44 protein-coding genes and 1 tRNA gene (1 of these 45 only partly in view) are annotated in these 43540 nt (G+C 57.3%); 26 read left to right on the plus strand and 19 right to left on the minus strand.

Features of this window, described 5'->3' with window-relative positions:
- The 7 genes from GQF02_RS04950 to flgJ all read left to right on the plus strand — a co-directional run.
- Positions 1 to 130: the end of a phosphoribosylanthranilate isomerase gene (locus tag GQF02_RS04950; RefSeq protein WP_160795286.1), read on the plus strand. The gene continues 494 nt to the left of window position 1, outside the view; the window shows 130 of its 624 coding nt (coding positions 495–624); its start codon lies off the left edge, out of view; it ends in the stop codon at positions 128 to 130.
- Positions 117 to 1316, plus strand: coding sequence for a tryptophan synthase subunit beta (gene trpB, locus GQF02_RS04955; RefSeq protein WP_160795288.1), 1200 nt, complete (start codon positions 117 to 119; stop codon positions 1314 to 1316). Before GQF02_RS04950 ends, trpB begins: the two co-directional genes overlap by 14 nt.
- 11 nt (positions 1317 to 1327) lie before the next feature.
- Positions 1328 to 2116, plus strand: coding sequence for a tryptophan synthase subunit alpha (gene trpA / locus GQF02_RS04960; RefSeq protein WP_160795290.1), 789 nt, complete (start codon positions 1328 to 1330; stop codon positions 2114 to 2116).
- Between the two features lie 54 nt (positions 2117 to 2170).
- Positions 2171 to 3040: an acetyl-CoA carboxylase, carboxyltransferase subunit beta gene (accD, locus tag GQF02_RS04965; RefSeq protein ID WP_160795292.1), complete on the plus strand. Its 870-nt coding sequence runs from the start codon at positions 2171 to 2173 to the stop codon at positions 3038 to 3040.
- 79 nt (positions 3041 to 3119) lie between these two features.
- The gene (locus GQF02_RS04970) at positions 3120 to 3761 is read left to right on the plus strand and encodes a hypothetical protein (RefSeq protein WP_160795294.1); all 642 of its coding nucleotides are present in this window, start codon (positions 3120 to 3122) and stop codon (positions 3759 to 3761) included.
- Complete coding sequence (locus tag GQF02_RS04975; protein WP_160795296.1) at positions 3758 to 4327, plus strand: glucosaminidase domain-containing protein; 570 nt, start codon at positions 3758 to 3760, stop codon at positions 4325 to 4327. Before GQF02_RS04970 ends, GQF02_RS04975 begins: the two co-directional genes overlap by 4 nt.
- Positions 4328 to 4484: 157 nt before the next feature.
- A complete protein-coding gene (gene flgJ, locus GQF02_RS04980) occupies positions 4485 to 5141 on the plus strand; it encodes a flagellar assembly peptidoglycan hydrolase FlgJ (protein WP_160795298.1) in 657 nt (218 codons plus the stop codon).
- A gap of 71 nt (positions 5142 to 5212) precedes the next feature.
- Here the strand turns inward: flgJ and GQF02_RS04985 are convergent, their stop codons facing one another.
- From GQF02_RS04985 to GQF02_RS05000, 4 genes are all read right to left on the minus strand, one after another.
- Positions 5213 to 6643 carry a carbon starvation CstA family protein gene (locus GQF02_RS04985; protein ID WP_160795300.1) on the minus strand — a complete coding sequence of 477 codons (1431 nt, stop codon included), beginning with the start codon at positions 6641 to 6643 and terminating at the stop codon, positions 5213 to 5215.
- A 256-nt stretch (positions 6644 to 6899) separates the two neighbouring features.
- A complete protein-coding gene (locus GQF02_RS04990) occupies positions 6900 to 7439 on the minus strand; it encodes a PqiC family protein (RefSeq protein ID WP_160795302.1) in 540 nt (179 codons plus the stop codon).
- A complete protein-coding gene (gene pqiB / locus GQF02_RS04995) occupies positions 7436 to 9091 on the minus strand; it encodes an intermembrane transport protein PqiB (protein WP_160795304.1) in 1656 nt (551 codons plus the stop codon). The genes GQF02_RS04990 and pqiB overlap by 4 nt, the downstream gene beginning before the upstream one ends.
- On the minus strand, positions 9084 to 10313 hold the full coding sequence (locus tag GQF02_RS05000) for a paraquat-inducible protein A (RefSeq protein WP_235930056.1): 1230 nt from the start codon (positions 10311 to 10313) through the stop codon (positions 9084 to 9086). The genes pqiB and GQF02_RS05000 overlap by 8 nt, the downstream gene beginning before the upstream one ends.
- 277 nt (positions 10314 to 10590) lie before the next feature.
- Between GQF02_RS05000 and ribA the strand changes: the two genes are divergently transcribed.
- Entirely contained in the window at positions 10591 to 11193 is a 603-nt protein-coding gene (gene ribA / locus GQF02_RS05005; protein WP_124735276.1) for a GTP cyclohydrolase II, read from the plus strand.
- 493 nt (positions 11194 to 11686) lie between these two features.
- Here ribA and GQF02_RS05010 read toward each other — a convergent pair whose 3' ends face one another.
- The 3 genes from GQF02_RS05010 to GQF02_RS05020 form a co-directional block, all read right to left on the minus strand.
- Positions 11687 to 12409 carry a UDP-2,3-diacylglucosamine diphosphatase gene (locus tag GQF02_RS05010; RefSeq protein WP_160795308.1) on the minus strand — a complete coding sequence of 241 codons (723 nt, stop codon included), beginning with the start codon at positions 12407 to 12409 and terminating at the stop codon, positions 11687 to 11689.
- Positions 12410 to 12534: 125 nt separating this feature from the next.
- A complete protein-coding gene (locus GQF02_RS05015) occupies positions 12535 to 13026 on the minus strand; it encodes a peptidylprolyl isomerase (RefSeq protein ID WP_160795310.1) in 492 nt (163 codons plus the stop codon).
- Positions 13027 to 13048: 22 nt separating this feature from the next.
- Positions 13049 to 13621, minus strand: coding sequence for a peptidylprolyl isomerase (locus GQF02_RS05020; protein WP_220789342.1), 573 nt, complete (start codon positions 13619 to 13621; stop codon positions 13049 to 13051).
- Positions 13622 to 13833: 212 nt separating this feature from the next.
- Here GQF02_RS05020 and GQF02_RS15910 point away from each other — a divergent pair, with 212 nt between their 5' ends.
- Together GQF02_RS15910 and GQF02_RS05030 are read left to right on the plus strand one after the other, a co-directional pair.
- Positions 13834 to 14019, plus strand: coding sequence for a DMT family protein (locus GQF02_RS15910; protein WP_328698591.1), 186 nt, complete (start codon positions 13834 to 13836; stop codon positions 14017 to 14019).
- 198 nt (positions 14020 to 14217) lie between these two features.
- Positions 14218 to 15450 (plus strand): OmpP1/FadL family transporter, encoded by a 1233-nt coding sequence (locus tag GQF02_RS05030; protein ID WP_160795312.1) that lies wholly within the window; start codon positions 14218 to 14220, stop codon positions 15448 to 15450.
- Between the two features lie 186 nt (positions 15451 to 15636).
- Here GQF02_RS05030 and GQF02_RS05035 read toward each other — a convergent pair whose 3' ends face one another.
- Positions 15637 to 17421: an acyl-CoA dehydrogenase C-terminal domain-containing protein gene (locus GQF02_RS05035; RefSeq protein ID WP_160795314.1), complete on the minus strand. Its 1785-nt coding sequence runs from the start codon at positions 17419 to 17421 to the stop codon at positions 15637 to 15639.
- Between the two features lie 215 nt (positions 17422 to 17636).
- Between GQF02_RS05035 and GQF02_RS05040 the strand changes: the two genes are divergently transcribed.
- The 6 genes from GQF02_RS05040 to GQF02_RS05065 all read left to right on the plus strand — a co-directional run bounded on the left by GQF02_RS05040 (position 17637) and on the right by GQF02_RS05065 (position 23979).
- Complete coding sequence (locus GQF02_RS05040) at positions 17637 to 18149, plus strand: DUF2062 domain-containing protein (protein ID WP_235930057.1); 513 nt, start codon at positions 17637 to 17639, stop codon at positions 18147 to 18149.
- The gene (locus GQF02_RS05045; protein WP_160795316.1) at positions 18136 to 18693 is read left to right on the plus strand and encodes an NUDIX domain-containing protein; all 558 of its coding nucleotides are present in this window, start codon (positions 18136 to 18138) and stop codon (positions 18691 to 18693) included. The genes GQF02_RS05040 and GQF02_RS05045 overlap by 14 nt, the downstream gene beginning before the upstream one ends.
- Positions 18680 to 19006, plus strand: coding sequence for a PilZ domain-containing protein (locus GQF02_RS05050; RefSeq protein WP_124735269.1), 327 nt, complete (start codon positions 18680 to 18682; stop codon positions 19004 to 19006). Before GQF02_RS05045 ends, GQF02_RS05050 begins: the two co-directional genes overlap by 14 nt.
- 193 nt (positions 19007 to 19199) lie before the next feature.
- The gene (locus GQF02_RS05055) at positions 19200 to 21128 is read left to right on the plus strand and encodes a PrkA family serine protein kinase (RefSeq protein WP_124735268.1); all 1929 of its coding nucleotides are present in this window, start codon (positions 19200 to 19202) and stop codon (positions 21126 to 21128) included.
- Between the two features lie 62 nt (positions 21129 to 21190).
- Positions 21191 to 22468 carry a YeaH/YhbH family protein gene (locus tag GQF02_RS05060; RefSeq protein ID WP_124735267.1) on the plus strand — a complete coding sequence of 426 codons (1278 nt, stop codon included), beginning with the start codon at positions 21191 to 21193 and terminating at the stop codon, positions 22466 to 22468.
- On the plus strand, positions 22465 to 23979 hold the full coding sequence (locus GQF02_RS05065) for a SpoVR family protein (protein ID WP_124735266.1): 1515 nt from the start codon (positions 22465 to 22467) through the stop codon (positions 23977 to 23979). Before GQF02_RS05060 ends, GQF02_RS05065 begins: the two co-directional genes overlap by 4 nt.
- Positions 23980 to 24032: 53 nt before the next feature.
- On the opposite strand, the gene dapB is transcribed toward GQF02_RS05065, so the two are convergent.
- Both dapB and GQF02_RS05075 read right to left on the minus strand, forming a co-directional pair.
- Positions 24033 to 24839: a 4-hydroxy-tetrahydrodipicolinate reductase gene (gene dapB, locus GQF02_RS05070; RefSeq protein WP_124735365.1), complete on the minus strand. Its 807-nt coding sequence runs from the start codon at positions 24837 to 24839 to the stop codon at positions 24033 to 24035.
- 7 nt (positions 24840 to 24846) lie between these two features.
- Complete coding sequence (locus GQF02_RS05075; RefSeq protein WP_160795318.1) at positions 24847 to 25215, minus strand: outer membrane protein assembly factor BamE; 369 nt, start codon at positions 25213 to 25215, stop codon at positions 24847 to 24849.
- An 82-nt stretch (positions 25216 to 25297) separates the two neighbouring features.
- Here GQF02_RS05075 and fur point away from each other — a divergent pair, with 82 nt between their 5' ends.
- Genes fur through GQF02_RS05090 form a run of 3 tightly spaced genes read left to right on the plus strand, consistent with a single transcriptional unit; the run spans position 25298 to position 27136 of the window.
- Positions 25298 to 25732 carry a ferric iron uptake transcriptional regulator gene (fur, locus tag GQF02_RS05080; protein WP_124735264.1) on the plus strand — a complete coding sequence of 145 codons (435 nt, stop codon included), beginning with the start codon at positions 25298 to 25300 and terminating at the stop codon, positions 25730 to 25732.
- The gene (gene aat / locus GQF02_RS05085) at positions 25729 to 26439 is read left to right on the plus strand and encodes a leucyl/phenylalanyl-tRNA--protein transferase (protein WP_160795320.1); all 711 of its coding nucleotides are present in this window, start codon (positions 25729 to 25731) and stop codon (positions 26437 to 26439) included. The genes fur and aat overlap by 4 nt, the downstream gene beginning before the upstream one ends.
- Positions 26420 to 27136, plus strand: coding sequence for an arginyltransferase (locus tag GQF02_RS05090; RefSeq protein ID WP_124735262.1), 717 nt, complete (start codon positions 26420 to 26422; stop codon positions 27134 to 27136). The genes aat and GQF02_RS05090 overlap by 20 nt, the downstream gene beginning before the upstream one ends.
- Before the next feature lie 45 nt (positions 27137 to 27181).
- Here GQF02_RS05090 and GQF02_RS05095 read toward each other — a convergent pair whose 3' ends face one another.
- The 7 genes from GQF02_RS05095 to rluC all read right to left on the minus strand — a co-directional run bounded on the left by GQF02_RS05095 (position 27182) and on the right by rluC (position 32862).
- Positions 27182 to 27646: an outer membrane lipoprotein gene (locus GQF02_RS05095; protein WP_124735261.1), complete on the minus strand. Its 465-nt coding sequence runs from the start codon at positions 27644 to 27646 to the stop codon at positions 27182 to 27184.
- 41 nt (positions 27647 to 27687) lie between these two features.
- Positions 27688 to 28716 (minus strand): quinone-dependent dihydroorotate dehydrogenase, encoded by a 1029-nt coding sequence (locus tag GQF02_RS05100; RefSeq protein ID WP_160795322.1) that lies wholly within the window; start codon positions 28714 to 28716, stop codon positions 27688 to 27690.
- Between the two features lie 72 nt (positions 28717 to 28788).
- Entirely contained in the window at positions 28789 to 29379 is a 591-nt protein-coding gene (locus tag GQF02_RS05105; RefSeq protein ID WP_160795324.1) for a malonic semialdehyde reductase, read from the minus strand.
- 26 nt (positions 29380 to 29405) lie between these two features.
- A complete protein-coding gene (gene motD, locus GQF02_RS05110; protein WP_160795326.1) occupies positions 29406 to 30224 on the minus strand; it encodes a flagellar motor protein MotD in 819 nt (272 codons plus the stop codon).
- Between the two features lie 15 nt (positions 30225 to 30239).
- Positions 30240 to 31184 carry a S49 family peptidase gene (locus GQF02_RS05115; RefSeq protein WP_124735257.1) on the minus strand — a complete coding sequence of 315 codons (945 nt, stop codon included), beginning with the start codon at positions 31182 to 31184 and terminating at the stop codon, positions 30240 to 30242.
- Between the two features lie 93 nt (positions 31185 to 31277).
- Positions 31278 to 31931, minus strand: coding sequence for an HAD-IA family hydrolase (locus GQF02_RS05120; protein WP_160795328.1), 654 nt, complete (start codon positions 31929 to 31931; stop codon positions 31278 to 31280).
- Entirely contained in the window at positions 31921 to 32862 is a 942-nt protein-coding gene (gene rluC, locus GQF02_RS05125) for a 23S rRNA pseudouridine(955/2504/2580) synthase RluC (RefSeq protein WP_160795330.1), read from the minus strand. Before rluC ends, GQF02_RS05120 begins: the two co-directional genes overlap by 11 nt.
- Before the next feature lie 555 nt (positions 32863 to 33417).
- Here rluC and GQF02_RS05130 point away from each other — a divergent pair.
- The 5 genes from GQF02_RS05130 to GQF02_RS05150 all read left to right on the plus strand — a co-directional run bounded on the left by GQF02_RS05130 (position 33418) and on the right by GQF02_RS05150 (position 39578).
- Positions 33418 to 36324, plus strand: coding sequence for an Rne/Rng family ribonuclease (locus GQF02_RS05130; RefSeq protein WP_160795332.1), 2907 nt, complete (start codon positions 33418 to 33420; stop codon positions 36322 to 36324).
- A gap of 78 nt (positions 36325 to 36402) precedes the next feature.
- Positions 36403 to 36478, plus strand: a tRNA-Asn gene (locus GQF02_RS05135).
- Positions 36479 to 36640: 162 nt separating this feature from the next.
- Positions 36641 to 37657, plus strand: a complete 1017-nt coding sequence (locus GQF02_RS05140) for a site-specific integrase (RefSeq protein WP_160795334.1) — start codon at positions 36641 to 36643, stop codon at positions 37655 to 37657.
- 53 nt (positions 37658 to 37710) lie between these two features.
- On the plus strand, positions 37711 to 37917 hold the full coding sequence (locus GQF02_RS05145; RefSeq protein WP_160795336.1) for a hypothetical protein: 207 nt from the start codon (positions 37711 to 37713) through the stop codon (positions 37915 to 37917).
- The gene (locus GQF02_RS05150) at positions 37914 to 39578 is read left to right on the plus strand and encodes a recombinase family protein (protein WP_160795338.1); all 1665 of its coding nucleotides are present in this window, start codon (positions 37914 to 37916) and stop codon (positions 39576 to 39578) included. The genes GQF02_RS05145 and GQF02_RS05150 overlap by 4 nt, the downstream gene beginning before the upstream one ends.
- Before the next feature lie 450 nt (positions 39579 to 40028).
- On the opposite strand, the gene blaCAR is transcribed toward GQF02_RS05150, so the two are convergent.
- The gene (blaCAR, locus tag GQF02_RS05155; RefSeq protein WP_407924822.1) at positions 40029 to 41039 is read right to left on the minus strand and encodes a CAR family subclass B3 metallo-beta-lactamase; all 1011 of its coding nucleotides are present in this window, start codon (positions 41037 to 41039) and stop codon (positions 40029 to 40031) included.
- Positions 41040 to 41146: 107 nt separating this feature from the next.
- On the opposite strand from blaCAR, the gene GQF02_RS05160 reads away from it, so the two are divergent.
- Both GQF02_RS05160 and GQF02_RS05165 read left to right on the plus strand, forming a co-directional pair.
- The gene (locus GQF02_RS05160) at positions 41147 to 42040 is read left to right on the plus strand and encodes a LysR family transcriptional regulator (RefSeq protein WP_160795340.1); all 894 of its coding nucleotides are present in this window, start codon (positions 41147 to 41149) and stop codon (positions 42038 to 42040) included.
- Positions 42041 to 42472: 432 nt separating this feature from the next.
- Positions 42473 to 42718, plus strand: coding sequence for a DUF2798 domain-containing protein (locus GQF02_RS05165; RefSeq protein ID WP_160795342.1), 246 nt, complete (start codon positions 42473 to 42475; stop codon positions 42716 to 42718).
- Positions 42719 to 42975: 257 nt separating this feature from the next.
- On the opposite strand, the gene GQF02_RS05170 is transcribed toward GQF02_RS05165, so the two are convergent.
- Positions 42976 to 43540 (minus strand): pirin family protein (locus GQF02_RS05170; RefSeq protein WP_160795344.1); only part of this gene is annotated, 565 nt, incomplete at its 5' end.

The following is a 43540-nucleotide window of genomic DNA, read 5'->3' on the forward strand; positions in this document are numbered from 1 at the left end:
TGCGGCGGCGCTGCGCCAGGTGCATCCGGCTGCGGTGGATGTCTCCAGTGGGGTCGAGAGCGCAAAAGGAATCAAGGACGCTGCCCGTATGGCAGCCTTCATTTCAGGAGCAAGACATGGATCATTATGATCTGCCCGATGCGGCAGGCCACTTCGGCCTGCACGGGGGCGTGTATGTGGCAGAAACACTGATGGCTGCGCTGGACGAATTGCAGACCGAGTACGCGCGTGCCAAGGCCGACCCGGCATTCTGGGAGGAGTACCACTACGAGCTGGCGCATTATGTCGGCCGCCCAAGCCCGGTCTATCATGCGCGGCGCTGGTCGGAGGCGCTCGGTGGTGCGCAGATCTGGCTCAAGCGTGAAGACTTGAATCACACCGGTGCGCACAAGATCAATAATGCCATCGGCCAGGCGCTGCTCGCGCGGCGCATGGGCAAGAAGCGGGTGATCGCCGAAACCGGTGCCGGCCAGCATGGTGTGGCCACCGCGACGGTGGCGGCGCGCTACGGCATGGAGTGCGTGGTGTATATGGGCGCCGAGGACATCAAGCGCCAGGCCTCCAATGTGTTCCGCATGAAGCTGCTGGGCGCGACCGTGGTGCCGGTAGAGTCCGGCTCGAAAACGCTGAAAGATGCGCTGAACGAGGCGATGCGCGACTGGGTGACCAATGTCGATTCGACCTTCTACATTCTGGGTACTGCCGCCGGCCCGCATCCTTACCCTATGCTGGTGCGCGACTTTGTGTCGGTGATCGGCAATGAAGCCAAGGTGCAGATGCCCGAGGCCATCGGGCGCCAGCCGGATGTGGTGGTTGCCTGTGTTGGCGGCGGCTCCAATGCTATCGGCATGTTCTACCCGTATATTCCGCTCGAAGGCGTACGTCTGGTCGGCGTCGAAGCCGGTGGTGACGGGGTTGAAACCGGTCGCCATGCCGCACCTTTGTCGGCCGGCCGTGTCGGTGTATTGCACGGTTTCAAAAGCTACCTGATGCAGGATGCTAACGGCCAGATCATCGAAACCCATTCGGTGTCGGCCGGTCTGGATTACCCGGGGGTCGGCCCTGAACACAGCTACTTGAAAGATATCGGCCGTGCCGAGTATACCGCCATTACCGATGACGAGGCTTTGGCGGCCTTTCATGATTGCTGCCATCTGGAAGGCATCATTCCGGCGCTTGAGTCCAGCCATGCGCTGGCCTGGGCGGCCAAGGCTGCGCCAGACATGGACAAGGATCAGGTGATCCTGGTCAACCTGTCCGGTCGTGGCGACAAGGATATCAATACTGTGGCCGGCCTAGTCGGCATGACGCTGTAAAGGGGAAGTCCATGTCGCGTATTGCTGCATGTTTTGCCAGGCTCTCTGGCGCCAAGGCGCTGATTCCGTTTATTACCGCCGGCGATCCGAGTCCCGGCCTGACCGTCGAATTGATGCACGGTCTGGTGGACGGCGGTGCCGATATCATCGAACTGGGCGTGCCGTTTTCCGACCCGATGGCCGATGGTCCGGTGATCCAGAAGGCCTCCGAGCGCGCGCTGGCGCATGGGGTGGGGCTGAAGGATGTACTGGCGATGGTGGCCGAATTCCGCCAGCACAATGCCGATACCCCGGTCGTGCTGATGGGCTACCTTAATCCGGTCTTCTCCATGGGCTACGCCGAGTTTGCCCGTGCCGCTGCCGAGGCGGGGGTCGATGGCGTATTGACGGTGGATTGTCCGCCGCAAGAAGCGGGAGAATTGTCGGCGGCGCTGAAAGCGTCGGCACTGGATCCTGTATTCCTGATAGCGCCAACGACGACGGATGCGCGCGTGGCGGAAATCGCCGCTCATGCCTCCGGCTATGTCTATTATGTGTCGCTGAATGGGGTCACGGGTGCAGGTCATCTGGACATTGACGCTGTAGCAGGTAAAATTGCCGCCCTCAGACACCATATCCGTCTGCCTATCGGGGTGGGGTTCGGCATCCGCGATGCCGAGACTGCCCGTGCGCTGTCGGCAGCTGCCGATGCCATTATCGTAGGTAGTCGTTTGGTGCAGGAAATCGAGGCGGCAACAGAACAGACTGCCAAAGAGCAGTTGACCCGTCTGGTGGCCTCCCTCAAGGCTGCCATCCGTTAGTACACCCGTTCCCGGGGTCCGCAAGGATGCCTGGCCAGACTGTAAGGAATCTCGATGAGCTGGCTCAATAAGCTCTTGCCACCGAAGATCAAGCGGGAAAGCCGCTCCGACAAGACTTCTTCCGTTCCGGAAGGCTTGTGGAGCAAATGCCCTGCCTGTGAAGCTGTACTGTATTACACCGATCTGGAGAGCAATCTGCAGGTCTGCCCCAAGTGCAACCACCATAATGCACTGGATGCACGTGCGCGCCTGAACATCCTGCTGGATGAAGAGGGGCGGCGCGAAATCGGCGCCGAAGTCAAACCGATAGATATCCTCAAGTTCAAGGACAGCAAGAAATATCCCGACCGTCTGGCCGCCTCGCGTGCGGCTACCGGCGAGGATGATGCGCTGGTGGTGATGCAGGGCAGCATGCTGACCGTACCGGTTGTCGTGGCGGCTTTCGAGTTCCGCTTTATCGGCGGCTCGATGGGCTCGGTGGTCGGCGAGCGTTTCGTGCGTGGCGTGCAGGCTGCAGTCGAGGCGCGTACGCCCTTTGTCTGTGTGGCCGCATCCGGTGGCGCACGCATGCAGGAGGGGCTGAATTCGCTGATGCAGATGGCCAAGACCAGTGCCGCACTGGACTTGCTGACGCAGGCGAAACTGCCGTTTATTTCCATTCTGACCGACCCGACCATGGGTGGGGTATCGGCTTCATTTGCCTTTTTGGGCGATGTGGTGATTGCCGAACCCAATGCCCTGATCGGCTTCGCCGGCCCGCGCGTGATCGAGCAGACCGTGCGCGAAACCCTGCCCGAAGGCTTTCAGCGTGCCGAGTTCCTGCTGGAAAAAGGCGCGGTCGACATGATTGTCGACCGGCGCGAACTTAAGCAGCGTGTGGCGGATCTGGCTACCTTGCTGCTGCGTGAGCCTGCGCTCGTCTGAGTCTTTGTTGATTTGTACTTCCCGCCGCCAGGCTGCAAAGCCTGGCGGTTTTGTTTTTATGTGGTCATGAGTTTTGTCTTTGTCATTTATGTTTCGTGTCTGTGTTTTGACCGTGGTGTTGTTCTTCAGTGTCTTTGTGCTGACAAGGCTGGACTCCAGCCAGGCCAACTGGATCTTGCAAGAGCATGGTCCGGTTGAGGCATTGTCGGCTTTGCTGTACCTGCTGGCGGCCGGTTATTTGCTATGGGCACGCCCCATCTCGTGGGGTACAGGGTGGCCTGCCGCTTTTGCCCTGCTGCATCTGGCCGTGCGCGAGGCGGGTTTGCGTAGTGCCTTGCTCGGCGGCAAGGGCACGGAGCTTGCCTATTATCTGGACCCCGCCGTTGTCTGGCCCCTGAAAATCGTGGCCTTGCTGGTGCTGGGCGCGACGCTGTGTACGGTTTTGCTATTGCTGCGCGCAGTGCCGGCCTTGTTGCGGGCTTTTTTTCATGGCGATGCCGCCGCGTGGTGGCTGGCGCTGGCTTTTGCCTATGGCGCATTTGCCCAGGTATTTGATAACTGGCACAAGCTGTTCGGGTCCGGCTATTTCGCCTGGCAGTCGTGGTTTTTACCGCTGGAAGAGTTCGGCGAACTCGGTATGGCGCTTGCGCTATGCTTTGCCGTTATCACTTGGTGCTCTGCACCGCGTACGTTTAGCAGCGAGACGGAAGCCAGGCTATGAAAGCCCACTGGCTGGTTTTTGCCGTTGCAGCATTTTTGTCGGCCTGCAGCAGTCATAGCCCGCCGACTGTGCCGGCCAGACTGGTTCCCGTGCAGCAGTTTGCCCAGACCATGTTGCCCCATGCGACACCCGCTGCCCGCCAGTTGGGTGTGGCGCCAGAAGTGATTGTTGCGCATGCTGCGCTGGAAAGTGGCTGGGGGCAGCGGCCTATCCGCCATCCTGATGGCAGCGATAGCCATAATCTCTTTAGCCTGAAAGCGACACCGTCGTGGCAGGGCGAGACAGTGTCCATTTTAACGACCGAATTCATACGGGGACGCAAGCTTAAGCGTGTCGAACGTTTCCGTGCCTATCCTTCGTTTGGTGCCGCATTTGCCGACTATGCATCCTTGCTTGGTGGTTTGCCGCGTTATGAGGCCGTGCGGGGAACGGGGACGGATGAGCGGGCCTTTGCCTGTGCCTTGAAGCAAGGCGCTTATGCAACCGACCCGGCTTATGTAGACAAATTGATCAGGGTGACCGGCGTTTTGCGCCAGGTGCTGCCGGAGGCTGAATCGGGCGTCTGATGGGGCGCCAGCTTGGTGTCTGCTGAAACTATGTCATGGAATGTCTATGTGAATCAATGTCTTGCCGTATATCTGAGGTGTTGCATTAAGCGGTAATTGTGAGGTAGTATGCGCTCCCTTTAGTTCACCCGGCTGTTTGGGTTTGACAGGAGTCAGTTTGCGCAAGCACATTCTTCTTTTCCCGTTCGTCGTCTTATTCCTCGCTGCCTGTGGCAGCGCAGTCAGTCAGCCTCAGGCTGAAAAGTCCGCCAGTGGCCAGTTACAGCCACGTTTTACCGCCAGTGCGCCCGTTGCCAGTGTTGCCGTAGCACAGCCCAAGCCAGCTGCCGTGCCTTCGGACCCCATTGGTGCGTTTACCTATACCATGCTGCCGCACGCTGAAGATGCGGCACAAGCGCTCGGGGTGGACCCGGCGATTATCATCGCACATGCTGGTCTGGAAAGTGGTTGGGGCAAAAAACCTATCCGTTTTGCCGATGGCCGCGACAGCTACAATCTGTTCAGCCTGAAAGCGTATGACTCGTGGACCGGCGATACGGTCAAGATCCGTACCACCGAGTATCTGGGTGGGCGCAAAGTCAAGAAAACCGAAACCTTCCGCGCTTACCCGTCATTTCAGGCTGCATTCGAGGACTACGCGTCCTTGCTCGCCAAGAACCAGCGTTACGCCAAGGCGCTGGGGCAGGGCGACAACGCCAAGGGTTTTGCTCAGGCTTTACACAAAGGCGGCTATGCCACCGATCCGCGCTATGTCAGCAAGTTTGCCAGTGTGACCAAAAAAGTGCGCCGGGTCAGTGACCGCATGAGCGCATAAACTGGAACACACTGTCTGACATGATGCAAAACGCCAGCCTCTGGGCTGGCGTTGCTGCGTGGTGCGCCGGATCAGGCCAGTTGTTCAGCCGTGATGGCGTTTTCGCAGCGCCGTATCTTGATAAAGAACAATACGGTCAGGGCGATGGTGGTCGCGATGCCGATCAGCGTAGCCATAGGCAGCGCCAGTCCGAAGCCTATCGGCGCATTGGCCAGATATGTCACGCATACGCAGGTCATGAAGATGGCCGGCACGGTGGCAATCCAGTGGAATTTGCCGTGGCGCAGCAGATAGGCCGCCGCCGTCCACAGCATAATGCTGGCCGTGGTCTGGTTGGCCCAGCCGAAGTAGCGCCAGATCACATTGAAATCGACCTTGGTCAGCGCATAGCCGATGACAAACATGGGAATGGCAATTAGTAAGCGCTTGGTGATGGCTTTTTGCGGCATTTTGAAAAAGTCGGCGATGATCAGGCGCGCCGAACGGAATGCCGTGTCGCCCGAGGTGATCGGCAACACGATCACGCCCAGTACCGCCAGTACGCCGCCGGTCATGCCCAGCAGCGAAGTGGAGACTTCATGTACTACCTTGGCCGGGCCGCCGGCCGCCATGGTGGCATTCAGTGCTTCAGGCGTGTCGTAGAAGGACAGGCCCAGCGTGCACCAGATCAGCGCAATAATGCCTTCGCCTATCATGGCGCCGTAGAACACGAAGCGGCCGTTCTTTTCGTTTTGCATGCAGCGTGCCATCAAGGGTGACTGGGTGGCGTGAAAACCCGACAGGGCGCCGCAGGCGATGGTGATGAACAGCAGGGGCCACAAAGGCAGTTCACCCGGGTGCATATTGGCCGTGAGATCCAGCCCTGCCGAGTAGAAGGTCTTGTCGCTGAGTCCCAAACCGATAATGAGACTGAGCGACATAAACAGCAGCAGTGCGCCAAAGAGCGGATAGACGCGGCCGATGATCTTGTCTACCGGCACAATGGTGGCGAGGATGTAGTAGGCAAAAATAACACCGGTCCAGATGGCGATATTGCTGCCGGTCAGATTGGACAGCAGGCCGGCCGGGCTCAGTACAAAGACGACACCAACCAGCAGGAGCAGGATGATGGCAAAGACGTTCATGAAATGCTTCATGAACGTGCCCAAATGGGTGCCGACTACGCTGGGCACCGATGCGCCATTGGCGCGTACGCTGAGCATGCCCGAAAAGTAGTCATGCACCGCACCGGCAAAGATGCAGCCAAAGACAATCCACAACATCGCGACCGGGCCATACAGTGCGCCCAGAATGGGGCCGAAGATGGGGCCGATGCCGGCAATGTTCAGCAGCTGGATCAGCCAGACCTTGGCGGTGGACATTTCGACATAGTCGACGCCGTCGGCCAAGCTGGCGGCCGGGGTCGGGCGCTCGGGCTTGATACCGAATATTTTTTCAACAAGGGTGCCATAGGCAAAATAACCTGCCAGCAGCAGGGCGCAGCACAGGGCAAACCAGACCATGGTGTAAGTCCTCTATTTCTCTTGAGCAGATATGGCCTTGCCGCTTTGGGTTCTGTTGACCTCTTATATCTGTCCATCCGGACAGCAAGGGCAAGGCCTCGATGCAGGGCTGTTTTATCTGGCATCAGCCAGAGCCGCTTGCTCAGGTCAAAATAATGGCTGCGTGTGCGATTTGCTATGACATAACTCAAGAAAGATGATGCTCGCTTACTTTTTAAGCAGAAAAACCTGTTCCTGCTGCCATATACCTGTGCACTTAAGGCGATAGCCTGATCTGCTGGGCTATTTCGCCTGCCAGTTGCGTCGTGCCGCGACTCAGTGCCTCGATTAATGCCGGGTAGCCATCACCGCGTTGCATGGCCTGGATATCAAATGGCCGGCTTAAGCGCACCTTGCCTTTTTCATCCAGATAGCTGTAACGCCCGGTCAGTTGGGCGTAACCCTGATAGCTGCCATTGAACTGTTCGAATACAACCTGAATTTTGCCTGCGGGCGTGGCCGTAGCGGGTGGCTGTAATGCGGTCAATTGGCTGCTGAGCTGGCGGGCGAGTATTTTATCTGGCGCCTCCGCCCACTGGTGGTACTGCGCCAGACTGACTTGTACCGGGCTTTCGCGGTACACGATGCTGGAGCCGGACAGATAGTCGGGCAGTTTGACCTCCAGCGGGATGCTGGCGCGCAGGTCCGTCGTGGTGCCAGTAGCCGGGCTTTGTAACAGGTAATAGCTGACCTTGGGTGCACTGGCGCAGGCGCCAAGTGCCAGTAGCAAGGAGAGCAGGAGGGCGCGCTGCTTCATGGTCGGGCTCCCTTGGGGGTCGGGTCGGGGGTGCTGCGATCAAACAGCAGCGCATTCGGGCTTTCGTTCAAAGTTCGCACCACCGGTCGTGTTTCCTGTAGCAGTGCGCCCAGTGTGTTGAGTGTCTGACTGAGTTCGCTATAGGCGACCGAGCCTTTGGAGAAACCATCCAGCGTAGTGCCAAGCTTGGTCAGTGTCTGGCGCAATTCGGCCGGCAGCGCCTGGGCGTCCGGACTGGCGACCAGGCTGTTGAGCGACTGGGACAGCTTGCCAGCTTCGCTTGCCGCGATGCGGGTTTCATTCAGTGCGCCATTGGCGCTGTCCAGCGTTTGCTCAAGCTTGAGGGCATTGAGCTTGTCCAGCAGGGCGATGACCTTGTTTTCTATCTGCGACAGCCCGCCGCTATTGCTGGTCGGCAAAATCGGGTAACCACGGTAAGGCTTGGGTAGCGTGTTGAGGCGCTTGCCTGAGAAGTCGATGTCGATAAACAGCGCGCCGCTTAGCAAGTTGCCGGTCTTGAGCTTGGCGACCATGCCGTTCTGGATAGCCTGGTCGATGCGCTTTTGCCAGAAGGCTTGCGGGCGTTCGCCGGTTTCATCGTCAAAACGGCCGACTTCTATTTTCAGCAGTACCGGAATGGCGCGCTTGCCTGTCGCATTCGTGGCGAGAGCCGGGGTGAATAGCGGTACGGCGGCTACCGTGCCGATGCGGATGCCGCGATATTCGACGGGCGCGCCAATCTGCAAGCCGCGCACCGACTCATCGAACAGGGCGACAAAGGGAAGCTGCTGTTCGTAGTAAAGGTTGCTGGCGCTCTCTTCACTGGCGTATAGCGTGAACTTGCTCTGGTTGGCGACGCGATCGCCCAATTCGTGGCCAGATGGCACATCAAACGAGATGCCGCCACCTAGCAAGGTGGCGAGCGAGCCGACATTGACCGAAATGCCATTGGCCGACAGGTTGAAGCCGACGCCGCTGGTGAGCCAGAAACGCGAATTGGCGGTGACCAGCTGGTCGTAAGGGCGCTTGATAAATAGCTGGTAGCGCATTTCGCGTGCGGCGGTGTCGAATTCGGCCTTTTCGATGCGGCCGACTTCAAAGTGCTGGAATAGCACCGGATCTCCGACATTCAGCGTTTTGACGTCGCGGGCATTGAGTTGCAGGCGCAAGCCCGGTACATCCGGTGCGGTAATGGGCGGGGTGGCCAGTACCTTGAATTCGCGGCTAAGCTCGCCGCTTTTGCCGGGCTGGAACTTGATATAAACACCGGACAGCAGCGTGGACAAACCGCTGACGCCACCATTTTCTACCCGTGGGCGTACCACCCAGAACTGGCTGTCCTGAAACAGCAGTGGCGCAGCACTCTTGTCCAGCTGAGCCTTGATAATGACGGCGGTGTGGTCCGGTGCCAGGCTGACTTCGCTGACCTTGCCGATATTGACGTCGAGAATCTTGATCTGGGTCTTGCCGACCTCGATGCCTTCTGCAGAGGGCAGATGCAGGGTGATTTGCGGGCCCTGATTGCTCCAGGTGGTGTACACCATCCACAAGCCGGCGATCAGGGCAACGATGGGAACAATCCAGACCAGCGAGAGCTGGCGCAATTTGGCGACCCGGGCGATGGGCTGTTTGTTGTCCGCAGGTTCAGTCATGGGCGGGGTTTTCCTTGTTGACGCGTTTATCCCAGATCAGGCGGATATCGAAACTCATGGCGGCGAGCATGGTGAATACCACCACGCCGGTAAACGAGAGGGCGGCCACGCCGGGGTAGACCGACATGATCTTTCCCATGCGCACCAGTGCGACCAGAATGGCGACGACAAAAACGTCAACCATGGACCAGCGCCCTATCAGCTCGGTAACGCGGTAAAGCTGGGTGTAGCGGCGGGCACTGACGGTTTCACCTGCCCCTTTGCGTAGCTGGGCGGCAATGCATAGCAGGGATAGTGCGGCGAATTTGGCGATGGGCACCAGCACACTGGCGATAAAAATAATCAGTGCAATCGGGTAGGAGCCGATATTCCACATGATGACCACGCCTTCGAGGATGGTCGAGGCCTCGCTGCTGCGCAGGCTTTCGGTCAGCATGATGGGGTAGAGGTTGGCCGGGATATACAAGATAGCTGCAGTCAGTAGCAAGCCGACCGTCAGTTGCAGACTGTGCGGGCGGCGTGTGCTTAGGCGGTGCGCACAGCGCACGCAGCGGCGGGCGTCTTTTGGGTTGCGCTTGTCGCAAGCCGGGCAGCTTTGCTCGCCATCTGTCCAGGGCTGGGTCGGGTCGTCGCCATATAGTTGTGCCAGCTTGAAGTTCAGCCAGTGCTTGTCTACCAGTGAAGCAGTTTTGGTCAGCGACAGGCTGAACAGCAACAGGCTCCAGAAGGACAGGCCGAAATGGATTTCGGCCAGTGACGCCAGCTTGATCATGCTGACCAGAATGGCCAGCGCAAACACATCCACCATCATCCAGGGCCGGCTGGATGCCGCCAGCTGGGCGGCAGCGCGCAAGCCCGGCCAGCGTGCATTCAGGCGTAAGGCTAAATAGACATAGAAGGTTGCCGCCAGAAACAGGGCGGGGGTAAACAGCAGTACCAGCAGCAACAGATCGGCAATCAGTACAAAGTCTTCGTGAAACAGGATCTCGGCGCTGCTGAAAATAGTGATTTGCTGGTGTACGCCCTCGACAGTCATGCCCAGTAGCGGGAAGGCGAAACTCAGGCAAAGAAAAATCATCGCCGCCAGTGCGTAGGCCAGCGTGCTGTCGGTGGCATGCAAAGGGATGCGGCACAGTACATCGTTGCAGCGCGGGCAGCGAGCCAGCTGGCCAGCTTGTAGCGCGGGCAGGCCTAACTCTAGGTCGCAATGGGGGCATTGCATCGGATGTGCCGGCAGTGCCGCGTCTATGGGTAGCATGGGGTGGCTACCGTGAACGATGGGTAATGGGGCATCTGGAGGCATATCAAGATGGCGAATTATTCAATTTATGTATTCTAAGGCATGTGGCGCACCAGTGGCAGCGACGATTGCACAGCCATCCGGCGTAGAAACCGGCAGGTGAACCGTCATGGCAGGATGGCCGGGCGTGATTTTCTGCTTTGCAGCGTGCGTGATGGCCGTTACCATCGCTCACTTGATGAGTTTGTGTGGAGTTTGCATGTTGTCCCCGTCCCGCGTTCCCGCCTTGCGTTTTATTGCCAGCTGCAAACTGCCGACCCCATGGGGCGAATTTACCATGCATGGCTTCGAAGAAGCTTCCGGACAGGAGCATGTCGCGCTGACGCTGGGTGTGGTTGACGATGGTGCACCGGTGCTGGTGCGCCTGCATTCCGAATGTCTGACCGGAGATGCGCTGTTTTCGCTGCGTTGTGACTGCGGCTTCCAGCTGGAGGCTGCGCTGGACGCCATTGCCGAAGAAGGGCGCGGTGCTTTGCTCTATCTGCGCCAGGAAGGGCGCGGCATCGGCCTGATCAACAAAATCCGCGCTTATAAGCTGCAGGATGGGGGGGCCGATACGGTTGAGGCCAACGAGCAGCTGGGCTTTCCGGCCGATATGCGCGACTTCGGCATCGCTCGCGATATGTTGTCCGAGCTTGGCATCCACCAGGTGCGGGTGATGACCAATAATCCGCGCAAACTGGAGACGCTGAACCGTGTCGGCATCGCCGTGACCGAACATGTGCCGCTCAAAGTCGGGCGCAACAGCCATAACGACCATTACCTCAATACCAAGGCCGCCAAGCTGGGTCATCTGTTCTGAGGGAGTCGGGAATAGGGAATCGTGGTGTTGACGTGCTTGGGTAGGGTCGCCACACTTAAGCCCTGATCCCTGATCCCTGATCCCTGATCCCTGATCCCTGATCCCTGATCCCTGATCCCTGATCCCTGATCCCTGATCCCTGATCCCTGGTCCCTGATCCCTGATCCCTGATCCCTGATCCCTGATCCCTGATCCCTGATCCCTGATCCCTGATCCCTGATCCCTGATCCCTGATCCCTGATCCCTGATCCCTGATCCCTGATCCCTGATCCCTGATCCCTGATCCCTGATCCCTGATCCCTGATCCCTGATCCCTGATCCCTGATCCCTGATCCCTGATCCCTGATCCCTGATCCCTGATCCCTGATCCCTGATCCCTGATCCCTGATCCCTGATCCCTGATCCCTGATCCCTGATCCCTGATCCCTGATCCCTGATCCCTGATCCCTGATCCCTGATCCCTGATCCCTGATCCCTGATCCCTGATCCCTGGTTACGCCAGTTCCAGCGCGGTCAGTCCCTTTTCATCCAGCCGCAAATAGCCGCCGCGACCGTCGTGCCAGTCGGCAATCACCCAGCGCTCGCTATGGCGCGCCCCGTCGCTGATCGGGTAGCAGCCCGGCCTGTGGGTGTGGCCATGTATCAGTACTGGCCAGTCGTGCGCGGCCATCAACGCCAGCAATGCCTCCTCGGTCACATCACCGGCCTCGGTATAACCCTGTTCGCGTTTCATGCCCTCGCTCTGGCTGCGTGCCAAGCGGGCAATGGCATGGCGTTCGGCCAGGGTCTTGGCCAGTAGCGCCTTTTGCCACAATGGGTTGCGGCTCATTGCGCGGAACTGCTGGTAGGCGCTGTCGTCGCTGCACGCGGCATCACCGTGGCTGAGCAGGTAATGGCGGCCATGGACGGATAACAGGCTAGGGTCGGCCAGCAGCACAGCCCCGCTAGCTTGCTCAAAGCCGCGGCCCATTAAAAAGTCGCGGTTGCCGTGCATGACATAGAGCGGCGTGTGGCTGCTGAAGCGGCGCATGGCAGCCGTCATGCGGGTGTTGAAATCCGATGTGTCGTCATCCCCCACCCAGTATTCAAACAGATCGCCAAGAATATAGAGCGCATCGATCTGCCCGGCCCAATCTGTGAGCGTGCGTTCGAATAGCGTGGCAAGTTCAGGGACATCTTCGGACAGATGCAGGTCGGAAATGAAGTGGATGGGCATGAATGTGCGGTATCCGGGATGCGGGATCGGGGACCCGTCATAAAAAACGGGCAGCGGCCTATGCCATGGCTGCCCGACTGCATGGCTGCGGCATCCGGATACCCGATCCCGGATGCCGCTTTGACTTAGATGATCTCGGCCTTCTCGATCACGACGGCTTCTACCGGTACATCCTGATGACCGCCTTTGCGGCCGGTCTTGGTGCCTTTGATGCGGTCAACCACATCCTTGCCTTCCACGACCTTGCCGAATACGGCATAGCCCCAGCCATTGGACGTTTCGGACTGGAAGTTGAGGAAGTCGTTGTCAGCCACGTTGATGAAGAACTGGCTGGATGCCGAATGCGGTGCCGGGGTACGCGCCATGGCGATGGTGTAGTTCTGGTTCTTCAGGCCGTTATTGGCTTCGTTCTTGATATTGTCGCGTGTCGGCTTCTGCTCCATGTCGGCAGTAAAGCCGCCGCCCTGAATCATAAAACCGTTGATGACACGGTGGAAAATGGTGCCGTCGTAGTGGCCGTCTTTAACATACTGTTCAAAGTTGGCTGCAGTCACCGGTGCTTTTTCGCTATCCAGTTCCAGGACGATATCGCCGAAGTTGGTGGTCAGTTTGATCATGGTTTATGTCCTCGTTTGGGGTTTACTGCGCTGATTTGATAATGACTTTTTGGATGATGGTCGGCTCCATCGGCACATCCTGCATGCCGTCCTTGTAGCCGGTACGGCTCTTGGCGATGCGGTTGACGATGTCCATGCCTTTGCTCACTTTGCCGAATACGGCATAGCCCCAGCCTTGCGGGGTTTTGTTTTTGTGGTCGAGAAATTCATTGTCGGCCACATTGATGAAAAACTGGCTGCTGGCCGAATGCGGGTCGGATGTGCGTGCCATGGCGAGGGTGCCGATGCGGTTTTTCAGGCCGTTGTCGGCTTCATTGACTACGGTTGCCTTGGCCGGTTTTTGCGAGAGCGAACCGTCCTTGATCTCAAAGCCGCCGCCTTGCACCATAAAGCCGTCGATCACGCGATGGAACATCGTATTGTTGTACTGGCCGCTTTTGGCATAGGCCAGAAAGTTGGCGACGGTCTTGGGGGCTTTGGCTGCATCCAGCGTGACTTCGATCGTACCCTTATTGGTCACGAGATCCACCACCGGCGCGGCGAGGGTCAGGGCAGGCAGGGAACACAGCAGCAAAGAGGTAAGCAAGCGTTTCATGAGCAGTTCTCGTAACAGACGGGTTTTGCGAAACACGGATTCTAGCATAGCCATCATGCCCGCCCATCCCATCCTGAGTGTCGGCGTCTTGCTTGCCTTTCCTGATATCTTAATGGCATTTGCTATATGCCCACCTGAAGGATCCGGCGCAGCTGCCATGCTATATCGCGGTGCTGCTCAGTTGGGGTATTGCCCTGTTTGAATGACTGCAGGTGCCTGCCAGCCATATCGGTTTCAGCGTGCTGTCGCTGGAGCAACTCAAGATCACTCGGGAGGTGAGTTCGCTGACGGTCTTCATTCCTTTTGCCGTTTACTATATGAACCAGCCATTCACATGGGACTATGTCTGGGCTGCACTTCGCATGGTCGGGCCGGTGTATTTCATGTTTCGCCCCTGATTTTTGTATGCTTATGGGATTTTATTGCGCAGTTCGACTTGTTTTTGTAGTTTTCTAGCTGAATTTGCTTGTCTAAGTGCGCGGTCAGAGCTTAGACTCTGCGCTCTAAAAGCGACCACTATCCCGCTAATGGTATGGGTGGTGCGTGCGTACCAGACGAATTCAGACCACGGCCGCCTAAGCTGCCCGGAGACCCGCATGACCCGTTTTAAACAAACCTCATTGTTGATTGCCGCCTTGTTTGCCGCCGCGCCTGCGGTGCATGCCGCCGGCTTCCAGTTGTCCGAGCAGAGCATTGTCGGTCTGGGACGTGCCCATGCCGGTGCTGGCGTGGCCGGCGATGACTTGTCCGCCGTATTTTACAACCCGGCCGGTATGATGTTGCTGAACGGCACGCAAGTGCAGGGTGGCTTCACCTATGCCGAGATTGATGCGCCATTCGAGGGAACGACGACCAAAACGGGCAAGCGTTTCAGCGATAATGGCCGCGCCGGTGGCGAGGCGATTCCCAATGCCTTCTTCGTCAAGGAAATCAACGAGCGCACCCGTTTCGGTTTCGGTGTCACCGTGCCGTTCGGCCTGGGTTCCGGTTACGGCGAAAACTGGGATGGGCGCAACGAGGGCATCGAAGCCCATATCATGACCGTTGACCTGAATCCGTCGCTAGCCTACCAGTTGGATGACAAGTGGAGCATCGGTGCTGGCGTGTCGGCACAATATACCAAGGCCAACCTGAAAAAAGGTGCGCGAGGTGCTCCATCCAGCGTCAGTGGTGAAATTGAGGCCGATAGCTGGGACTACGGTTACAACCTGGGTCTGATGTACCAGTTCAATGCCGATAGCCGTGTTGGCCTGTCTTACCGTTCCAAGATTCAGCATGAGCCGGAGGGGGATTACACGGTGGAAGGCTTTCCTGAGGTGACGGGTTTGAATGGTGTTTATGGTGGCGCTAACAAGGTGACGACTCCCGAGTCCATCCTGTTGTCCGGCTATCACCGCGTTGACTCAAAGCTTGCGCTGACCGGCAGCTTGCGCTGGAGTAATTGGAGTCGTTACGACACTTTGACGACAGTGAACGATAGCGGGAAAGTGCCTGCTTCCATTATTGAAAACAATTGGAAAGCCAGCTGGTTTGCTTCGGTTGGTGCCGATTACAACTACAGCGACAAGCTGACCCTGCGCGGTGGTGTGGCCTATGAAACCAGTCCGGTACCGGATGCCGAACATCGCAGCCCGCTGATTCCAGATACCGACCGCGTGTGGCTGAGTCTGGGTGGCAGCTACAAGGTCGACAAGAATCTGACGCTGGATGCCGGTTATACCTATCTGATGGGTGTGGGTGATCGGGATATCAACGCTGCCGACTTCAAGGGCAGCTACAGCTCCATTACCGGCCACCTGATCGGTGTCGGCATGCAGTACCGCTTCTGATTGCACCCAGGCTTAAGGCTGGCAAATGTCAGCCTGTTTTATGCCTAGCTTGCAGAGCGGATCATTCCCGTTCTGCGCATCAGGTCGCATCGTGATAACACGCCGAAGCATCCGAAAAAAGGCCCTCCATAAGGAGGGCCTTTGCATGCAAGCCAGCATGCTGGCTTGTTCGGCGTGGCGGGGCAATCAGAACGCGAAGTGCTCGTCCTGCAAGCTCATCAGCGGCTTGGCGCCGGTTTTGATCTTGGCCTTGAGGCTTTCGACTTCAGGCAGGAGTTTGGCGTAGTAGAAGCGGGCCGTGGTGATCTTGGCGTTGTAGAACGCATCGTCGCCGCCGCCCAGCTTGCTGTACGCCACTTCCGCCATGCGTGCCCACAACCAGGCGTAGGTGATGTGGCCGATCAGGCGCAAGAAGTCGGTCGCTGCGGCGCCGGCTTCATCTTTATCCATCATCGACGCCATGCCGATGCCCATGGTGGTCTCACCAATTTCTTTCAGCAGTTTGGACAGTGGACCGACGAATTCGGCCAGTTGTGCATTGCCGGCATTGGCTTCGCAGAACTTGTGGATCTGCTTGGAGAATTTGCGCAGTTTGGCGCCTTGATCCAGCAATACCTTGCGGCCCAACAGGTCGATGGCCTGAATGCCGTTGGTGCCTTCATACAGTTGCGAGATGCGGCAATCGCGTACCAGCTGTTCCATCCCCCATTCGCGGATAAAGCCGTGGCCACCGAATACCTGCACGCCCATATTGGCCGCTTCGAAGCCGTTGTCGGTCATAAACGCCTTGGCCACCGGGGTGAGCAGGGCTACCAGATCTGCCGCGTCCTGACGCGCGTCGGCATCCGGATGCTTCTCTTCAATATCCAGTTGCAGCGCAAGCAGTGCGGTCAGGGCGCGGCCGGCTTCGGTGTACGCCTTTTGCGTCAGCAGCATGCGGCGCACGTCCGGGTGCACGATGATAGGATCTGCCGCCTTTTCCGGGAACTTGGCACCGGCTAGTGCGCGCATCTGCAGGCGCTCGCGGGCGTAGGTAAGTGCGCCCTGGAACGACGCTTCGCCTATGCCCAGACCCTGCATGCCGCAACCCAGACGAGCAGCATTCATCATGGTGAACATGCACGACAGGCCCTTGTTCGGCTCGCCGATCAGATAGCCCTTGGCATTGTCGAGGTTGATGACGGCGGTGGCGTTGGCCTTGATGCCCATCTTGTGTTCGAGTGCACCGCAGGCAACCGGGTTGCGGCTGCCGTCGGCGTGGAATTTCGGCACGATAAACAGCGAAATGCCCTTCACATCCTTAGGTGCGTCCGGCAGACGGGCCAGCACCAGATGGATGATGTTGTCCGACATGTCGTGTTCGCCGGCCGAGATGAAAATCTTGGTGCCGGTGATGCTGTAGCTGCCGTCACCGTTAGGTTCGGCTTTAGTCTTGAGCAGCCCCAGATCGGTGCCGCAATGCGGTTCGGTCAGGCACATGGTGCCGGTCCAGCTGCCGTCGACCAGATGCGGCAGATAGGTATCCTTCTGCTCGGGGGTGCCGTGCGCATGGATGGCGGCGTAGGCGCCGTGCGACAGGCCGGGGTACATGCTCCAGGCGACGTTGGCCGAGCACTGCATCTCCATGATAGGGAAGGCCAGCGTCTTGGGCATGCCCTGACCGCCATAGGCCGGGTCGCAGTCGAGGCCAGTGAAACCCAGCTCGCAGAACTGCTGGTAAGCTTGCTTGAAACCTGCCGGTGTCTTGACGCTATGGTCGGCGGCATTGAATTCGCAGCCTTCTTCATCGCCGCTACGATTGAGCGGTGCAATTTCGTTTTCGCAGAATTGGGCTGCGGCTTCCAGATAGGAAGCGAAGATGTCCTGAGTCGCATCTTCATAGCCCGGCAGTGTCGGGATAATGTCCTGAACCTTGATCAGTTCATTCAGGACGAAGTCGAGGTCACGCAGGGGGGCTTTGTAGGCTGGCATCAGGGAAATCTCCTTTTTGTGTTGCTACCGGGGCTGTCCGGGTTATATTTTGTCGTGCTGCCAGTATTTGCCAACAGCATTCAAACGTATGTTTAAATTACTTGCGCCGGTTTTGCAATCCCTGTGCCGATAATTTTTTATTTTCGATGTGCGTCAGTGCGGATGAATAGCTAAAAGTGCGACATTTTTTGCATAAATATATGCCGGATCGGGATATGGTGTTCGCCAACCGCTATTTGCGGCCACTGGCGCCCTGGCTGGACAGACCGGCTTACTGGAGCTGGAACCGGCGCAAGGTTGCGCTGGCTTTTGCTGTCGGTTTGTTCTCCGGCTTGATGCCGGGGCCGACGCAAATGCTGGCAGCGGCGTTGCTGGCGCTCGTGCTGCGGGTCAATCTGCCGGTGGCACTGGCGACGACCTTGTATACCAATCCCTTTACCTATCTGCCGCTGTACTGGCTGGCCTATGAGTACGGGCGTTTTTTGCTTGATGTCAACGGCGCGGAGAGTATGAGTACTCCTCCTCCTGAGTTGCATAATCTGGATTTCGCATCGTGGTTGCACGCTTTTATTTTGTGGTGCCAATCACTTGGTCTGCCCTTGCTTTTGGGCGTGCCGGCACTGGGCTTGACCCTTGCCGTGACCGGCTATTTGCTGGTTCGCCTGGCATGGCGGGCCTATCTGGTTTTTCAGCTCAAAAAAAGAAGGCGCAAGCGTGGATCTCACTGAACAACAACTTTCCAGTACACAGGTGTATCAGGGTCATTTTCTTAAGGTAAGCCGTGACAGTGTCCGTTTGCCGGATGGCAAAACAGCGACACGCGAATATATCCAGCACCCCGGTGCGGTCGCCATTCTGGCGTTGAACCAGGCTGGGGAGCTGATTCTTGAGCGGCAGTACCGTTACCCTTTGGGGCGCTCTTTTATCGAGATTCCCGCCGGCAAGATGGATGCGGATGAAAGCCATGCCGACACGGCCAGACGCGAGTTATGGGAGGAGACCGGCTATACGGCTGAGCACTGGTCATTGCTGGGCTCGGCCTACCCGTGTATCGGCTATTCAAATGAGGTGATCCACTATTATCTGGCAGAAGGTCTGCAGCAGAACGAGCGGCAACTGGATGACGGGGAGTTTATCGAGGTGCTCGCTTTGCCTCTGGACGAGGTACTGGCTATGGCAGGAGATGGCCGCATCAGCGACAGCAAAAGCATTGTAGGTTTGAGTTTTTTGCGTGCCCGTCTGGCGGCGCGATACCAAGATGAACCCGGCTGACCCGCGCATAGACAGGCGTGGCGCACGCCGGATTCAGATGGGCTGCAAGGCCAGGCTGAAAGTGCTGATCAGTGGTGAGCTGTTTTACGGTGAATGTATCGAGCTTTCCGTGCGGGGCTTATCGGTGCGTACTGCGTTTGTGCCGCAGTTTGGCGAAAGTGTCGAGATTGTGCTGATGGTGGCGGGTATGGGGGCATTACCCGCGGCGCCTTTGTACCTTGTGGCCGAGGTGCGCCGTTGCAACGAGGTGGTGCCGGGCCATTTGTACGATATCGGCTTTGCCATTGTCGGACGCAAGGCTTGTTCTGCATGAAATGGCGTGGTGACTTCAACCCAATCGACCGGCATTGTGCCGGTTTTTTGTTGCAATTTTTTTGCTTTAACTGCGCTCTCTCGCTATACCCAAAAAAACAGCAAACAATATGAAACAGACACTCTAGATGCAAGGGGGATGCGGTTGCATGGCGCATTCGTGTGCCTCCCTGCAAACAGCAAGGAGTAGCGCCATGTCCGCAGATATCTTCAGCCACTATGCTGCCCGTTACGACAAAAGCCGGGAAGAGGAATACACCATTCAGGAGTTTCTGGCCTTGTGCAAACGCGAGCCTGGTACTTATGCCACGGCGGCCGAGCGCATGCTGCAGGCCATAGGCGAGCCTGAACTGGTTGACACCCGTCACGATGCCCGCTTGTCACGCATTTTTTCCAACAAGATGATCAAGGTTTATCCCGCCTTCCGTGATTTTTACGGCATGGAGGAGGTGATCGAGCAGGTGGTGTCCTACTTCCGTCATGCGGCACAAGGTCTGGAAGAGAAAAAGCAGATTCTCTATTTGCTGGGGCCGGTGGGCGGCGGGAAAAGCTCGATTGCCGAGCAGCTCAAGTCGCTGATGCAGGATGTACCGTTTTATGCCATCAAGGGCAGCCCGATTAACGAGTCGCCGCTGGGTCTGTTCAATGTCGAGGAAGACGGTGCCTTGCTTGAGGAAGAGTTCGGCATTCCGCGCCGCTACCTTAAAACCATCCCCAGCCCATGGGCTGTCAAGCGCCTGCATGAGTTTGGCGGGGATATCGAGCAGTTCCGCGTGGTCAAGCGCTACCCGTCCGTACTCAAGCAGGTCGCAGTGGCCAAGACCGAGCCTGGCGATGAGAACAATCAGGATATTTCGTCACTGGTGGGCAAGGTCGATATCCGCAAGCTGGAAAAATATGCGCAGGATGATCCGGACGCGTACAGCTTCTCCGGCGGCCTGTGTCTGGCCAACCAGGGCTTGCTCGAGTTTGTCGAAATGTTCAAGGCGCCGATCAAGGTATTGCATCCTTTGCTGACCGCGACACAAGAGGGCAATTACAAGGGCACCGAAGGCTTTGGCGCGATTCCGTTCGAAGGCATTATTCTGGCGCACTCCAACGAGTCCGAGTGGAAACAGTTCAAGAACAATAAAAACAACGAAGCCTTTCTGGACCGTATTTACATTGTCAAAGTGCCTTACTGCTTGCGTGTCTCGGACGAAGTGAAGATTTACGACAAGCTTATCGTCAACTCTTCGCTGGGTTCTGCGCCTTGTGCCCCCGGAACGCTGAAGATGATGGCGCAATTCGCGGTGCTGTCGCGCCTGAAGGAGCCGGAAAATTCCAGCCTGTTCAGCAAGATGCTGGTGTATGACGGCGACAGCCTGAAGGATACCGACCCCAAGGCCAAGAGCCAGCAGGAGTACCGCGATTATGCCGGGGTCGATGAAGGCATGAACGGGCTGTCGACACGCTTCGCCTACAAGATTCTGTCCAAGGTGTTCAACTTCGATCATGCTGAAGTGGCGGCCAATCCGGTGCATCTGTTGTATGTGCTGGAGCAGCAGGTCGAACGCGAGCAGTTTCCGCCCGAGACCGAGCAGCGCTATCTGACTTTCCTCAAGGAATATCTGGCACCCAAGTATGTCGAGTTTATCGGCAAGGAGATCCAGACAGCTTATCTGGAGAGCTATTCCGAGTACGGGCAGAATATTTTTGACCGCTATGTCACGTTCGCCGACTACTGGATACAGGATCAGGAATTCCGAGATCAGGATACCGGCGAAATTTTCGATCGTGCCTCGCTCAATGCCGAGCTTGAGAAGATAGAAAAGCCGGCGGGGATTTCCAATCCCAAGGATTTCCGCAACGAGATTGTCAACTTCGTCCTGCGTGCCCGGGCCAATAACCATGGCAAAAATCCGGCCTGGACCAGTTACGAGAAGCTGCGCACGGTCATAGAGAAGAAAATGTTCTCTAACACCGAGGAGCTATTGCCGGTGATTTCGTTTAATGCCAAAGCCAGCGTCGAGGACTCGAAGAAGCACGAGGATTTTGTCAATCGCATGGTGGAGAAAGGCTATACCCCGAAACAGGTACGCTTGTTGTGCGAATGGTATTTGCGCGTACGCAAGTCGTCCTGAACGGATAAGGCCGGGTTGCCCTTGCAGGCAGCCCGGACCCCTTGAGCCGAAGGGAGACCAGCATGGCCAATATCATAGATCGCCGTTTGAATGGTAAGAACAAGTCTGCAGTGAACCGCGAGCGTTTTTTGCGCCGTTTCAAAGGGCAGATAAAAGATGCGGTAGCCAAGGCCATCAAGGGTCGAAGCATTACCGATATCGAGAGTGGCGAAACCATCTCCATTCCGGTGAAGGATATTTCCGAACCGGCGTTTCGTCATGGCAAGGGCGGGGTGTGGGAGCCTGTCCATCCGGGTAACCAGGAGTTTGTCAAAGGTGACCGCCTGCCGCGCCCGCAAGGCGGCGGTGGGGGCGGTAGCGGTTCGGGCAAGGCCAGCCAGGATGGGGAGGGCGAGGATGCTTTCGCCTTCGAGCTGTCGCGCGAAGAGTTCATGAATGTGTTTTTTGATGATCTGGCGCTGCCCAATCTGGTCAAGACCCAGCTTACCGGTATCACCGAAATGAAGACGGTGCGTGCCGGTTTTACCAATGACGGTACGCCGGCCAATATCAATATCGTGCGCTCTTTGCGTGGTGCGCTATCGCGGCGTATTGCCATGGCCGCGCCCACGCTGACAGAACTGGACGAGTCGGAGGAAGAGCTGGACGAGCTGATGGAGTCCGGCATGGAGGCAGATCTGGATATGCGCGAGCGCCGGCGTCGCATCCATATGTTGCGCGAGAAGCTGGCGGCCATCCCGTTTATCGACCCGTTCGATTTGCGCTACAACAATCGCGTCAAGCAGCCGACGCCCTCCAGTCAGGCGGTGATGTTTTGCCTGATGGATGTGTCCGGTTCGATGGATGAGCAGAAAAAAGACATGGCCAAGCGCTTTTTCATCCTGCTTTATCTTTTTTTGCAGCGCACCTACGACAAGATAGAGCTGGTGTTTATCCGCCACCACACCAGTGCGGTTGAAGTGAACGAGCATGATTTCTTTCACTCGCGCGAGTCGGGCGGCACGGTGGTGTCGTCGGCGCTGAACCTGATGAAAGAGGTGGTGCAAAAACGCTATGCGGGTAGTGAGTGGAATATCTATGCCGCTCAGGCGTCCGATGGTGATAACTGGGACAGCGACTCGGCCAACTGCGCCCGCATTCTTGAGACGGCTCTGATTCCGGTGTGCCAGTACTATGCCTATATCGAGATCACCGAAGGTGAGCCGCAGAATTTGTGGTACGAGTATCTGAAGGTCAAGGACGCGCACAAGCACTTTGCCATGCAAAAAATACGCTCGGCCGCTGATATCTATCCGGTGTTCCGCGAGCTGTTCAAGAAACAGCAGGGGGTGAGCAAATGATACCGATTTCCACCGGGTCCGAATGGACTTTTGATCTGATCGCCGAATACGATGCGGCCATTCGCGAAGTCGCGGTCGATGAGTTCAAGCTGGATGTTTACCCGATACAGCTAGAAGTCATTACGGCCGAGCAGATGATGGATGCCTACTCGTCGGTCGGCATGCCAGTGAATTACCATCACTGGAGCTTCGGCAAGCATTTTGTGGCGACCGAGAAAAGCTATAAACGCGGCCAGATGGGTCTGGCGTATGAAATCGTGATCAATTCCAGCCCTTGTATCGCCTATCTGATGGAGGAAAATTCGGCCACCATGCAGGCGCTGGTGATTGCCCATGCCGCCTATGGCCATAATTCGTTTTTCAAGGGGAATTATCTGTTTCGCGCCTGGACCGATGCCTCGGATATTGTCGACTACCTGATGTTTGCCAAGCAATATATCGGCCAGTGTGAAGAGCGCTACGGCATCAGTGCGGTGGAGGAGTTGCTCGACTCGTGTCATGCGCTGATGAACTATGGCGTCGACCGTTACAAGCGTCCGGAAAAATTGTCGCTGGCGCAGGAGAAAGCGCGGCAGACCGAGCGCGAGCAATATCTGCAGACCCAGGTAAACGATTTGTGGCGCACGATCCCCAAGCGCGAGCGTGATGCTGGCGCGCATGCCGCACAACGATTTCCGTCTGAGCCGCAGGAAAATCTGCTGTATTTCATCGAGAAGGCGGCACCCCTGCTTGAGCCGTGGCAGCGCGAGATTGTGCGTATCGTGCGCAAGATTGCCCAGTATTTCTATCCGCAGCGCCAGACACAGGTCATGAACGAGGGTTGGGCGACCTTCTGGCACTACACCATCCTCACCCGCCTGTACGATAAGGGATTGGTGACAGATGGCTTTATGATGGAATTCCTGCAAAGCCATACCAATGTGGTGGCACAACCGCCGGTGACCTCAAACTGGTATAGCGGCATTAATCCTTACGCCTTGGGTTTTGCCATGTTCCAGGATATCCGGCGTATTTGCGAAGCGCCGACGGATGAAGACAGGGCCTGGTTTCCCGATATTGCCGGCACGCCTTGGCGCGATACGCTGGAATTCGCCATGAAGAACTTCAAGGACGAGAGTTTTATTTCACAGTACCTGTCGCCCAAGCTGATACGCGACTTCCATTTTTTTGCGCTGCGGGATGACGACAGGGATGACAAGCTGGAGATTTCGGCCATCCATGACGAGGAGGGCTATCGCAAGGTACGCGAGCTATTGGCGGATCAGTACAATCTGGGCTCGCGTGAGCCGAATATCCAGGTGTGGTCGGTCAATATGCGCAAGGATCGTTGCCTGACTCTGCGTCATACCATGCATAACCGGCGCCCGCTGGACAGGGGCAGCGCATGCGAGGTGCTCAAGCATATTGCCCGCTTGTGGGGCTTTGATGTCAGGCTGGAGAGCGTGGATACCGACGGTAGCGTGCGTGAGCACTTTGAAATCAAGGCGCCGGCCGAGACGATGGCGTATTGAGTCAGACAACAAGACCCTGCCCCGCATACCAGTGGGGCAGGGTCTTGTTTTGCTTAACGCAGGGCCAAAACATCCTGCATGTCGAACAGGCCATGCGGCTTGTCTTGCAGCCAGCGGGCAGCACGTACGGCGCCGCCGGCAAAAGTGGCGCGACTGGAGGCTTTGTGCGTGATTTCAACGCGTTCGCCCAGCGCAGCAAACAAGGCAGTATGGTCACCCACGATATCGCCGCCACGCACGGTCGCAAAGCCTATGGTGCCGGGGTCGCGCTCGCCGGTTACGCCTTCACGTCCGTACACGGCGCAGCTTTTAAGGTCACGCCCCAATGCATCGGCAATGACTTCGCCCATGCGTAATGCGGTACCGGATGGTGCGTCGACCTTGTGGCGGTGGTGCGCCTCGATGATTTCGATGTCGTAGCCGTCATCCAGTACCCGCGCCGCCATATCCAGCAGCTTGAAAGTCAGGTTGACCCCCACGCTGAAGTTGGCGGCAAACACGATGGCGATGTGTTCGCCGGCATCGCGGATGGCCGCCTTGCCCGCTTCGTCAAAGCCGGTGGTGCCGATAATCATGTCGACCTTGGCCGCGATGCAGGCCTGCATATGCTGCAGCGTGCCTTCGGGGCGGGTGAAGTCGATCAGGATGTCTGCACCAGTTAGTGCGGCTTCCAGATCGCTGGAGATGGCAACGCCGGTATGCTGGCCGATAAAAAGGCCGGCATCCTGTCCGATAAAGCCGGAGTCCTCACGCTCGAGAGCGGCATGCAGGCGAGTGGCAGGCGTGGCAAGAATGGATTCGATCAGCGCGCGACCCATGCGGCCGCCCGCACCCACGATAACAATATTCTGTGGCTGCATCATGCGTTCAGTTCTTGGAAGGGATAATAGGGGCGGGCACATAGTTGTCAGGCAGGCCTTGACCTTCAACCGATACAACGCTGTCCGCATTGAAAATTACGGTGACCAGACGCTCTTCTGCCGGCTTGCCCTGGCGCTCGAGGACGTATTTGTAATCCCAGCGGTTAGCGTGAAACGGGTCTGCCAGCAAGGGCGTACCCAGCAAGAAGCGAACCTGGTTGCGGGTCATGCCGGGCTTGACCTTCAGCACCGATGCCTCGCTTACCTCATTGCCTTGCTCGATCACCATGCGGTGCGGGGTGAACCAGTTGATAGGGTTCATGCTGCTGCAGCCTGCCACAAACAGCAGTGCCGGAATCATCAGGATTTTGTTCATCGTGCTCATACCGGGCAAACCGGGTTGGGTAAACTATTAAAAGGCTTTATGATACAGAATCACGCCAACAAGTTATAACACGATGAATAAAGCCAGTCACCTCAAGGATATCGGGCTTAAGGCTACCGGTCCGCGCCTCAAGATTCTTGAACTGTTCGAGAGCAGTACGCTGCGCCACTTGTCAGCCGAGGATGTCTATAAAAAAATGCTGACCGAGGAGGTCGATATCGGCCTTGCTACCATTTACCGCGTACTGACCCAGTTCGAGCAGGCGGGCATTCTGGTTCGTCATCATTTCGAGTCGGGCAAAGCCGTCTATGAACTCAATCAGGGCGGTCATCACGACCATATGGTATGCATGCGTTGCGGCAAGGTGACCGAGTTCTTCGAACCCAAGATTGAAAGCCTGCAGGATCGCATTGCCGAGAAGCACGGCTTTGCCATTCAGGATCATGCGCTTTATCTGTATGGTGAGTGTGCCGAGTGCCAGAAAGCCGATGGTAGCAAGCCTGCATGATTCCCTGGCTCGGTACTGCGCTTGAGTTTCCAGCCGTGGACAAGGCGCTGACTGAGCCGGACGGGCTGCTGGCGGCGGGAGGGGATTTGTCGCTGGCGCGCCTGTCCCTTGCCTATAGCCGCGGTATTTTTCCATGGTTTAGTGCAGGGCAGCCTATTCTTTGGTGGTCGCCTGCGCCGCGCATGGTGTTGTTTTCTGCAGAGCTGAAAGTCAGCCGGAGCTTGGAGAAGACGCTGCGCAATGGTGTTTACCGGGTGAGCTGCGATCAAGACTTTGACGGCGTAATGCAGGCCTGTGCCCAAAGCCCGCGTCCCGGTCAGGATGGAACCTGGATTTCACCGCAGATGGTGGATGCGTATTGCCGTCTGCATGCGGCTGGTGTGGCGCATTCGTTCGAGGTGTGGATGGAGGGTGAGCTGGCTGGTGGTTTGTACGGTGTCGCCTTGGGGCGGATGTTTTTTGGCGAGTCGATGTTTCATCGTCGTACCGATGCGTCCAAGATCGCTTTTGTCCATATGGTGCGCCATCTGGCAGCGCATGGCTTCAGTATGATCGACTGTCAGGTGTATACGCCGCATCTGGCCAGCTTGGGCGGGCGGCTGATTGCACGGGAGACTTTTTGTGGCGAAATTCAGGCTTTGACCGTGCAGTGTCAGCCTGAGCAGTTATGGGGTTATCAGTACAGCAATGAGCCAGCGCGATCCTAACGAGGCCGTCGTTCACTTCTATGCCACCGGCGTCTATCCCTGCAGCTATGTCGATGGGCGTACTGCGCGTTCGCAAGTGGCGATTCCGGTCGAGCTGATAAATGCCACGGTTTACAGCCAATTGGTCCGCTTGGGATTTCGCCGTAGCGGCCACTACACCTACCGGCCTGTCTGCGATGCCTGTGATGCGTGCAAGCCGGTGCGGCTATGCGTTGCTGCATTCAAAGCCGACAGGTCGCAACGCCGTGCTCTGCGCCGCCATGCCGATCTGGAGGTGAATATCCTGCCTTTGACTTTTCGCGACGAGCATTTCCAGCTGTACCGGCGTTATCAGGCCAGTCGCCACGCAGGTGGCGGGATGAGCGAGGATGGTTCGCAGCAATACAGCGAATTCATTCTGAAAAGCAGGGTGGAGAGTGTGCTGGTCGAGTTTAGCTGCCAGGGGGTGCTGAAAATGGTCAGCCTGGTCGACAAACTGGATGACGGTTTGTCAGCGGCTTATACCTTCTTCGAGCCAGACGAGGCGGGCACGAGTTATGGCTGCTACAGCATACTTTGGCAGCGCGAATGGGCGCTCAGGCTGGGCTTGCCCTATCTGTATCTGGGCTACTGGATAGAGGATTGCCGCAAGATGGAGTACAAATCTCGCTACCAGCCGCTGGAGCGGCTGGATAATGGGGTATGGCGGACATTTTAACTGAAGCAAGGGGGTGAAAGACCCCCTTGGGTAGGTTGTACCGTTTTAAAGCGGCACCACGCGCATGGTGCCGTTGCCGCTGAGTATGCGCACCCGTTGGCCCGGGCTTAGCGGAATATCCGCATCCTGTACGATGGAAACCATACGCCCGTCCCGGTCCAGTCTTACGGTCAGCTCCAGTGCATTTTTGGTGCCCAGTCCTTGCTGTGCCGATTGCGACAGTAAACCACCCAGCATCGCGCCACCAATGGCACCTAGCGCCGAGCCGCGACCCTGACCTATGCTGCTGCCGGCTACGCCGCCCAGTGCAGTGCCACCAAGCGTGAGCAACTGGTTCTGCTCGCCTTCGACCTTGACGTTCTGTACCGAAACAATCTGACCGAATTCGACCACTTGCGGCTGTTGCAGCTGACCACGCTTGTACACAACAGCCGAGTCCGAAGGGGTGCTGCAGCCGGTGGCCAACAGGACTGCGCTTATTGCGCTGGCCAGTAATAAGCCTTTTTTCATTTCATTTCCTTTTCTATTGTGTTCATGCCGCCTTGGCGCTTTTATGCCTGCTTGAGCTTGGCAATTGCGCTGGCGCTCTGTGCAATCAAGTCGGGGCCGCGGTAAATCAGGCCGGAGTAGAGTTGCACTAGGCTGGCGCCGGCCCGGATTTTCTCTGCCGCATCGTCACCAGAGAGGATGCCGCCTACTCCTATGATAGGCAGCGCGCCATCCAGTGTCTGAGCCAGTGTGCGGATGACTTCGGTTGAACGGGCAGTTACCGGCGCGCCGGAGAGGCCGCCCGCTTCGCCGGCATGGACGTGGCCGGCGACCGCATCGCGGGACAAGGTGGTATTGGTGGCGATGACGGCATCGACTTCGTGTTGCATCAACAGGCGGGCAATGTCGCGTACGGCGTCGGTATCGAGATCGGGCGCAATTTTGACGGCAAACGGCACATAACGGCCATGTTTGTCGCTTAGCATGCTTTGGCGAGCCTTGAGCGCCGCGATCAGCTGTGCCAGCTCATCACCCTGCTGCAATTGGCGCAGGTTTTTGGTGTTGGGTGAGGAAATATTGACGGCGATGTAGCTGGCGCAGGGGTAAACCTTGTCCATGCACTCGAGATAGTCATCCGTGGCGCGCTCTATCGGTGTGCTGGCGTTTTTACCGATATTGATGCCCAGTACGCCCTGAAAGCGGCTTTCCTGTACGTTGCGTACCAGATTGTCTACGCCCAGATTATTGAAGCCCATGCGGTTGATAATGGCCTGGTGCTCTGGCAGGCGGAACAGGCGTGGCTTGGGGTTTCCTTGTTGCGGGCGCGGGGTCACCGTGCCGATTTCAATAAAACCGAAGCCCAACTCGGCCAGTGCATCAATATGCTCGCCATCCTTGTCCAGTCCTGCCGCCAGGCCTACCGGATTGGGAAAGGTCAACCCCATGACTTTGACTGGCGTTCGCGGGATGGACTTGCCCATCAGGCTGCTCAGTTGCAACTGGTACGCCTTGTCCAGCAGTTTCAGGGTCAGCTGATGTGCGGCCTCGGGGTCAAGGCGAAACAAGAGCGGGCGTAGCAGTGGATAAAGCATCAGAAACTCCGTTGGCCTGCCCAGTCATCTTTTGGTTTTGACTATGCATGCAGTGTGCGTAAAAAAGCGATATTACAAGATGCGGCACACTTCGTCGAAGTCCAGACGCGGTGAACGCGGGTGTAGTTGTGCTTCGATGCCATAACCCAGGTTGATCAGGAAGTTGGCGCGCCAGCGTCCATCGGGGAAAAATGTGCTGTTTACGCCGGCCTGATCAAAGCCCGACATCGGGCCGCAGTCCAGGCCAAGGCTGCGCGCCGCCATCATCAGATAAGCCCCTTGCAAGCTGCTGTTGCGCATCGCTGTTTCGGCGATCAGCGCCTCATTGCCTATAAACCAGCTTTGCGCATCGGCATGCGGGTAGAGTTGCGGCAGTAACTCATAAAAACGGCTGTCGTAGGCCACGATAACGGTGACCGGAGCCTGCATGGTTTTACTCTGGTTGCCGGGGGAAAGGAGGGGGGAGAGTTTAGCTTTGGCGTCGGGTGTCCGGATAAAGACAAAGCGGGCAGGGCAGGCATTGGCGCTGGTCGGGCCTAGTCGTGCCAGCGCGTATAGCTGCTGCAGCAAGGCATCGCTCACATCCCTTTCCTGCCAGTGGCTATGGGTGCGGGCATGGTTGAATAACTGGTCAAGTGCTGTCTGGGCAAGTGGCGTGCTCATGGTTCACCTTTGTCTCACATGGATGTTTAGGCCGGCTTGTTCTGTATGGCCGGTGCGCTGGCCTCGGCGGCCTGGTTTGCTGCCGGCGTGATGTCGAATCCGGCGTTGTGGTCTGCGAGGACGGTGATGGCAACCCGTCTGTTTTGGGCGCGGCCTTCTGCCGAAGCGTTGCTGGTTACGGGGCGGTTTTCTGCCCGTCCTACCGCGACCAGACGGTCAGCAGCAATGCCATTTTCCTGAAACAAGCGTACAACGCTGCCGGCGCGGGCCGCCGACAGTTCCCAGTTCGACGGGTAAAACGCATTGCGGATCGGCACGTCATCGGTAAACCCTTCGACACGCACCGGATTGCTCTGGCTACGCAATACACCGGCAATGCCGGCCAGCATGCGCTGCGACTCGGGTGAGGGTGTAGCCTGGGCGACGGCAAACAGCGCCGTATCCTTGATGTCGATATGGATGCCTTCTTCCGACTGGTATAGCCTGACTTGCCCGTTTTTCAGCAAGGGTTGGACGATCTTGCTCAGTGCATCGCTTAGTTGCTGCATCTTCTGTTGCGCCAGCAGCCGCTGCTCGCTTTTAATGGCCCGTGCCACCGGTTTTGAGTTCGGTACTTCCACCATGGTGTTGGCGCTGCCCGATGGCGTCGGGGTGCCAGTGATTTTGCTGCCAAATGCATCGCCCAGCGAACTGGACAGCACGCGGTACTTGCTCTCGTTCACTTGTGAGATCGCGTACATCACCACAAAGAAGGCGAACAGCAGAGTAATGAAGTCGGCGTAGGAAACCAGCCAGCGTTCATGATTTTCGTGCTCTTCTTCCTGTCGGCGTCTACGGTGGCGCATCGGCGATCTCTTTGATTAATAGTATCGGGTGTCGAACAAGGAACCCATGCCCTGTGCGAACTGTACGCCCAGTAATCGTGCCGCACGCTTGCCAAAGCCTTCATCCGGCGTAAATTCGACCAGCTTTTCCGCCTTGAACTGTTCCCGTGCCACTTGGCGTACCGAGGACAGACCGTCGATCAGACCCAGCGGCTGGCTTTGACTGCCTAACCAGACACGACCGGAGAAAATTTCGGCATTCGCCTGTTGCAAGCGCTTGCCGCGTCCGTCACGCACCGCCTGAATAAATTGCTGGTGTACCGTGTCCAGCAACTGCTGGCGTATTGCTTCCTGCTCGGGTTTGACCGGCGAGAACGGGTCACCCATGCCCTTATTATTGCCGGATGTCATCAGGCGGCGCTCAACCCCCAGCTTTTCCATGGTGCCGGTAAAGCCGAAGCCTTCGGACAATACGCCGATGGAGCCGATGATGCTGGCTTTGTCGGCGTAGATGCGATCGGTTGCCGCCGCGATATAGTAACAGCCGGAGGCGCAGACCTCTTCGACTACGGTGACCACCGGTATCGCCGGATATTGTTTTTTCAGCCGGCGGATCTCGTCATAAGCCATGCCTGACAAGACCGGACTGCCGCCGGGGCTGTTGGCACGGATAATAATGCCGCGGGTGCCGCTATCCTTGTAGGCGGCTTCCAGGCCTCGAGCCAAGCGGTCCGCTGTGTCGTTTTCGCTATTGATGACCCCGTCCAGACTGATCAGCGCGGTGTGCTTGCCATCCATCAGGCTGCCATCCTTGCCGCTTTTGTCCCGGTTGATGAACAGGCTGAAAACAATAATCAGCGTGACCAAGAGCCAGGCCAGACGAAAGAATATCTTCCACTGGCGGGCGCGACGCTGTTCAAACAGTGCGCTGCCGGCCAGTTTGGTGATGAGTTCGCGTTCCCAGTCGGGGGTGTTGTTCACGGCATCTCCGCAGGTGTCGGGGGGTGAGTGGGGATCATACACTTATGGCATTTGTGTGTGCGGGTCGGGATGACAAAACCGGCTTGTGCGCGCTTATCCCAACCGGGGCAACACCCATTGCTGCAGCGCAGGGAAGTCGTGGAAAATGGCTGCCGGCTGGCAGTCTTGCAGTACATCCAGCGGGTGTGCGCCATAGCTGACGCCGACGCCATGAGCTTTGGCATTGACGGCCATTAACAGATCATGACTGGTGTCACCCACCATCAGTGTGCGTTGGGTGTCAATGCCCAAGTGCCCGGTGATCTCGAGCAGCATTTGCGGGTCGGGCTTGGAGTGGCACTCATCCACGGTGCGCGTGGCATCGAAAAAACCGGACAGCCCGCTGACTTCAAGAGCGCGATCCAGTCCTCTGCGGCTTTTGCCGGTTGCGACGGCCAGCAAGGCGCCAGCTTGGCGCAGTGCATCCAGACCTTCATGGACGCCGTCAAACAATTCAACAGTCTCTTCGCCGCACAGATAGTGATGGCGGTAGGCATCTTCCAGGTCGTGATAGCGCTCAGGGCTCAGGCCGGGGCAGGCTGTGCGCAGAGCCTTGCCCAGCGACAGGCCAATTACATGGCTGGCTGCCTCGCGGCTGGGGATGGGCAGCTTAAGGTCGCTACTTGCGCGCTGGATGGAGCGAACGATATGGGCGGTCGAATCCATTAGCGTGCCATCCCAGTCGAACACGATCAGATCAAATTGCATTTTCTTTTCTCAATAATTCGATAAAGGTCATCAGCTCGGGCGGGAGCGGCGCTTCAAGATCCAGCGGCTCACCGCTTAGCGGGTGGGGCAGCTTGAGATTATGGGCATGCAGGAACATGCGCTTAAGGCCGTGGCGGGTGAGGTCGCGGTTGGCGGTAAAGTCGCCATAGCGCTCGTCGCCGGCAATCGGGCAGCCCATGGCTTGCATATGTACGCGAATCTGGTGGGTGCGGCCGGTTTTTAGCCAGGCTTCGACCAGGGTAAAGTCGGCAAAACGCTCCTCGATGCTGAAGATGGTATGCGCGTACTGCCCGCCTTCCTCGACGCGTACCCTTTTCTCACCGTTAGGCGTATCCCATTTGTGTAGCGGCAGCTTGACGTGGCGCTCGGCTTGCGGCCATGCCCCAAGGCCCAAGGCAAAGTAGCGCTTTTGCGGTACATCGTTGCGTATCATTTCATGCAGCTTGACCAGTGCCGAGCGCTTTTTGGCGATCATCAGCAGGCCCGAGGTATCGCGGTCGAGGCGGTGTACCAGCTCAAGGTAGCGAGCCTCGGGGCGCGCCTTGCGCAGTTGCTCGATCACGCCAAAGGAAACGCCGCTGCCGCCATGTACCGCGACGCCGGAGGGTTTGTCGATGACCAGCAGGGCTTCATCTTCGTACACCACCGGGAAATGCCCGGCCGGGACGAATTTTTCTTCACGCACCGCAACGCGTACCGGCGGCAGGCGCACTTCATCGCCGGCGTTCAGGCGATAGCTGGCATCGATGCGGCCCTTGTTGACGCGTACTTCACCCGAACGCAGGATGCGGTAAACATGGCTCTTGGGCACGCCCTTGAGCTGACGGGTCAGGTAGTTGTCTATGCGTTGGCCCGCTTCTGATTCGTCGATCAGGTGAAATGAGACGGAGTCTTTGCGTATATCTGTCATATTGCTTATACTTCGATGCGCTTTGCCGGTCATGCAGGCTTGTCATTCAAGGCCTGTCCGGTAAAGGCAAGTTCCGGTGAATATAAAAGGTTGTGCGCCGCCGCAAGGATAGGTCGCCGACGCTGCTGCGATTGAAGATCGGGCCGGCAGGGTTCAGCCCTGACCTGATGCCCGTTCTACCGGACGCAGCCAAGGTTGTCTCGCTCACCGAAAAGAAGCGATGGTAATGCATTTGATCGTACAGCGCACTCACGAGCATTCCATTTCCGGACGCCGAGCCAGTCCGGGAGTCATGCAGTAAAGTTTGACCCGGCGCGTATGCCCATCGCTTTCTTGTTTTGTCGATAACAGACTTGTCGGCAGACAATGCATCAACACGCTGCCTGTACCCGGGCAGTAAGGGCATCGCGCGAAATTGATTCGAGAAGTCGGCTTAGCCTATCGTTATTCCTTGCTCTTTAGTCAGACACTTCTTTCGGAAAGCGCCCATCAATAGTCATTGGGCCGTCAAATACTTGCTGCGACCTTGCGTGAGTGCTGCGCAAGGAATGTTATATGAAACGAATGTTATTCAATGCAACGCAAGCTGAAGAGTTGCGCGTTGCAATTGTCGACGGGCAAAAGCTCGTTGACCTCGATATCGAGACTGTTGGCAAAGAACAGCGCAAAGGGAATATCTATAAGGGTATCATCACCCGTATTGAGCCTTCGCTGGAAGCATGCTTTGTCGATTACGGCACCGAACGCCACGGCTTTTTGCCGTTCAAGGAAGTTGCCCGTTCTTATTTCCAGAACTTTGACGGAGGCCGTCCGCGTATCCAGGACGTCCTGAAAGAGGGTATGGAAGTCGCCGTCCAGGTTGAAAAGGACGAGCGCGGCAACAAGGGCGCAGCACTGACCACCTATATCAGCCTGGCGGGCCGTTATCTGGTTCTGATGCCGAACAATCCGCGCGGTGGCGGTGTATCGCGCCGTATCGAGGGTGAAGAGCGTCAGGAACTCAAGGAATTGATGGCCAAGCTGAATGTGACGCAGGGCATGAGCCTGATTGCGCGCACCGCCGGCATCGGTCGCAATTTCGAAGAGTTGCAGTGGGACCTGAACTACCTTACCCAGTTGTGGAATGCCATCGAGGCAGCTGCCGGTGCACAGAAAGCGCCTTTCCTGATTCTGCAGGAAGGCAGCTTGGTCATTCGCGCCATCCGCGACTACTACCAGCCTGATATTGGCGAAATCCTGATCGATACCGAAGTTGTGTATGAGCAGGCACGCCAGTTCATGAGCCACGTCATGCCGAACAATGTCGGCCGCGTCAAACTCTATACCGACCCGGTACCTTTGTTCTCCCGTTACCAGATCGAACACCAGATTGAAACCGCCTATTCGCGCAGCGTGCAGTTGCCGTCCGGTGGTGCCATCGTGATTGACCATACCGAAGCGCTGGTGTCGATTGATGTCAACTCGGCGCGTGCGACCAAGGGTGCCGACATCGAAGAAACCGCGCTGCGTACCAACGTGGAAGCGGCCGAAGAAATCGCCCGCCAGTTGCGCCTGCGCGATCTGGGCGGTCTGGTGGTTATCGACTTCATCGATATGGAAAACCCGAAGAGCCAGCGCGATGTGGAGAACACACTGCGTGATGTGCTCAAGCATGACCGTGCCCGCGTACAGATGGGCAAGTTGTCGCGTTTCGGTCTGCTCGAGTTGTCGCGCCAGCGTCTGCAGCCAAGCCTGGGCGAGTCCAGCCATATTCCATGCCCGCGCTGCCATGGCATCGGCTTTATCCGCGGTACCGAATCTTCGGCCTTGCATATCCTGCGCATCATCCAGGAAGAGGCGATGAAGGAAAACACCGGTGCGGTACATGCACAAGTGCCGGTTGATGTGGCCACCTTCTTGCTGAATGAAAAGCGTACCGAGCTTTATTCGACCGAAGAGCGTCTGGGTGTCAATGTACTTTTGATTCCTAACGTGCATCTGGAAACGCCGCATTACAAGATCGTCCGTTTGCGTCACGACGACCTGAACGAACTGTCCGACGCGCCAAGCTACCGTCGTGTCGAAATGCCGGAAGACGAAGCCGAAGCCAGCTTTGGCCAGAAAAAGCCCAAGGTCGAGCGACTGGAAGCGGCCGTGAAAGGGATTACGCCGCAACAGCCGGCACCTTCGGTCGCGGACGCGCCCGCTGCTGCGGCACAGTCCAAGCCTGCCGAGGCAGTCGCCGAGCCGGGTCTGTTTGGTCGTCTGGTTGGCTGGTTCAAGGGTCTGGCTGCGCCGCAAGCGGCACCTGCCCCGGTTGAGCCTGCCAAGCCCGCAGCGCGCGAGCCACGCAAGCCACGCAATCAGAACGAGCGTCGTCAGGGCAATGGCCAGCGTCGTGACCGCAATGTGCAGCAGGATGAGCGTCGTAAGAGTGGTGACGAGCGCCGTGCGCCGGCAGAAGTAAATGAAGCGCGTAGCGAAGTGCGCGAGCCGCGCGAGCCACGTCCGCCACGCGAACCGCGTCAGCGTCGTGAACGCGAGCCGCGTGCTGATCGTGAGCAGAAGCAAAATCGGCAGCCTGAGCCACGTTTGGAAGAGGCGGGTGCCGAAGTAGCTGCGCGCCAGGAATCGCCGCGTCAGCAGCAAGAGCCGCGTCGTCGTGAAAAACCGCAAACCGATACTGCCAAGCCAGTAGTGGAAAATCGTCCGCCTGTTGTATCGCGTGAAGAGGTCAAGAGTATTGACGCGCAGCCGGTGAACGAGATGCCCGCCGTTGAGGGTGAGGCCGCAGATACGGTGGAGCGCAGTGAGCGTCGCCGTCGTCGCAGTCGTCGTGACCGCCGTCGTGATGAAGCTCCGGTAGCCGTGGTTGCCGAGGCGGATGCGCAGGCTGTTGAAGTGCCTGCCGAGGCGGGGGTGACTGCAGTTGCCGAAATGGTGCAAGTTGGTGCTGTAGCGCCGGTGGTCGAGCTTGTGGTGGCCAAGCCGGATGAGCCAGAGCTGACGGCTGAAGTTGCAGTGTCTGCGCCTGCCGCTGACATGGTTGAAGAGGCTGTTGTCGAATCGCCGGTTAAGCCTGAAACTGAGCCTGTGGTTGCCGAGCCGGTGTTCGTACAAGTCACTGCCGTGGCCGTGACCCCGGTCGTTGAAGCTGCTGAGCCTGAACAGCCTGAACAGCCTGTTGTGGTCGAGGCTGTAGAGGTTGCCGCGCCGGCGCCAATGCCGGTCGTGCAGGTAGACTTGCCTGCGGTCGAAGCCGAAGCGGAGGAGGTCAAGGCGCTTGAGCCTGTAGCTGTGCTGCGTGAAGAGCCTGCTGATCTGGGTGGTCTTGTGATGGTTGCAACGCGTGCGCTGGCTGTTGAGCCGGTTGTGGAGCCTGTCGTACCGCAAGGCCTACGTCGTAGCGATGTATTGCGTAGCCGTCAGCCCGTTGTTTCCAGCGAGCCGGTCCAGTTGATGCAGGTGGAAACCCGCGACTAAAAGTAAGTATTGGCTGCGTTATTCTGCATTTTTAGTTTGACGCAGCCGAAGCTTGTAGCTATAATCGCTCTCCTCAATTCCCTGATAGCTCAGTTGGTAGAGCGACGGACTGTTAATCCGCAGGTCGCAGGTTCGAGCCCTGCTCGGGGAGCCAATAGATTCAAGCATTTAGCCCGCCTTTAAGGTGGGCTTTTTGTTTTGTGCGGCCTTTTTGCTGCATTTTTGCTGCACTCGTTGCAGCAGTTTGCGGTAAATACCTGCGCTTTACTTTCTGCAGCTTCGCTATACGCATATTCACCTTTACGGAGAAGACTGTATGGCAAGCATCACCCGGCGGGGCCCCTACCAGTTCCAAGCGATCATCCGTCGCAAGGGCTACCCCTCACAAACCCGCACTTTCGAAACGCGTACCGATGCTGAAGCGTGGGTGCGCTCAGTTGAATCCAAGATGGATCATGGGCAGTTTCGCGACCTGCGCCCACTCGACCGGCTGACACTTGGCGATTTATTGCAGCGCTATGCCGATGAAGTCACTCCCAGTAAGCGTGGGGTGGTCCAAGAGCGCACCCGCATTAATAAGTTACTCAGGCATTCGCTGGCGCTGCGTCCGATGTCCACGCTGCGCGCCAGCGACTTTGCTGCTTATCGCAATGAGCGCCTCGAGCAGGTTAGTGCCAGCACCGTACGGCTAGAACTCGCGCTGCTTTCCCATTTGTACACCATGGCGATTCGCGAGTGGTCGCTTCCTCTCGAGCATGCGCTTCAGAAAATCACCCGTCCCAAGTCTGCACCAGGACGAGAGAGGCGGCTGCAGCGGGGGGAGTTGGCATGTCTGTTTGCTGCCATCGAGACGCAGGGCGGCCGTGCCGGTCCTTGGCTTAAGGCCTGTATTCAGCTCGCGCTAGAAACTGGCATGCGTGCCGGTGAGTTGTTGAGCTTGGAGTGGCGACAAGTCGACCTAGCTTCAGCAGTCATCAAGCTGGAAATGACCAAGAACGGTACGGCCAGACTCGTTCCTTTGTCTGAAAAAGCCGAAGCGGTGCTAGCTGCTTTGCCGCAGCCGGGTCTGCGCGTCATTCCTAACTTCTACGACACCTCTGGCCTCGATCGCGCCTTCAAGCGCGCTTGTCAGGTGGCCGGAATCGAGGGGCTGCGTTTTCATGACCTACGTCACGAAGCCGCATCACGGCGTGCACCGCATGTAACTCCTCAGACGCTTGCAAAATTATTCGGTTGGAAAAATTTGCAGATGTCGATGCGCTACTACAACCCACAGATCGCCGAACTGCACGCCGCGATTGGCCGCACATCGTTGATTACTCAACCTGGTTAAGCAATTGTCCGGCCCATCGTGCGGATGGTGGGCCGTTCTGGTGAGGACAAATCATGAATTCGAAACAAAAGAGTAATGACGTGCGTTTATCTCCCGCTGGTCACGCTATACGAGGTAACTGCGCGTGCGAGCTACCGCCTGCCGTGCGGGAACTAGCTGACCTGCTGGCAGAACTTGCCTGCAGTCAGCTGAAAAAACAGCAAGCGCTGCAGCCGCTTGAGGAAGCAGCGCACTCCGAAAAGAAAGGGGATCGCGCATGAAAAAAGTCGCGATTTACGCACGCTACTCATGCGAGAAGCAAAACGAAACGTCGATTGATGATCAGCTCCGGCGCTGCCGGGAACTAGCCCAACAGTACGGGCTAGAAGTCGACGAGGCGCTGATTTTTACCGATGCAGCGTTATCCGGACAGGCTCACGCCCTGCACAAGCGGGAGGGCTATCAGGCTTTCCACGCTGCGTGGAAACGGGGCGTGTTCGACGTGTTTATCGTCGACGAGCCGTCCCGGCTGACGCGCGATCCGGTCGAGCAAGCCCAGTTGATGAAGCAACTGGAAAACCGCCGCGTGCGCATGCTCAGTTGCGACGGCCTGGATAGCCACGTGCCCGGCTGGGAAATCCGCTTTGCTTTGCAGGGCATGATCGCACAGCAGGAAGGGCGCAACTTGCGCCATCGGGTTGGACGTGGCATGTATGGTCAGCTGTTGCGCGGCTTCATGATCGCGACGCCAGCATACGGCTATGACTTCCGACGCGAACTGGACGCTCAGGGCAACCGGATCGGTACCCATTGGCTGATCAATGAAGTCGAAGCTGCTATCGTGCGCGAGGTGTATATGAAGCGGGAGGCTGGGCAGTCGATGCAGCAGATCGCAGCGTGGCTGAATACCGAAGGTATCGCTTGCAGCCGCAAAGCTCGTAATGAGGATGGTGGCTACTGGCGCCCGGCTCGGGTGAAGAACCTGCTCGGCAACAGCATCTATCGCGGGGTGTTTATCTGGCACGGGTCGACTACTTACGCTAAACGTGCGGCCGACCGCGGTATTGATGTAGAAACCGAGACGTTCGCGCGACCCGAACTGCGTCTGGTCAGTGATCAAACCTGGCATCGCTGCAATCAAAAAACGCACAGCCGTAGTGGTTATGGTGGCGGCAAACACGCACTGGCCGGCATCTTCCATTGCGGTTGCTGCGAGGGCATATTGGTGCTCTCTGCACAGCAGCGCTGTCGTTCGCTGTACTGTGCCAATTGCACGGTAGCCAAAAGCGCCGGGATCGAAGGGGCGTATCAAACGGTGACAATCGCAGTGGCTGGCGTCGAAAAGCTGCTGATCCATGTGTTGCAGTATTTCTTGACCCCATCGTTTGTCGACGCGTTTCGGGCGTCTTTGCAGTTGCGGCTGACAGGCGATCAGCGCCTGCAACTGGAAGATTGCCGCAAGCGGCTGACTCAACTGGAGCGTGCGCAAGCGCGGCTGTCGCATATGCTAGTCGGTGTCAGCGACGAAGATCCGATGCTGCAGCAGCGTTACGAAGAAACCCGCAGTAAGGTACAGGCATGCAAGATCCAGCTTGCTGAGTTGGAAACGACGCAACTGCAGGTTGACGCGCAGGCTATCGAGGCGCAGTTGCAGGCCGACCCGGCAGCACTGCTAGGCACCTTGCTGGAGGCGGACTTAGCGCCGGAACGGAAGCGCGCGTTGCTGGCCAGGCTCTTCCCGGTACTGAGCTTTGAAGGCAAAGAGGGGCGCTACCGTTCGACTTTTCAGATCAAATTTGCGGCGGGTGCTGCCCTCGCGCTGGCTAGCGGTACCGAGGTAATCGACGAGGGACACCAGACACTGCGCTTCAGTCTGCGCTATACGCCGAGTCGCAAGCTTGATCCAGATGCGCGGTGGTCGGTGGCCGAGTTGACTGGCTAACTGACAAAGGGCGGCAAAACACGGCGGGGTGAAAACCCCGCCGTTTTCATTGGGGATTTTGACTGGCCACTTGTTACTATTTTGTACTGTTTGGTTCCCAGAATAATACAAAATCATGGTCGGTTTAACAGCCTGCCCAAGCTGCGCAGAGAGTTCAGTCCTGCCGCTTGAGCCTTGGCTTGCTGGCGCTTTGCTGCGGTGTCGCCTCCCTGGTCATCATCAGCGGATTGACGCTCGCGATCGGCGCGATCGTCACGAACCATTGCTCAAGCCCCAGCGTGCGTACTACTTGAATCAGCGTTCTGAGTGAAGAGCCCTGTCCATTCTTGAGGTTGCGTAAGGTGCTGACCGCACCCGCACCGAAGCCGGATTGATTTGACTGTCGCCACGCGTAATAGTCATGTGATGTGTTACGCGTGACGAAGCTACGCTCCGATATAAAACAAGTGTCTACATGAATCGTGCTTGTTCAACAGCGAGCCGCTCAATCGCACCGGCACGAAGCTCATCCAACTGCTTGTTCAAACCTGCCAGATCAACCAATGGATGCGGTTGGCCGGGCTGGCGTTTTTTTAGGAGCTCTTTGGCCTCTGTCAGTCCAGTGCTGAAGGGGTGAGCGGTCAGATGCACGCTAATCGGATTCTTCGAAGCATTCGCCATGGATTTGATGCGATCAACACTGGCGATGTAAGCCTCGACCTGCTTGGCCCCGTCAATTGCATTGAGCCCAAGGCCACCAATCGTGATGGCGCGGTAGGTCTTGTCGCCATCCCGCACATCCAGTGCATAGGAGGTAGTCCCCCAAGTGTGTCCAGGCGTTGCATAAGCGTAGATCTTGGTATCCCCCACGGTCAGTACGTCACCGTCTTTAACCAGAATGTCGGCAGCCGCAGGCATAGTCCAAGCTCCCGGTTTGCCCTGTGATTTTTGTGCGTCAGCCTGAGCTTCGCGCCATCCCTCTTCAGTCATCACAAATTGGGCATTGGTCAACGCCTTGAGTTTGGATGCCCCGCCCACATGATCGAAGTGGCCATGTGTCAACAGCACCATCTTGATGTCGGCGGGGTTGACTCCAATTTTCTTGATGTTGGCTATGAGTTGGTCTGTGTACGGTTCGTACAGCGTATCGATCAACACTGGGCCAGCGCTGGTTTTGATTAGCCATGCCGATACCCAGCAAATGCCTACGTAATATACGTTGTCGAAGGCTTGGTACGGCTCGACGTTTTGAGACTGAGTGTCGTTCATCCAGCGCTTGAGTTCCGGCGGCATTTTCCCGGTATTCCCGAAATCTTTGAAAAGCTGGTTAGTAGTGGCTGACGGGCAGCCCGTCAGCGGGCTGGCAGTGGTACTGGGCATGGCGGTGAACCCGGGGATGAGGTTTTGAGCGTGGGAAGCATTGCCTACGATGAGTGAGGTGGCTGCGAGAAGGGCGAGTAGTTTGTTCATCAACATGTTCATTCCTTGGTGAAGAGGCTGTGGAATGAAGTATGGTTGCTTTATCTGGATCAATATATGCTGAAATAAGCATTTCAAGGTTGCATATATCGATCAATACAGGTGACTTAATGGATCGTTTCATTGCTATGCAGGTTTTTGTGGATGTTGTGGACTTAGGCAGTCTCACCGCAGCAGCAAGCAAGTTGGATATCTCGCGGGCGATGGCCACGCGCTATATCGCGTCGCTGGAAAAGTCACTTGGGGTTCGCCTGCTGCATCGTTCCAGCCGCAGCCTAGGTCTAACCAGTGCGGGCAACGATATCCTTCCGTACTGTCGTCAGGTATTGGCACTGACCGATGGCATGGTTTCAGCGGTAATGGACAAGAATGCCGAGCCACATGGCCTGATCCGTGTCGCGAGCAGTATTTCCTTTGGCCAATCCTATTTGGCCGAGGCTATGTTGCGCTATTTGGCGCAATACCCCAAAACTTCAGTCGAAATGGTGTTGGCTGATCGAGCGGTCAATCTTGTTGAAGAACGAATCGATCTGGCCATCCAGGTTGGCAAGGAATTGGAGCCGGGGGTGATTGCGCGGCTGTTGACTCGTTGCCCTTCGGTGGTGTGTGCTGCCCCCAGCTATTTGGGGCGCAGGGGCACGCCACTTCAGCCCATTGATCTGATTCAGCACAATTGTCTGAACCATACGCGCCTCGGGAAAATATGGCGTTTCGGTCCGCCTTCAGGTGCTTCGGAAAATCCGAAGTTTGAGGAGGTATCGGTATCCGGCAACTTTGCGGGCAATGACACGATGGTGTTGCTATATGCCGCACTAGCAGGTGAAGGCATAGCCCATTTACCCGCTTTCACCACGGCGGCACACATTCGTTCAGGTGCTTTGGTGCAGTTGCTTCCAAGCTACAGTATGCCGGAACTCGGCGTTTATGCGCTTTATGCCTCGCGCAAACATTTGGCTGCGACTACACGCACTTTGGTGGATTTTTTGATTAAAGATCTGCGCTAATTTCTCACTCGACCATCAGCATGGGTACTGATTTAGCAGATGCACCATTTCCCTCATCACTTCTGCGCGAGAAACCCCGTCCTCTCAGGGTTGGGAGGAATAGCACGGCGGGGTGTGCCGCCCCAGAATATTTGGTCGAGTTTCGCTGTGGCCCTCGGCAGTAGTGCGTTCACCGTCAGGTGCTCAACAGCCACAAGCAGGCAAGGGCCCCACTGATCAGACATGACAGACGCTCTGGTTGACTTATAACGAGCAGTTCGGTATTTTCCCGGCCTATCGAAAAGATTCTAGGCTGGTACGGTTATTCCGGCCCTCGTTATTTAACGAGATGCAGTTGCACTAATGCAAACCCACGGCACTAACCTGTAACCAGTCAGGGTGGTGCTTGCTTGTGTTTTTTAGGCACCATCCCAACATCAATCGGATGGAACAATGCAAAAAACGCCAATTATCATCATCGCTCAATTATTTATTTCTTTAATGATGGCATTTGCCATGACCGGCATTTTCAGCCTTCTCGATCTCGTATTTAGCCTCGCATGGCTGCACACATGGGCAACTCGTTTCATCGTTGCTTGGCCCATTGCTTTTTGCCTTTCGTTAGTGATCGGAAACCTGGGTTTTAAAATTGCGTTTAAGGTATCAAACCTGCTGAAGTTACAATCCGCAGCTCAATGATGCGGATCACGTCCGTCTCGTGGTAAGTGGGTTTGCAAATGACACGATCAGCTACTCACACCGCAGGCTGGGTCAAGCCGTTCATCGCCTCCGTAACCATGAACTCACTATCTCGGTCTGTTAACATTCGCACAGGAAGGTGCGCTTTGGCGAACCGGCGGCACAGGCCTTGGGCGGGCCGTGGTGGCGCTGTTGCGCAAGACAACGAGACGTAGGAGAGGCTTCAGCCGCGAGCGCTTTTCGTGTACGAAGGGCCCCTACAGGGACTGCACTTCCCCCGTCTCAAACAAGCCGTCACGATAGTCTTGCAGAGTTTGCTGGATCTCGGCGGCGGTGTTCATTACAAAAGGGCCGTGCTGCGCAATCGGCTCGTTCAAGGGCGCACCTGCCACCAGAATCACACGCGCATCCTGTGCCGCCTCAATCACCGCGCCATCCGCGCCATCATTAGCCAGAATCGCCATGAAGCGATCCGCCACGGCTTTAGCTGCTACTGAAACCTCACCACGGTAGGTGTAAAGGAAGACGTTGTGCCCGGCCGGTATGGCCTGCTCGAAGCGCGTGCCGGCGGGTAGGTGCAGGTCCAGATACAACGGTTCGGTATCCGGGCGTTGAACGGCGCCGGCCGTGCCCTGACTCTCGCCCGCGATCACGCGCACCGTCACGCCGTCCGGCGTGCGGAATTCGGGAATCGCCTCGCGCGGGATGTCGCGGTAAAAGGGCGCGATCATCTTGTTCTTCGCCGGCAGGTTCACCCACAGTTGGAAACCTTCCATCAGGGCTTCTTCCTGCTCGGGCAATTCGGAGTGGATCAGGCCGGAG

It is taken from the genome of Craterilacuibacter sinensis, assembly GCF_009831765.1.
Classification (GTDB): Bacteria; Pseudomonadota; Gammaproteobacteria; order Burkholderiales; family Chromobacteriaceae; genus Craterilacuibacter; species Craterilacuibacter sinensis.

Coding starts and splice junctions, on each gene's coding strand:
- pqiB (WP_160795304.1), bottom strand. CDS start 9,091: ATGACTGAACCTGCGGACAACAAACAGCCCATCGCCCGGGTCGCCAAA.
- GQF02_RS05035 (WP_160795314.1), bottom strand. CDS start 17,421: ATGCCAGCCTACAAAGCCCCCCTGCGTGACCTCGACTTCGTCCTGAAT.
- blaCAR (WP_407924822.1), bottom strand. CDS start 41,039: ATGAACATGTTGATGAACAAACTACTCGCCCTTCTCGCAGCCACCTCA.
- GQF02_RS05015 (WP_160795310.1), bottom strand. CDS start 13,026: ATGATCAAACTGACCACCAACTTCGGCGATATCGTCCTGGAACTGGAT.
- GQF02_RS05050 (WP_124735269.1), top strand. CDS start 18,680: ATGAACCCGGCTGACCCGCGCATAGACAGGCGTGGCGCACGCCGGATT.
- GQF02_RS05000 (WP_235930056.1), bottom strand. CDS start 10,313: ATGCAATGCCCCCATTGCGACCTAGAGTTAGGCCTGCCCGCGCTACAA.
- GQF02_RS05060 (WP_124735267.1), top strand. CDS start 21,191: ATGGCCAATATCATAGATCGCCGTTTGAATGGTAAGAACAAGTCTGCA.
- GQF02_RS05020 (WP_220789342.1), bottom strand. CDS start 13,621: ATGAAACGCTTGCTTACCTCTTTGCTGCTGTGTTCCCTGCCTGCCCTG.
- motD (WP_160795326.1), bottom strand. CDS start 30,224: ATGCGCCACCGTAGACGCCGACAGGAAGAAGAGCACGAAAATCATGAA.
- GQF02_RS05100 (WP_160795322.1), bottom strand. CDS start 28,716: ATGCTTTATCCACTGCTACGCCCGCTCTTGTTTCGCCTTGACCCCGAG.
- GQF02_RS05065 (WP_124735266.1), top strand. CDS start 22,465: ATGATACCGATTTCCACCGGGTCCGAATGGACTTTTGATCTGATCGCC.
- GQF02_RS04990 (WP_160795302.1), bottom strand. CDS start 7,439: ATGAAGCAGCGCGCCCTCCTGCTCTCCTTGCTACTGGCACTTGGCGCC.
- GQF02_RS05055 (WP_124735268.1), top strand. CDS start 19,200: ATGTCCGCAGATATCTTCAGCCACTATGCTGCCCGTTACGACAAAAGC.
- ribA (WP_124735276.1), top strand. CDS start 10,591: ATGTTGTCCCCGTCCCGCGTTCCCGCCTTGCGTTTTATTGCCAGCTGC.
- dapB (WP_124735365.1), bottom strand. CDS start 24,839: ATGCAGCCACAGAATATTGTTATCGTGGGTGCGGGCGGCCGCATGGGT.
- GQF02_RS05145 (WP_160795336.1), top strand. CDS start 37,711: ATGAATTCGAAACAAAAGAGTAATGACGTGCGTTTATCTCCCGCTGGT.
- rluC (WP_160795330.1), bottom strand. CDS start 32,862: ATGACAGATATACGCAAAGACTCCGTCTCATTTCACCTGATCGACGAA.
- GQF02_RS05140 (WP_160795334.1), top strand. CDS start 36,641: ATGGCAAGCATCACCCGGCGGGGCCCCTACCAGTTCCAAGCGATCATC.
- GQF02_RS05165 (WP_160795342.1), top strand. CDS start 42,473: ATGCAAAAAACGCCAATTATCATCATCGCTCAATTATTTATTTCTTTA.
- GQF02_RS05105 (WP_160795324.1), bottom strand. CDS start 29,379: ATGAGCACGCCACTTGCCCAGACAGCACTTGACCAGTTATTCAACCAT.
- GQF02_RS05160 (WP_160795340.1), top strand. CDS start 41,147: ATGGATCGTTTCATTGCTATGCAGGTTTTTGTGGATGTTGTGGACTTA.
- aat (WP_160795320.1), top strand. CDS start 25,729: ATGATTCCCTGGCTCGGTACTGCGCTTGAGTTTCCAGCCGTGGACAAG.
- GQF02_RS05075 (WP_160795318.1), bottom strand. CDS start 25,215: ATGAACAAAATCCTGATGATTCCGGCACTGCTGTTTGTGGCAGGCTGC.
- GQF02_RS05010 (WP_160795308.1), bottom strand. CDS start 12,409: ATGCCCATCCACTTCATTTCCGACCTGCATCTGTCCGAAGATGTCCCT.
- fur (WP_124735264.1), top strand. CDS start 25,298: ATGAATAAAGCCAGTCACCTCAAGGATATCGGGCTTAAGGCTACCGGT.
- GQF02_RS05090 (WP_124735262.1), top strand. CDS start 26,420: ATGAGCCAGCGCGATCCTAACGAGGCCGTCGTTCACTTCTATGCCACC.
- GQF02_RS05130 (WP_160795332.1), top strand. CDS start 33,418: ATGAAACGAATGTTATTCAATGCAACGCAAGCTGAAGAGTTGCGCGTT.
- trpB (WP_160795288.1), top strand. CDS start 117: ATGGATCATTATGATCTGCCCGATGCGGCAGGCCACTTCGGCCTGCAC.
- GQF02_RS05095 (WP_124735261.1), bottom strand. CDS start 27,646: ATGAAAAAAGGCTTATTACTGGCCAGCGCAATAAGCGCAGTCCTGTTG.
- GQF02_RS05030 (WP_160795312.1), top strand. CDS start 14,218: ATGACCCGTTTTAAACAAACCTCATTGTTGATTGCCGCCTTGTTTGCC.
- GQF02_RS05150 (WP_160795338.1), top strand. CDS start 37,914: ATGAAAAAAGTCGCGATTTACGCACGCTACTCATGCGAGAAGCAAAAC.
- GQF02_RS05040 (WP_235930057.1), top strand. CDS start 17,637: ATGGTGTTCGCCAACCGCTATTTGCGGCCACTGGCGCCCTGGCTGGAC.
- accD (WP_160795292.1), top strand. CDS start 2,171: ATGAGCTGGCTCAATAAGCTCTTGCCACCGAAGATCAAGCGGGAAAGC.
- trpA (WP_160795290.1), top strand. CDS start 1,328: ATGTCGCGTATTGCTGCATGTTTTGCCAGGCTCTCTGGCGCCAAGGCG.
- GQF02_RS04975 (WP_160795296.1), top strand. CDS start 3,758: ATGAAAGCCCACTGGCTGGTTTTTGCCGTTGCAGCATTTTTGTCGGCC.
- GQF02_RS04985 (WP_160795300.1), bottom strand. CDS start 6,643: ATGGTCTGGTTTGCCCTGTGCTGCGCCCTGCTGCTGGCAGGTTATTTT.
- GQF02_RS05120 (WP_160795328.1), bottom strand. CDS start 31,931: ATGCAATTTGATCTGATCGTGTTCGACTGGGATGGCACGCTAATGGAT.